This window comes from Streptomyces sp. NPDC059003 (genome assembly GCF_042740445.1).
Taxonomy (GTDB): Bacteria; Actinomycetota; Actinomycetes; order Streptomycetales; family Streptomycetaceae; genus Streptomyces.
The window spans coordinates 1-55,357 of record NZ_JBHYJH010000018.1; the positions used below are offsets into that span (position 1 = coordinate 1).

The 55,357-nt window shown below is 70.6% G+C and carries 53 protein-coding genes and 1 tRNA gene (1 of these 54 cut by a window edge); 22 read left to right on the forward strand and 32 right to left on the reverse strand.

Features of this window, described 5'->3' with window-relative positions:
• Positions 1-73: 73 nt before the first annotated feature.
• A complete protein-coding gene (locus ACFWZ5_RS10195) occupies positions 74-1,498 on the reverse strand; it encodes a hypothetical protein (protein WP_384796130.1) in 1,425 nt (474 codons plus the stop codon).
• Positions 1,499-1,633: 135 nt separating this feature from the next.
• Here ACFWZ5_RS10195 and ACFWZ5_RS10200 point away from each other — a divergent pair, with 135 nt between their 5' ends.
• A complete protein-coding gene (locus tag ACFWZ5_RS10200) occupies positions 1,634-2,161 on the forward strand; it encodes a cupin domain-containing protein (protein ID WP_384796132.1) in 528 nt (175 codons plus the stop codon).
• A gap of 221 nt (positions 2,162-2,382) precedes the next feature.
• Positions 2,383-2,844 carry a hypothetical protein gene (locus ACFWZ5_RS10205; protein WP_384796134.1) on the forward strand — a complete coding sequence of 154 codons (462 nt, stop codon included), beginning with the start codon at positions 2,383-2,385 and terminating at the stop codon, positions 2,842-2,844.
• 43 nt (positions 2,845-2,887) lie between these two features.
• Here ACFWZ5_RS10205 and ACFWZ5_RS10210 read toward each other — a convergent pair whose 3' ends face one another.
• From ACFWZ5_RS10210 to ACFWZ5_RS10240, 7 genes are all read right to left on the reverse strand, one after another.
• Positions 2,888-3,331 carry a hypothetical protein gene (locus ACFWZ5_RS10210; protein ID WP_384796136.1) on the reverse strand — a complete coding sequence of 148 codons (444 nt, stop codon included), beginning with the start codon at positions 3,329-3,331 and terminating at the stop codon, positions 2,888-2,890.
• A gap of 41 nt (positions 3,332-3,372) precedes the next feature.
• A complete protein-coding gene (locus ACFWZ5_RS10215) occupies positions 3,373-3,597 on the reverse strand; it encodes a DUF397 domain-containing protein (RefSeq protein WP_384796138.1) in 225 nt (74 codons plus the stop codon).
• 103 nt (positions 3,598-3,700) lie between these two features.
• A complete protein-coding gene (locus ACFWZ5_RS10220) occupies positions 3,701-4,549 on the reverse strand; it encodes a helix-turn-helix domain-containing protein (protein WP_384796140.1) in 849 nt (282 codons plus the stop codon).
• Positions 4,550-4,576: 27 nt separating this feature from the next.
• Positions 4,577-5,098 carry a DUF6879 family protein gene (locus tag ACFWZ5_RS10225; protein WP_384796142.1) on the reverse strand — a complete coding sequence of 174 codons (522 nt, stop codon included), beginning with the start codon at positions 5,096-5,098 and terminating at the stop codon, positions 4,577-4,579.
• A complete protein-coding gene (locus ACFWZ5_RS10230) occupies positions 5,064-5,312 on the reverse strand; it encodes a hypothetical protein (protein ID WP_384796144.1) in 249 nt (82 codons plus the stop codon). The genes ACFWZ5_RS10225 and ACFWZ5_RS10230 overlap by 35 nt, the downstream gene beginning before the upstream one ends.
• A 43-nt stretch (positions 5,313-5,355) precedes the next feature.
• Positions 5,356-5,544, reverse strand: a complete 189-nt coding sequence (locus tag ACFWZ5_RS10235) for a DUF397 domain-containing protein (protein WP_384796146.1) — start codon at positions 5,542-5,544, stop codon at positions 5,356-5,358.
• Positions 5,541-6,356, reverse strand: coding sequence for a helix-turn-helix domain-containing protein (locus tag ACFWZ5_RS10240; protein ID WP_384796148.1), 816 nt, complete (start codon positions 6,354-6,356; stop codon positions 5,541-5,543). Before ACFWZ5_RS10240 ends, ACFWZ5_RS10235 begins: the two co-directional genes overlap by 4 nt.
• A gap of 125 nt (positions 6,357-6,481) precedes the next feature.
• Between ACFWZ5_RS10240 and ACFWZ5_RS10245 the strand changes: the two genes are divergently transcribed.
• Complete coding sequence (locus tag ACFWZ5_RS10245) at positions 6,482-6,904, forward strand: ATP-binding protein (protein WP_384796150.1); 423 nt, start codon at positions 6,482-6,484, stop codon at positions 6,902-6,904.
• A 296-nt stretch (positions 6,905-7,200) separates the two neighbouring features.
• Positions 7,201-7,926, forward strand: a complete 726-nt coding sequence (locus ACFWZ5_RS10250) for a helix-turn-helix domain-containing protein (protein ID WP_384796152.1) — start codon at positions 7,201-7,203, stop codon at positions 7,924-7,926.
• A gap of 17 nt (positions 7,927-7,943) precedes the next feature.
• On the opposite strand, the gene ACFWZ5_RS10255 is transcribed toward ACFWZ5_RS10250, so the two are convergent.
• On the reverse strand, positions 7,944-9,401 hold the full coding sequence (locus ACFWZ5_RS10255; protein WP_384796154.1) for an FG-GAP and VCBS repeat-containing protein: 1,458 nt from the start codon (positions 9,399-9,401) through the stop codon (positions 7,944-7,946).
• Positions 9,402-9,538: 137 nt separating this feature from the next.
• On the opposite strand from ACFWZ5_RS10255, the gene ACFWZ5_RS10260 reads away from it, so the two are divergent.
• Positions 9,539-9,895 carry a hypothetical protein gene (locus tag ACFWZ5_RS10260; RefSeq protein ID WP_384796156.1) on the forward strand — a complete coding sequence of 119 codons (357 nt, stop codon included), beginning with the start codon at positions 9,539-9,541 and terminating at the stop codon, positions 9,893-9,895.
• 12 nt (positions 9,896-9,907) lie between these two features.
• Here the strand turns inward: ACFWZ5_RS10260 and ACFWZ5_RS10265 are convergent, their stop codons facing one another.
• On the reverse strand, positions 9,908-10,687 hold the full coding sequence (locus ACFWZ5_RS10265) for a helix-turn-helix transcriptional regulator (RefSeq protein WP_384796158.1): 780 nt from the start codon (positions 10,685-10,687) through the stop codon (positions 9,908-9,910).
• Between the two features lie 69 nt (positions 10,688-10,756).
• Here ACFWZ5_RS10265 and ACFWZ5_RS10270 point away from each other — a divergent pair, with 69 nt between their 5' ends.
• Both ACFWZ5_RS10270 and ACFWZ5_RS10275 read left to right on the forward strand, forming a co-directional pair.
• On the forward strand, positions 10,757-11,200 hold the full coding sequence (locus ACFWZ5_RS10270) for a VOC family protein (protein WP_384796159.1): 444 nt from the start codon (positions 10,757-10,759) through the stop codon (positions 11,198-11,200).
• A gap of 104 nt (positions 11,201-11,304) precedes the next feature.
• Entirely contained in the window at positions 11,305-12,453 is a 1,149-nt protein-coding gene (locus tag ACFWZ5_RS10275; protein WP_384796161.1) for an ADP-ribosylglycohydrolase family protein, read from the forward strand.
• Between the two features lie 69 nt (positions 12,454-12,522).
• Here ACFWZ5_RS10275 and ACFWZ5_RS10280 read toward each other — a convergent pair whose 3' ends face one another.
• The 4 genes from ACFWZ5_RS10280 to ACFWZ5_RS10295 all read right to left on the reverse strand — a co-directional run bounded on the left by ACFWZ5_RS10280 (position 12,523) and on the right by ACFWZ5_RS10295 (position 17,054).
• Positions 12,523-13,284 (reverse strand): DJ-1/PfpI family protein, encoded by a 762-nt coding sequence (locus ACFWZ5_RS10280; RefSeq protein WP_384796163.1) that lies wholly within the window; start codon positions 13,282-13,284, stop codon positions 12,523-12,525.
• Entirely contained in the window at positions 13,281-14,285 is a 1,005-nt protein-coding gene (locus ACFWZ5_RS10285) for a GlxA family transcriptional regulator (RefSeq protein ID WP_384796165.1), read from the reverse strand. Before ACFWZ5_RS10285 ends, ACFWZ5_RS10280 begins: the two co-directional genes overlap by 4 nt.
• Positions 14,286-14,455: 170 nt before the next feature.
• Positions 14,456-16,027, reverse strand: a complete 1,572-nt coding sequence (locus ACFWZ5_RS10290; protein WP_384796167.1) for a sodium:solute symporter family protein — start codon at positions 16,025-16,027, stop codon at positions 14,456-14,458.
• A 241-nt stretch (positions 16,028-16,268) separates the two neighbouring features.
• A complete protein-coding gene (locus ACFWZ5_RS10295; RefSeq protein ID WP_384796169.1) occupies positions 16,269-17,054 on the reverse strand; it encodes an SDR family oxidoreductase in 786 nt (261 codons plus the stop codon).
• 74 nt (positions 17,055-17,128) lie between these two features.
• On the opposite strand from ACFWZ5_RS10295, the gene ACFWZ5_RS10300 reads away from it, so the two are divergent.
• Positions 17,129-17,968, forward strand: a complete 840-nt coding sequence (locus tag ACFWZ5_RS10300; protein ID WP_384796171.1) for a hypothetical protein — start codon at positions 17,129-17,131, stop codon at positions 17,966-17,968.
• A 130-nt stretch (positions 17,969-18,098) separates the two neighbouring features.
• Here the strand turns inward: ACFWZ5_RS10300 and ACFWZ5_RS10305 are convergent, their stop codons facing one another.
• From ACFWZ5_RS10305 to ACFWZ5_RS10315, 3 genes are all read right to left on the reverse strand, one after another.
• Complete coding sequence (locus ACFWZ5_RS10305) at positions 18,099-18,308, reverse strand: DUF397 domain-containing protein (RefSeq protein ID WP_384796173.1); 210 nt, start codon at positions 18,306-18,308, stop codon at positions 18,099-18,101.
• Positions 18,309-18,588: 280 nt separating this feature from the next.
• Positions 18,589-19,446: a helix-turn-helix domain-containing protein gene (locus tag ACFWZ5_RS10310; RefSeq protein WP_384796175.1), complete on the reverse strand. Its 858-nt coding sequence runs from the start codon at positions 19,444-19,446 to the stop codon at positions 18,589-18,591.
• 506 nt (positions 19,447-19,952) lie between these two features.
• Positions 19,953-20,726, reverse strand: coding sequence for a GPP34 family phosphoprotein (locus tag ACFWZ5_RS10315; RefSeq protein WP_384796177.1), 774 nt, complete (start codon positions 20,724-20,726; stop codon positions 19,953-19,955).
• Positions 20,727-20,946: 220 nt separating this feature from the next.
• On the opposite strand from ACFWZ5_RS10315, the gene ACFWZ5_RS10320 reads away from it, so the two are divergent.
• Complete coding sequence (locus tag ACFWZ5_RS10320; RefSeq protein ID WP_384796179.1) at positions 20,947-23,667, forward strand: D-alanyl-D-alanine carboxypeptidase; 2,721 nt, start codon at positions 20,947-20,949, stop codon at positions 23,665-23,667.
• An 80-nt stretch (positions 23,668-23,747) separates the two neighbouring features.
• Here the strand turns inward: ACFWZ5_RS10320 and ACFWZ5_RS10325 are convergent, their stop codons facing one another.
• From ACFWZ5_RS10325 to ACFWZ5_RS10335, 3 genes are all read right to left on the reverse strand, one after another.
• Positions 23,748-25,409: a hypothetical protein gene (locus ACFWZ5_RS10325; RefSeq protein ID WP_384796181.1), complete on the reverse strand. Its 1,662-nt coding sequence runs from the start codon at positions 25,407-25,409 to the stop codon at positions 23,748-23,750.
• 365 nt (positions 25,410-25,774) lie between these two features.
• A complete protein-coding gene (locus ACFWZ5_RS10330) occupies positions 25,775-26,653 on the reverse strand; it encodes a MerR family transcriptional regulator (protein ID WP_384796183.1) in 879 nt (292 codons plus the stop codon).
• A gap of 40 nt (positions 26,654-26,693) precedes the next feature.
• Entirely contained in the window at positions 26,694-28,655 is a 1,962-nt protein-coding gene (locus ACFWZ5_RS10335) for a transglycosylase domain-containing protein (protein WP_384796185.1), read from the reverse strand.
• A 141-nt stretch (positions 28,656-28,796) separates the two neighbouring features.
• On the opposite strand from ACFWZ5_RS10335, the gene ACFWZ5_RS10340 reads away from it, so the two are divergent.
• The 5 genes from ACFWZ5_RS10340 to ACFWZ5_RS10360 all read left to right on the forward strand — a co-directional run bounded on the left by ACFWZ5_RS10340 (position 28,797) and on the right by ACFWZ5_RS10360 (position 33,259).
• Positions 28,797-29,504, forward strand: a complete 708-nt coding sequence (locus ACFWZ5_RS10340; protein ID WP_384890607.1) for a GNAT family N-acetyltransferase — start codon at positions 28,797-28,799, stop codon at positions 29,502-29,504.
• Between the two features lie 83 nt (positions 29,505-29,587).
• Positions 29,588-29,935: a GntR family transcriptional regulator gene (locus tag ACFWZ5_RS10345; protein WP_384795118.1), complete on the forward strand. Its 348-nt coding sequence runs from the start codon at positions 29,588-29,590 to the stop codon at positions 29,933-29,935.
• Entirely contained in the window at positions 29,932-30,885 is a 954-nt protein-coding gene (locus ACFWZ5_RS10350) for a DUF1648 domain-containing protein (RefSeq protein WP_384795120.1), read from the forward strand. The genes ACFWZ5_RS10345 and ACFWZ5_RS10350 overlap by 4 nt, the downstream gene beginning before the upstream one ends.
• Before the next feature lie 132 nt (positions 30,886-31,017).
• The gene (locus ACFWZ5_RS10355) at positions 31,018-31,695 is read left to right on the forward strand and encodes a TetR/AcrR family transcriptional regulator (protein WP_384795122.1); all 678 of its coding nucleotides are present in this window, start codon (positions 31,018-31,020) and stop codon (positions 31,693-31,695) included.
• A gap of 82 nt (positions 31,696-31,777) precedes the next feature.
• The gene (locus ACFWZ5_RS10360) at positions 31,778-33,259 is read left to right on the forward strand and encodes an amino acid permease (RefSeq protein ID WP_384795124.1); all 1,482 of its coding nucleotides are present in this window, start codon (positions 31,778-31,780) and stop codon (positions 33,257-33,259) included.
• On the opposite strand, the gene ACFWZ5_RS10365 is transcribed toward ACFWZ5_RS10360, so the two are convergent.
• Together ACFWZ5_RS10365 and ACFWZ5_RS10370 are read right to left on the reverse strand one after the other, a co-directional pair.
• A complete protein-coding gene (locus tag ACFWZ5_RS10365) occupies positions 33,252-33,887 on the reverse strand; it encodes a YceI family protein (protein ID WP_384795126.1) in 636 nt (211 codons plus the stop codon). The two genes, ACFWZ5_RS10360 and ACFWZ5_RS10365, sit on opposite strands and share 8 nt — an antisense overlap.
• Positions 33,884-34,453, reverse strand: a complete 570-nt coding sequence (locus ACFWZ5_RS10370; protein ID WP_384795127.1) for an NADPH-dependent FMN reductase — start codon at positions 34,451-34,453, stop codon at positions 33,884-33,886. The genes ACFWZ5_RS10365 and ACFWZ5_RS10370 overlap by 4 nt, the downstream gene beginning before the upstream one ends.
• 389 nt (positions 34,454-34,842) lie before the next feature.
• Between ACFWZ5_RS10370 and ACFWZ5_RS10375 the strand changes: the two genes are divergently transcribed.
• Positions 34,843-35,928 carry a GNAT family N-acetyltransferase gene (locus ACFWZ5_RS10375; RefSeq protein ID WP_384795129.1) on the forward strand — a complete coding sequence of 362 codons (1,086 nt, stop codon included), beginning with the start codon at positions 34,843-34,845 and terminating at the stop codon, positions 35,926-35,928.
• 76 nt (positions 35,929-36,004) lie between these two features.
• Positions 36,005-37,207, forward strand: a complete 1,203-nt coding sequence (locus ACFWZ5_RS10380) for a DegT/DnrJ/EryC1/StrS family aminotransferase (protein WP_384795131.1) — start codon at positions 36,005-36,007, stop codon at positions 37,205-37,207.
• Between the two features lie 100 nt (positions 37,208-37,307).
• On the opposite strand, the gene ACFWZ5_RS10385 is transcribed toward ACFWZ5_RS10380, so the two are convergent.
• The 4 genes from ACFWZ5_RS10385 to ACFWZ5_RS10400 form a co-directional block, all read right to left on the reverse strand.
• Positions 37,308-37,775 carry a hypothetical protein gene (locus ACFWZ5_RS10385; protein WP_384795133.1) on the reverse strand — a complete coding sequence of 156 codons (468 nt, stop codon included), beginning with the start codon at positions 37,773-37,775 and terminating at the stop codon, positions 37,308-37,310.
• 43 nt (positions 37,776-37,818) lie between these two features.
• Positions 37,819-38,751 (reverse strand): hypothetical protein, encoded by a 933-nt coding sequence (locus ACFWZ5_RS10390; protein WP_384795135.1) that lies wholly within the window; start codon positions 38,749-38,751, stop codon positions 37,819-37,821.
• Between the two features lie 100 nt (positions 38,752-38,851).
• A complete protein-coding gene (locus ACFWZ5_RS10395; protein WP_384795137.1) occupies positions 38,852-39,865 on the reverse strand; it encodes an ArsR/SmtB family transcription factor in 1,014 nt (337 codons plus the stop codon).
• Between the two features lie 235 nt (positions 39,866-40,100).
• The gene (locus tag ACFWZ5_RS10400; RefSeq protein WP_384795139.1) at positions 40,101-40,667 is read right to left on the reverse strand and encodes a Uma2 family endonuclease; all 567 of its coding nucleotides are present in this window, start codon (positions 40,665-40,667) and stop codon (positions 40,101-40,103) included.
• Between the two features lie 476 nt (positions 40,668-41,143).
• On the opposite strand from ACFWZ5_RS10400, the gene ACFWZ5_RS10405 reads away from it, so the two are divergent.
• The 4 genes from ACFWZ5_RS10405 to ACFWZ5_RS10420 all read left to right on the forward strand — a co-directional run bounded on the left by ACFWZ5_RS10405 (position 41,144) and on the right by ACFWZ5_RS10420 (position 45,652).
• Entirely contained in the window at positions 41,144-41,887 is a 744-nt protein-coding gene (locus ACFWZ5_RS10405) for an NUDIX domain-containing protein (RefSeq protein WP_384795141.1), read from the forward strand.
• On the forward strand, positions 41,888-43,051 hold the full coding sequence (locus tag ACFWZ5_RS10410) for a purine phosphorylase (protein ID WP_384795143.1): 1,164 nt from the start codon (positions 41,888-41,890) through the stop codon (positions 43,049-43,051). It begins immediately after the preceding gene.
• Positions 43,048-45,024, forward strand: coding sequence for a hypothetical protein (locus ACFWZ5_RS10415; RefSeq protein WP_384795145.1), 1,977 nt, complete (start codon positions 43,048-43,050; stop codon positions 45,022-45,024). The genes ACFWZ5_RS10410 and ACFWZ5_RS10415 overlap by 4 nt, the downstream gene beginning before the upstream one ends.
• An 88-nt stretch (positions 45,025-45,112) precedes the next feature.
• The gene (locus ACFWZ5_RS10420; protein ID WP_384795146.1) at positions 45,113-45,652 is read left to right on the forward strand and encodes a hypothetical protein; all 540 of its coding nucleotides are present in this window, start codon (positions 45,113-45,115) and stop codon (positions 45,650-45,652) included.
• Between the two features lie 998 nt (positions 45,653-46,650).
• On the opposite strand, the gene ACFWZ5_RS10425 is transcribed toward ACFWZ5_RS10420, so the two are convergent.
• The 4 genes from ACFWZ5_RS10425 to ACFWZ5_RS10440 all read right to left on the reverse strand — a co-directional run bounded on the left by ACFWZ5_RS10425 (position 46,651) and on the right by ACFWZ5_RS10440 (position 51,157).
• Positions 46,651-47,661, reverse strand: a complete 1,011-nt coding sequence (locus tag ACFWZ5_RS10425) for a cytochrome d ubiquinol oxidase subunit II (RefSeq protein ID WP_384795148.1) — start codon at positions 47,659-47,661, stop codon at positions 46,651-46,653.
• Between the two features lie 12 nt (positions 47,662-47,673).
• On the reverse strand, positions 47,674-48,936 hold the full coding sequence (locus ACFWZ5_RS10430) for a cytochrome ubiquinol oxidase subunit I (RefSeq protein ID WP_384795150.1): 1,263 nt from the start codon (positions 48,934-48,936) through the stop codon (positions 47,674-47,676).
• Between the two features lie 457 nt (positions 48,937-49,393).
• Positions 49,394-49,885, reverse strand: coding sequence for a MarR family transcriptional regulator (locus tag ACFWZ5_RS10435; protein WP_384795152.1), 492 nt, complete (start codon positions 49,883-49,885; stop codon positions 49,394-49,396).
• A gap of 819 nt (positions 49,886-50,704) precedes the next feature.
• Positions 50,705-51,157, reverse strand: coding sequence for a MarR family transcriptional regulator (locus tag ACFWZ5_RS10440; protein WP_384795154.1), 453 nt, complete (start codon positions 51,155-51,157; stop codon positions 50,705-50,707).
• Positions 51,158-51,248: 91 nt separating this feature from the next.
• Between ACFWZ5_RS10440 and ACFWZ5_RS10445 the strand changes: the two genes are divergently transcribed.
• Entirely contained in the window at positions 51,249-51,980 is a 732-nt protein-coding gene (locus ACFWZ5_RS10445) for an SgcJ/EcaC family oxidoreductase (RefSeq protein ID WP_384795156.1), read from the forward strand.
• 381 nt (positions 51,981-52,361) lie between these two features.
• Positions 52,362-54,290, forward strand: coding sequence for an ABC1 kinase family protein (locus ACFWZ5_RS10450; protein WP_384795158.1), 1,929 nt, complete (start codon positions 52,362-52,364; stop codon positions 54,288-54,290).
• Between the two features lie 403 nt (positions 54,291-54,693).
• On the opposite strand, the gene ACFWZ5_RS10455 is transcribed toward ACFWZ5_RS10450, so the two are convergent.
• A tRNA-Arg gene (locus tag ACFWZ5_RS10455) sits at positions 54,694-54,769 on the reverse strand.
• Between the two features lie 108 nt (positions 54,770-54,877).
• Positions 54,878-55,357: the 3' portion of an amino acid permease gene (locus ACFWZ5_RS10460; RefSeq protein ID WP_384795160.1), read on the reverse strand. Its footprint extends 1,050 nt past the window's final position; the window shows 480 of its 1,530 coding nt (coding positions 1,051-1,530); the start codon falls outside the window, past its right edge; it ends in the stop codon at positions 54,878-54,880.

The following is a 55,357-nucleotide window of genomic DNA, read 5'->3' on the forward strand; positions in this document are numbered from 1 at the left end:
GCGGGGGTCCAGGGGGCGCAGCCCCCTGGTTCGGGAAGGGGCGGGTCTGGGGCGCACCCGCGAGGGAAAACGCCTAGCGCCCCACGTCCTGCCCGAAGTGCGCATACCCCTCCGGCGCCCCCAGCCCCTTCGGCCCGAAGGAGTCAAGCCCGGCCGTGGTGAGCCCGGAGGCACCGCCCCGGAACACCCAGGCCGCCCCCGAGTTCTCGTACGCGCCGTCCTCCCCGTGCGCAGTGACGGTCAGGTCGGCCTTCTTGTCCCCGTTGAGGTCGGACAGCAGCACCCGGTGCCCGAACCAGTCCTCGGACTCGGACGCACCGGGCACACCGGGCTTGGACTGGTCGAAGGCCTGCGCGCCCGTCCCGCTGAGGCCCCCGCGGGCCCCCTTGAGCAGGACGACGGACCCGGCGTCGGTGACCCGGGAGACCCCGCTGCCGATGTCCTCGCCGGGCACGCCCACGGCGACGTCGGCGTAGCCGTCACCGTTCACGTCACCGGCGCTGATGTCGGACCCGAACCGGTCCCCGGTCTCGCCGACCCCGGGCACACCGGCGGTGTCCTGGGTGATCTTCTTGGTGCGGGTGGCCGCGGGGCCGTTGGCGCTGCCGTAGTCGACGCGGACGGTTCCCTTGTCGGACTCGTTGTCGTCGTTGCTGCTGCCGTTGTCACGGGTGACGAAGTCGCCGTAGCCGTCACCGTCGACGTCGGCGATCGCGCCGCCGAGCGAGGACTTGAGGCTCTTGTCGGTCTTGGTGAGCCCGTCCTTGGTGCCCTTCCAGAAGCGGCTGGCGTACGCCATCTCCTCGAACCCGTGGCTGGTGACGAGGTCGTCGATGCCGTCGCCGTTCAGGTCGCCGGCGATGAGGTCGCCGGGCCCGAAGGTCTTGCCGGTGAGGATGGCCTGCTGGCGGGCGGGCTTGCCCTCCCGGGTGAAGGGACCGTACGCGATGGTCATGCCCGCGTCGTCCTCGTCGTTGTCGGGGTAGTCGCGGGTGGCGAGGTCGCGATGGCCGTCGCCGTTGAAGTCGCCGACGCCGTACCCGGCGAGCTTGAAGGGCAGTTCGGCGGACGCGCCGGTCAGCCCGTCCCGTGACCCCCACAGGACGAGGGGCTTGCTCCCCCAGTTGCCGCTCACGGTGAGATCGGTGAACCCGTCCCCGTCCAGATCCACGGCCGTCGCCGAGGTCCCGAAGGTCCCGTCCTTCTCGATCTCGCCGGGGACGCCCTCCGTGCCCTGGTTGATGATCTTCGGGTGCGCCCGGTCGGGCCCGTTCTTGGAGCCGTACACGACGGCCACGTAACCGGCGTACGTCTTGCCGTCGATGGTGGCGTACGGGGCGGTGATGGCGAGGTCGGCGTACCCGTCGTGGTTGAAGTCGGTGACGGGGGTGCGGGGCGCCTGCGCGGCGGGCGTGGCGGCGGATGCGGTGCCGGTCGCGGCGAGCGCGGTGGCGGTCGCGGTGGCCACGAGCGCGGCGGCTATGGCGGTGCGTCGCACTGAGTCCTCCTCTGGATGGTGGTACTTGGGAGACCCGTGAGGTGGATGAAGGGTTGCACGCGACGAAAATTGACCCACATTTCCAAAGCTGAAGTGACCTGAACAGCAGGTCATTCACGCCATAGAGTTCTGACCATGAACACGGACAACAACGCCACCGCCGCCGCCACCACGACCCCCCTCCAGCCGGTCCTGACCCGCCACGCCGACGCCGAGACCTGCGCCGACCCCAGCAGCGTGATGACCCTCCTCGGCGAGACGGGCACCGCCGGCGGCAACGGCTTCACCAGCTACCGCTCCACCTTCGCCAAGGGCGCGGTCGGCGCGCCCGCCCACTTCCACACCAAGGCGACGGAGCTGTTCTTCGTCATCAGCGGATCGCTCCAGGTCCTGGTGGGCGACGAGATCACCATCCTGAACGCGGGCGACTTCCTGGCGGTCCCGCCGCACACCCCGCACGCCTTCGCGGCGGCCCCCGGCAGCGAGGCGGACGTCCTCTTCGTCTTCACGCCGGGCATGGACCGCTTCGACTACCTGCGCCTGCTCGGCCGCGTCCTGCGCGGTGAGGCCGACCCCAAGGAGATCGCGGAGTCCTCGGAGCGGTTCGACAACCACTACGTGGACAGCGCGGTGTGGCGGGCGGCGCTGGAGGCCGCGAAGTAGTCGGAATTCCACGACAATAGTCCGGAATTAATCAATAACCTCCCCCTTTCGCAACCATGTCCGAACAGTCTGCGCCGTAGTCGGCTTGGCCACATCTGCCCCTGCGCGGCGATCAGTTCCCCCGCATGGTGGAGAGCCTGTGCTGGTCGGCGCCCGGCTAACCCTTGCCCGGCGCCGTCCGGCCGTCCGTTGGCCTGTTCTGCGAGAGAGGAAGTCCGCACATGGCTCCGATCCCCGTCAAGCCCGGCAAGTACAAGATCCACGCGCACATCATCGGCCCGACCAGTCTGCTGACGGCCACCGAGTACGCCGTCAAGCACGGCGCTCCCGTCATCACCGACCGCCTCAACCCGCTCCCGATCGAGCAGGAGTGGATCATCGACCTGCCCGAGGCCGGGCAGGAGCCGGTGCCCGGATCGCCGTACGTGATCCACCTCGCGTACCACCCGGCGGCGGGCCTCGTCGTGCCCGAGGACAAGCTGTACGTCAACAGCGTGCCGCGCGCCGAGTGGGCGAAGTTCACCTTCGAGCGGGTCATCGGCGGCCTCAAGATCCTGTCGGAGAACGGCCTCGCCCTACGCGCTGGCCACCGCGGCGCGCAAATCGTACTCGTCAAGCCCCAGCCCGAGTTCCAGGAGACCTGGACCCTGGAGTACCTGGGCCCGATCCCCACGGAGGAGTAACGCGGGGCGGCACACGGTCAGGGTGGTGGACTCCGGGGACCGGCTACCCGAGCGGGCACGCCAGTCCCGGCAGCGCGCGATTCGGTGAGCAGCAGACCAGGGCCAGCGAGAGGAACGCGGGGCGTTCCAGGTAGAAGCCGTGGGACACGTCGCCGCCCCGGCTGAGCCGCTCGGCGGCGGAGTCCACCAGCGCCGCAATCCGGCTGCCGTCGCGATCCGCCGCGGAGGCGAACCGGGGAGCGTGCGCCACCAGTTGTTCCCCGAGCCAGGCCGCCGCGCCTTGCGGCTCCTGCCACGTCCCCCGGACCATGGCCCCCGGCTTGATCAGCCAGTACGCCGTCTCCAGCGGCGGCAGGTCCACCGCGGGGAACTCCGCCGCCACCGCGCGATGCCGCTGGATCAGCTCAGGCCTGCTGCCGGGTGGGGGCGGGTCCGGGTGCGCGGGCCGTCGCAGCGCCTCGACGTCGAACCGCTGCTTCGGCCCCACCCACAGATACCCGTGATGGTGGCGGACCTGCCGGAAAGCGGTCAGGCGGAAAGCCCGAACCGGGCCGGTTCGATACCGGCCGCGTCCAGTTCGCCGGTGGTGTAGCGCAGCGGTTCCATGTCCGGCCGCTTGCTGTCGCCCACGGCCCACGCGTCCGGCCCGATCTTCGCGAGGGTGAGACAGCCTTCGGTGCAGGGGCCGCCGCACGCCTGCATGAAGGTGGCGCCGGTGATGTCGAGTGCGTAGAGGTCGGTTCCGTTCTGCATGGGGGTGCCTTCCTGTTCGTCCTGCGGCCTTGAGTGGCGCGCTGACGACGCTAGGGAGAGCGGAGGATGCGAGGCCATCTTGTTGCACGTTGTTGCACGCGAATCACCTGAGCGTGTCCATCGCCTTGCCGATCAGGGAGCGGGCGCGCGGGCCGTACATGGCCATCCGGGAGAGCCGCGCGAATGCCCGGAGGTACACCTCGACCTCCGTCGGGGCGGTCACGGTCACCTTCGCGGTCAGCAGCTCGACGTGGACGCGTTCGTCGTCGAACACGGTGAACGTCTCCGGTCCCCACAACACGCGCGGTGCGGCGCGCGGAATGATGCCGAGCGACACGGCCGGGTAGGACATGGCCGTCAGCAGGTACTCCAGTTGGCCCGTCATCACCGAGTCATCGCCCACGCGATGAGTGAGCACGTCTTCCTCAACCAGTATGACTACGCGGTGCAGGCCGTCGCGGATGATCTGTGACCGATCGGTACGGGCGGCAGCCGCCGCGTCGACGTCGTCCGGCAACGAGCGGAAGTCAGCGATCAGCGACAGCAGGGCATGGGCGTAACTCTCCGTCTGGATCAGACCGGGCACCACCCGGGAGCAGTACACCCTGAAGAGCTTCGTCCGTTCATAGAGCGGAAGGTTGGCTGTTTGGAGTCTTCGCAGCCCTGTGCGCTGCATCCGCCGCCACTCGACGTACATGGAGTCGGCCGAGCGGGACGCGGCGATGAGATCCGGTGCTTGCCCCTCGGCTTCACAAGCAGCACACCAGGCCAGAATGTCGGCGTCCGACGGTACGGTCCTTGCTGCCTCGACGCGCGAAGTCTTGGCCTTGTTCCATCCGCATCGATCGGCCAGTTCCTGCATCGTGAGGCCGGCATCGCGGCGCAGATCGCCAAGGCGCGCCGCGATGGCTTCCCGGGCGGCCCGCGCGCTGGAGGACGGAGACGATGACATGGGCTGGCCACTGTGCCAGGGAGACGGTCAGACCTCGTACTCCTCGTGCGGAACACCCCGGGCCCAGGCTTCCTCGAACGATGCCGCGAAGAGCTTCAGCACACGGGGGTCGGAGCTGAACTCGTCCTCCACGAGCGTCCCGTTGCCCGCGAAGTGGTGAATCCTCGCCAGCCGGTCGTCGAACAGCCAGAAGTCGTTGCCGGGAAGCAGAAGGTCCGACGCGCGACGTCGGGACACCCATCGGACGTGCTCACCTGCCGCGAGATTCGCCCGGGTCATGTAGTGCTCCCACCGGATGTACTCCGACGCGGGCTCGCTGATGATCCGAACTCTGCGGATGACCACTCCGCGCCGCACGGCCTCCGTGATCCGCTCGTGGAACGGGCGCCACCACGAGGCCCGGTCGTCCCAGTCGATGCGGTGACCGCGCCGCCACGCCGCGAAGCGCTCGTTGTCGCCGTAGTCGTCCCGCGTCTCCAGGTGGATCGCCGAGCGTTCCGTGGCCTGGATGCACTCAGCGAAGCTCGGCTGCCGAGCGTTCTGCTGCATCGCAGGCCTCCCTGATCCGGGGCACCATGCGGGCTGGGAGACGGATCACCGCCTCCGTGTCCGGAATGGGTCCGGCGTCCAGGCATTCCGTCCTGGTGGGTTCGTCCGCCTTCCACCCCTGGATGACGAGGTCGGCGTTCTTGTCGTCCACCCAGACGGTAGGGCAGTGGTCCTCGTCCGTGTCGGGATCCTTGCCGAAGAGCAGCAGAGCCATGGCTTCCTCTCCCGTGCTGTGGAATTCCGCACTCCCACACGCCTCAGCGTTCCGACGCGAACGTCAGGAACTCGGCCCAGGCCTCGCCTCTGACGGTGAGCCGGGCCGAGTTCCTGGTTTTGGAGTCGCGTACGTGGACGGTGGCGTGCGGGGTGGATATGGCTACCTCGACGCAATCCGGGCCGTCGTTGCCGCTGTAGCTGCTCTTGAACCAGTTCAGCTCGGATGTCATGTCTCTGCTCCCATGACTCTCTCGATGAAGGCCAGCGACTCCCGGGGCGAGAGGGCCTGCGCCCGGATCATGCCATAGCGCATTTCTAGGACTTGGACGTCTCGAGGATCGCTGATCACGCGGTCGTAGAGCTGGGCCTCGACGTGTCCCAGCGTTGTGCCCTCCCGGAGCTTCAGCAGCCGGAACGAGCCCATCATGCCCGCGTGTTCCTCACGATCCATGGGCATGACCTGGATCGAGACATGGCGCAACGTGCCTACGTCCAACAGGTGTTCGAGCTGGTGTCGCAGCACCATTCTGCCCCCGATCGGCCGCCGCAGCGTGGCCTCTTCCTGGACAAAGGTCACCTCTGGTCGTGGTACTCGGTCGAAGACAGCTTTCCGCGCCATGCGCGCGGCAACGAGTCGCTCGACCTCGTCCTCCGCATACGCGGGCCGCCGCATCTCGTACAGCGCCCGTGCGTACTCCGGTGTTTGCAGCAGCCCGTGGATGTGAAGGCTGGCGTAGGCGCCGAGGTCGACCGACTCGTCCTCCAGCTTCTTCAGGTCCCGGACCTTCTTCGGATACCGGGCCTCCTCCACGTCCTTCTTCATCGCGGAGATCTTGCCGCCCGCGCCCAGGACCTCGTCCGCCTTGTCCAGGAAGCTGACCGCCTTGGGGATCCGCCGCCCTCGCTCGACCGAGGACACCATCTCGCCGCCGTACCCGATGGCCGCGCCCAGCTCCGGCTGGGTCAGGCCGGCGGCCTCGCGCCACGCCTTGATCTGGCGGCCCACCGCCTTGAGTGCTGCCGTCGCTTCCTCGTCCTCCATGCCGCCCACCTCCCGCGTACGAGCCGGACAGTCCCGGGCGGTACCCGGACAGTCGCTCTGCGTACCGGCTCACCTGCTGTTCAGGGTAGACAGGAGTGGCCACGCTGAGTGATGTGAATGGTGAAATGACTCAACGGGCCGTGGAAGTACGGCACTTCTCGCTGCTGTTGGCCGCCACGCGCAAGGGTGCGCGGCTGGCGCGGACGCTCACGGAGCGTCAACTCCGGGTCTGGGATCTGGCGTCCGGCGACGCCGAGCAGATCGTCGCCGAACTCGCCGCCAACGCCGTGCTGCACGGCCACGTACCGGGCCGGGACTTCCGCCTGACGCTCCGGCTGGACTCGGCCGACGTGCTCCGCGTCGAGGTGACGGACGCGCGGGGCGACCGGGTCCCGCGTATCGACGACCCGGGGGAGGAGGGGCGGGCGGAGTCGGGCCGGGGGCTCCGGCTCGTGGCGGCGTACGCGGATCGGTGGGGCGTGGACGAGGAGGTGGACGGCTGCAAGACGGTGTGGGCGGAACTGGCACCGGGTCGCGTGGAGTTGTGACCCGGTCGGGCGCGACGCCAAAGAGGAAAGAACCAGGGAAAGGACCTACCCCGCCCCACCAGCCCCGGTGCTCACTCGCACGGGTGAACATCGCCAACTCGGCTGGCGTGTACGGCAGTCGGTGGTGCAGCGTCAGCGACGACAACCGCAGACATGAAACGGCCCTCGCCGGGACTGGCATCCCTGAGCGAGGGCCTGTTCACCGAGGAAGAAGCGAGCTCTTCCTGATGACTGAGCAGCAGCTTAGCGCGCCTGTGCGCGCCCAGTCCGGCCGTTCCGGAGCCGGAGTCCAACACGTGACCGTTCCGATCAGGGAGCGGTTCACCGTGGTCGCACATGATCTCGCCCAGCACCCACATCTGTCAGGCCTTGCTGTCGGCGTGGGCGTCCACATCCAGTCGGTGCCCGACGGCACCCGGGTCGGGATCAAGGACCTTGCCTTACGGCTCAGCGAGGGCGAGATCCGGATCGCCGCCGCCTTGCGGGAGTTGGAGAAGTACGGCTTCCTGCATCGCTTCAAGGAACGGCTGCCGTCGGGGAAGATCGTGACCCGCACGGTCTGGTACAACAAGCCGCGGTCGGTCGCCATCGAGGCTCCAGCTCCAGCTGAGGCGCCCGCCCCGGAGCCCCTGGACCCGCAACCCGCGAGTGACTGCCCGGCGGCGAACGACCTGTTGGCGGGGCTGCGGGCCCACGACCCCCGCCTCCTCCTGACTCCACGGGACGTACACCGCCTGACTCCCGCCGTCTCCACCTGGCTGGAGCGTGGCGTACCCCCGGCCGCCGTACGCCACGCCCTGACGAACGGCCTCCCACCGGACCCGATCCGGCACCCGGCCGCCCTCCTGGCCCACCGCCTCAAGGTGCTCCTGCCACCGCCCTTGCCCACGCCACCGCGGGAGCCCGACCGGCCTCCCCGACCCGACCCGCTCCAGACCTGCGACGGCTGCGACCGGGCCTTCAGAGCGGCGGGGCCCGGCCGGTGCCGGGACTGCCGCGGGCGCGGTGGCGTCGCGGCGTGACCGGGACCCGCCGGGGGCTAGCGGTTGAGCTCCTCGCCCAGGCGCGCGTGGTCCTCCGGGGCGCCGAGGGCCGCCGGGCCGAAGGACGTGATGCCGGACGTCGTCAGGCCGGTTCCCGTGCCCTTGAGGACCCAGGCGGCGCCCGAGTTCTGGTACGTGCCGTCCTCGTCCGGGGCCACGACGGTCAGGTCGGCCTTCTTGTCGCCGTTCAGGTCGGAGAGGAGGGCCGAGGAGCCGAAGCGGTCGTCCTTCTCGGAGGCGCCGGGGACGTCCGCCGTGGTCTGGGTGAAGGCCTGCGCGCCGGTGCCGCTCAGGCCGCCGCGGGCGCCCTTGAGCAGGACGACGCTGCCCGCGTCCTGGACGTTCTTGGTGCCCGCCTTGACGTCCTCGCCGGGGACGCCGACCGCGACGTCCGCGTAGCCGTCGCCGTTGACGTCGCCCGCGCTGAGCGCGTAGCCGAACATGTCACCGCTGTTGTAGTCGTCGCCGACGTAGCCGCCGGACTCGCCGACGCCCGGGACGCCGGGGCTGTCCTGGGTGATCTTGGAGGTGCGGGTGGCCGCGGGGCCGGTCGCGCTGCCGTAGTCCACGCGGACGGTGCCCGCCTCGGAGTCGTTGTCGTCGTTGCTGGTGCCGTTGTCGCGGGTGACGAAGTCGCCGTAGCCGTCGCCGTCCACGTCGGCGACCGTGCCGCCGACGGACGACTTGATGCCCTTGGACTCGTGGCTCAGGCCGTCCTTGGAGCCCTGCCAGAAGCGGCTCCCGTACGCACGGTCCTCGAAGCCGTGGCTGGTCACGAGGTCGTCGATGCCGTCGCCGGTCATGTCCCCGACGATGTAGTCGCCGTTCTCGTGGCCCCCTTGAATGAAGACGGGGTCCTTCTTGGCGGGCTCGCCGGTGCGCGTGAACGGGCCGTAGGAGACGGTCATCCCGCTGTCGCTGTCGTTCTCGATCGGCCCGTACGTCCCGGTCACCAGGTCGAGCTTCCCGTCGCCGTTGAGGTCACCGGCGCCCAGCTTGGAGTACGACGTGGGGAAGGCGGTGACCGTCTCCGTGAGGCCGTCGGCCGAGCCCCACACGACGACGGACGTGTCCGCGTTGGAACCGATCAACAGGTCGAGGTGGCCGTCGCCGTCGAGGTCGCCGACGGTGACCTGCTTGCCGAAGTAGCCCCACTCCTTCACGTCGCCGGGCACGCCCGCCGTCGACCGGTCGATGACGCGCGCGTGCGCACGGTCGGGCCCGTCCTTGGAGCCGGGCACCACGGTGACGTACCCGGCGATCTTCGTGCCGTCCACCGTGGCGCTCGGCGCGCCGAGCACGAGGTCGGCGTACCCGTCCTTGTCGAAGTCGGCGACGGGCGCCTTGGGCGGGATGGGCGCGGCCTTGGGCGCGGCGGACGCGGTGCCGGTGCCGATCGCCAAGGGCGCGGCGAGCGCGGCGGCAGCGGCGGCGGCTATGAGGGAGCGTCGCACTGTTCCTCCTGGGATGCCTGGGATGCATGTGACATGCGTGAGTGACGCAGAGGAGACCGGCGAAAGGCCGCGACGGTTGTGCCCGCCCGCCTCGAAATCGCGGAATACCCCTCCTTTGACCTGCGGTTGAGGCCTGTATGTCCTCAGTACTTGTGATTGGTTACGACCCGTACGCCTTCCCCACCCCCGGCGTCGACGGAGACGCGATCCAGGCGGCTCTCGACAAGGATCTGGCGCGGCTCGCCGAGCTCGGCGTCGAAGCGGCCATGGCGCTGATCGTCGCCGACTCGACGGCCGAGCCCACCCTCGTCGCGTCGCTCACCGAGCGGCCGTGGGACGTGGTGGTCGTCGGCGGCGGCATCCGCAAGACACCGGAGCTGTTCACCCTGTTCGAGCAGACCGTGAACCTCATCCGCCGCCACGCCCCGCAGGCCGCGATCGCCTTCAACACCACCGCGAACGACACGGCAGAGGCGGCACAGCGCTGGCTGTGACCGAAGCGAGCGTCACCCGGCGTCGTGCGGGGTGTGCACCAGGATCGCTCCGCCCCGGGGCTCCGGGGTGAGCAGGAGTGTCACTTCGTACGACGCCAACTCACCGGAATCCCCGGCCAGCTGGACCGTCCGTGACGTGAAGTCGCCGACCGAGCGGCACGTCCACCAGGACTCCAGGGCCGGGGACTCCGCGCTCAGGAGCGCGGTGATCTCGTGGCTGCGGGACGTGGGGGGCTCGCGGTCGGCTCGGGTGCGGAAGTGGCGGTAGAGGTCCGTCGTCAGGGGCTGCCAGTCGGGCAGGACCTGGTGGTGGCGGGGGTCGGTGGTGAGGAGCAGGAGGAGGTTGCGGCGGTCGGGGGGCGTGGCGGCGGGGTCCGGCCAGAGGGTGGCGTACGGCTCGTTCCAGGCGTGGATGTCGAAGGCCCGGTCCAGGAGCACGGCCGGAGTGGGCCAACTGTTCAGCAGGGAGCGGTAGTCCGGCGCCTCCGAGGGGGCGGGGGAGTCCGTGGGCGCGTAGCCCGCGAGGGCCAGGGCGTGGCGGTGCGCCGCGTCGTCCAGGCGCAGGGTGCGCGCCACCGCGTCCAGGACCTGCCGTGACGTGTCCACACGGCCCTGCTCGAGCCACGTGTACCAGGCCACGGACACGCCGGAGAGCGCCGCGACCTCCTCACGGCGCAGGCCCGCCGTGCGCCGCCGGGGCGTCCCCGGCAGCCCCACGTCCGCGGGCGTGACCAGCTCCCGGTGCGCGCGCAGGAAGCCGCCCAGCTCGTGCCGCAGGGCCGGATTCGTCATCCTGTTACCTCCACTCACCCCATGAACGCCTGCCTGGTCGGCCCCCATTCCCGGCGCGAGGCTTGCCGCATGACCGACACCACGGCCACCGAGGCCACCCCCGTCCTGAACCGCCGCGACAACGACTCCTCCCGGCGCACCGAACCCCGCACCTACATCCGCGTCTACACCGGACCCGGCACCCTGGAGGACGTCACCGCCTTCTACGAGCGGCTGCTGGGCACCGAGCGGGACCTGTGGTTCACGTATCCCGAGAAGCAGCTGCGGCTCTCCGCCGTCGGCAGCTTCCTGATCGTCGAGGGGACGGTCGCCGCCCTCGCGCCCTTCCGGACCACGGACGGCACCCTGCTCGTCGATTCCGCCGACACCTACCTGGCCCGCCTGGAGGCGGAGGGCGCCGAGATCGTCTACCCGCTCCAGCGCGTGCCCACCGGCTCCGGCTTCACCGCCCAGCACCCCGACGGCACCCTCATCGAGTACGTCGAACACCGCCCGAGCCCCGACGGCAAGTAGCCAAAGCGCACCTTCCGCGCAAACCACTTGCCCCCTGAACCCACCGTTCCCGTTCGATTACAGTGCTGCGGAGTCGGACGCGGAGACACGGGAAAGGGGGTTCGGTGAGCGCCGCAGCAGCCACCGGCGTGTGGGGCCGCGCCGAGCAGCAGGACTTCCGCAGCCGGGTCCGCGGCACGCTGCTCGGGGCCGCCGTCGGCGACGCCCTCGGTGCGGGTGCCGACGGGCTCGGCCTGGACGAGATCCGGGCGCGGCACGGGGCCGACGGCCTCACCGAACCCGAACCCCGACCCGACACCGGGCCCGGCGGGCACGGCGGGCACGGCAGTCGCGGCACCGTCACCGCCGCGACCCAGCTCACCCTGTTCACCGTCGACGGGCTCATACGGGCCCAGGTGCGCCGCGACACCGGCGCCTGGCACCCGCCCACCGACCTGCACCGCGCCTACCGGCGATGGGCCGCGACCCAGCGCGACTGGGGCCCCGACGAGCGGCGCACGGAGGACGGGTGGCTGGCCCGCGAGGAGTGGCTGTACGCGCGGCGCGCCCCCGCCCGCGCCTGCCTCACCGGGCTCGCCGACGACCGCATGGGCACGCTCGACGTACCGAAGAACCCCGGCGAGCGGGGCCCGGACGCCGCCGCCCGGTCCGCGCCCTTCGGCCTGCTCGTCGGCTGGGAGGCGCAGCTCGTCCTGCAGCTCGCCGTCGAGTGCGCCGTGCAGACGCACGGGCACCCCACCGCGTACCTCGCCGCCGGCGCGCACACCGTCATCGTCCACGGCCTCGCCCGCGGCGAGTCCCTGGACGGGGCGATCCAGCGGACCCTCGCGCTGCTCGCCGCCCGGCCGGGCCACCAGCCGGTCACCGACGGCCTGCGGCACGCGCTCGGCGCCGTCCGGCAGGGCATGCCCACGGCGGCCCGCGTCGAGGAGCTGATCGGCGACGGCGACGCGGCGGGCGTGCTCGCCGCCGCCGTGTACTGCGCCCTCGTCGGCGAGGACATCCGGCACGGGCTCCGGCTCGCCGTCAACCACGGCGGTCCTTCGTCGGCGGCGGGCGCGCTGTGCGGGGCGCTGCTCGGCGCGCTGCACGGGGAGACGGCGCTGCCGCCCGGCTGGCTGACGGAGCTCGAAGGCCGGGCGACCGTCCTCGAACTCGCCGACGACTTCGCCATGGAGATGACCCAGGGGCCCGCCCTGCACAGCCCCGCGGGGGCGTCGCCGGGCTGGCTGGCCCGCTATCCGAGGGCGTAGCCGGACCCCTCCTGCACTTTTTCCTGCACTTTCACCTTTTCCTGCACCGGTTCCTACACCTGCGACTTCTTACACCTGCGACTCTTCGAGGATCTTCAGGGCGCGGGCCTTGAGTTCGGGGCTCGCCTTCTGCGCGTCGCCCGCGTCGAAGGGCGGGCGCGGGTCGTACTCCACCGCGAGCTGGATGGCCCGCGCGGTGTCGTCGTCGGTGAGCCGGGCGGCCAGGTGCAGCGCCATGTCGAGCCCGGCCGACACGCCCGCCGACGTGATGAACTTGCCCGACTCCACGAAGCGTTCGGGCACGTATGTGATGTCGAAGGTCTTCTCCATGTACTCCGCCGACGCCCAGTACGTCGTCGCGCGCCGCCCGTCCAGCAGGCCCGCGGCGGCAAGGACGAGGGAGCCCGTGCAGACGGACGTGGTGAAGCGGGTGCGCCGGTTCGTGTGCCGGATCCAGGCGAGCAGCTTCTTGTTCGCCATCGCGGCGGTGGTGCCGCGGTTGCCCGCGCCCGGTACGAGGAGTACGTCGAGGGGGCCGGTCTCGTCGAGGGCGCGTTCGGCGACGACGGCCACGTCGCCGGTGTCGGTGCGGACGGGGCCGCGCCGCTCGGCGACCATCGTGACGGTCGCGCCGGGCACGCGGGAGAGGACCTCGGCGGGGCCCGTCGGGTCGAGGAGGCTGTAGCCGTCGTACAGGAGGATGCCGATCCGCGGCCCCGCGGCGGGTGCGTCGGCGTGGGCGGACGTCGTGGTCCGCGTGGTGGCGAGGCCCGCGGCGGTGAGTGCGGCGGTGCCGCGCAGGACGGTCCGGCGGGTGGTGGGGTGCGTCATGCCACGGGAGTCTGCTCCGCGTACGGGCGCCGTGGCCGCGGCATGTCCGGCATCCTGCGGATCCTGTCCCCGCTGACCCCATAGTGGTCGAGGAACGCCTGGCGCAGCGTCTGCGCGGAGCCGAAGCCGCAGCGGCGCGCGATCGCCGTGAGCGACAGGTCGCTGGCGCGGACGAGGTGCGCGGCCGCCTCGGTACGGGCCGCGCGGACCGCGCGCGCCGGGGTCGTGCCGAGGTGCGCGGTGAACAGGCGCGTCAGGTGCCGGGTGCTCACGCCCGCGCGGGCGGCGAGCACCGCCGGGGACAGGTCGTCGGCGAGGTGCGCGGCGATGTGCCCGGTGAGGTCGCGGACCAGGCGGTCGCCCGGGGGCGGTGCCGCCAGGTGGACGCTGATCTGGGCCTGGTCGGCGGGGCGTTGGAGGTACGAGACGAGTTCGCGGGCGACCTGCCGGGCGAGGGTCGGGCCGTGGTCGTCCTCGATGAGGGAGAGGGTCAGGTCGAGGGCGCTGGTGACGCCCGCGGAGGTGTAGACGTTGCCGTCGCGGATGTACAGCGGGGCGGTGTCCACGGTGACCGTGGGGTGGCGGGCGGCCAGTTCGTCGCCGTAGCCCCAGTGGGTGGTGGCGCGGCGGTGGTTCAGGAGGCCCGCGGCGGCCAGGACGTACGCGCCGGTGCAGACGGAGGCGACGCGGCGGCTGTGTGCCGCGAGCCGGCGGACCTGGGCGACGAGGTGGGGGTCGTCCGCCGCGTGGTCGTACCCCGTGCCTCCTACGACGATGAGGGTGTCCAGTCTGCCCGTCACCGTCTCCAGGGCTCTGGCCGCGGTCAGGGTGATGCCGGAGGAGCTTCTCGCGGGGGCGCGGCCGAGGGTGGCGAGCTCTATTCCGTACCGGGGGTTGGCGCCGTACCTGTTCGCGATGTCCAGGGCGCCGCTGGGGCAGGCGATGTCGAGGATCTGGGCGTCGTCGTACGCCACGATCAGTACGCGTCTCGCGGTCTGCATGGGGCGATCTCACCATGCGGGTCGGTGGGGGGTTTCCGCCGCTACCGCGGCGGTTTGTTTCCCACCCGCCCGCCCGTTTCTGCCCTCCCAGGGGGTGGGCGCCTCCTGCGGGGGTTGTTCGCCGTCGGCGGGTGCGGGCGGGGAGTCGTCGCCGCGGTAGCGGCGGTACGTTACGGCAGCGGCTTGGGGGACGTCGGTTCTGGTTGCTCTGGGATGGGGAGGGCGGCGGCGGTCGTGTCGTCGGTCGGGGGGTCCGTGTTGATGCGGGCTATGAGGGCGTCCCGTTCTGGGGTGTCCTCCGGTTTCACGTAGCCGATGACCACGTAGAGGATGAGTGAGACGGCCAGAGGGATGGAGACCTGGTACTGGAGCGGGACGCCGCCGTCCACGTTCCAGTTGATGGGGTAGTTGACCAGCCAGAAGGCGAGGAGACCGAGGCCCCAGCTGGTGAGCGCCGCCGTGGGGCCGGAGCGGCGGAAGGTGCGGAGCAGGCCGAGCATCATGGGGATGGCGATGGGGCCCATGAGCCCGGCGACCCACTTGATGACGACGGTGATGATGTCCTTGAAGGTGGGGGAGTTGACCTGCGTGGCCACGGACATGGACAGGGCGAGGAAGACGACGGTGGTGACCCGCGCGGCGACGAGCCCGGAGCGGTCGTTCCAGGCCCGCGCCCGCCGGGAGAGCACCGGCGCCACATCCCGCGTGAACACCGCCGCGATGGCGTTCGCGTCGGACGAGCACATGGCCATCGTGTGGGAGAAGAAGCCGACGATGACCAGTCCCAACAGGCCGTGGGGCAGCAGCTGTTCGGTCATCAGGGCGTAGCTGTCCGACCCGTCGGGCTTCTTCGCGTCGACGAGCAGCGGCGACATCCACATGGGGAAGAACAGGACGAGCGGCCAGACCAGCCACAGCAGGGCCGACAGCTTCGCGGACCGCGTGGCCTCGTGGGCGTTGGCCGTGGCCATGTACCGCTGGGCCTGGTTGAGCATCCCGCCGTTGTACTCGAAGAGCTTGATGAAGAGGAAGGCCAGGAGGAACACCGTGCCGTAGGGGCCGACCAGCGGCTTCGCGTGCCCGTCGAGCTCGGGGCGGTCCCACACGCCGAAGAAGCCGCCGTAGTCCCCGATCTCCACGACCACGGCCACGAACATCGCGACGCCCGCGAGGAGCTGGATGGCGAACTGGCCGAGCTCCGTGAGCGCGTCGGCCCACAGGCCGCCGATCGTGCAGTAGATCGCGGTGATGGCGCCGGTGATGAGGATGCCCTGGTTCAGGGACACACCGGTGAAGACGGAGAGCAGCGTCGCGATGGCCGCCCACTTCGCGCCCACGTCGACGATCTTCAGGAGCATCCCCGACCAGGCGAGCGCCTGCTGGGTGGGCAGGTTGTAGCGGTTCTTCAGGTATTCGAGGGGCGACGCGACGTGGAGCCGTGAGCGCAGCCGGTTGATGCGCGGCGCGAACAGGCGGGCCCCGATGGCGATGCCGAGCGCGATGGGGAAGGACCAGGTGATGAACGACGTGACGCCGTAGGTGTAGGCGATCCCGGCGTAGCCGGTGAACATCACGGCGCTGTACCCGGACATGTGGTGCGAGATGCCGGAGAGCCACCACGGCATCTTGCCGCCCGCCGTGAAGAAGTCGCTGACGTTGTCGACGCGTTTGTGGGACCAGACGCCGATGGCGACCATCACGCCGAAGTAGCCGATGAGCACGGCCCAGTCGAGACCGTTCATATGCCCCTCCAAGGGTCCGCCTTGTGAACTCGGTCAACTCCGCCCGATCGGCAGGCACTTCGCCGTGACGGCGCGGGAACGGCCGTGAAGTGCCCGCTCATCGTCGATTCGGCGGCGCGGCACGGACAACCGCCCGCACAGTCAAGAGGGAGTAAAATCGTTCGAGTTGGCGACCTTGGTTCATGTACGTGACCAGGGGAGGGTTGAAAAAAGAGGGTCCCGCAACCGCGGGACCCCCCGGTCAGCGCATCAGCTCACCCGCGTTCACCAGGAGCGACTGCCCCGTGATCGCCCGCGCCCGGTCCGACGCCAGGAACACGCACGCGTCCGCCACGTCCCCGTCCGTCGCCAGGTCCGGCAGCGCCATCCGGTCGGTGAGCCGCCGCTTCACCTCGACCTCGGGGACGCCTTCGGTGTGCGCGGTGAACTTCACGTACGCCGCCACCGGCGGGCCCCACATCCAGCCGGGCTGCACGGTGTTCACGCGGATCCGGTGCGGCCCGAGCTCGCGCGCCAGCGAGTACATCGCCGACACGAGCGCGCCCTTCGACGCCGCGTACGCCGCCTGTCGCACCTGCGACGGCGCGGCCACCGACGACTGCGTACCGATGAGGACCACCGAGCCGCCGCGCTCGCGCAGCGCGGGCAGACAGGCCCGCGTCATCCGCAGCGAGCCGAGCAGATTCACGTCGAGCACGCCCTGCCAGGTCGCGAAGTCGGCGTCCGCCAGGCCGCCGAAGAGGCTGTCCCACGCGGCGACCTGGACGAGCGCGTCGATCCGCCCGAAGCGCTCGACGGCGAGCGCGGCGAGCGCCGCGCACTGGGTCTCGTCGGTGATGTCCGTCGCCCGGTACGCCACGCGGCCGCCGTCGGGGTCGATCGCGGCGGCGGACTTGGCGAGGTTCTCCTCGGTGCGGGCGCCGAGCACGGCGTGCCCGCCGTCGCGCACGACGGCCGCGGCCACCTCGTGGCCGAGCCCGGCGCCGACCCCGGAGACGATCACGGTCCTTCCCTGGAGCAGCGACATGGGCGCCTCCCGTCTCTGGCCTTCTGTCTGACGGGGCGTCAGAGTATGGGCCCGCGCGGAAGAAGGGGAGAGGCATGGGCGAGGACACCCGCAGTGATGTGTACGGCGAACTTGCCGCCGTCGGCCCGTACCGGGTGCGGCCGGGGCACGCCCTGATCACCATGGTCGAGCCGCACCCGGGCCACGAGTACGCGTACAACCGCTGGTACGAGGACGACCACTACTACGCGGGCGCGATGGCGATGCCCTGGATGTTCGCGGGGCGGCGCTGGGTGGCCACGCGGGAGCTGCAACTCCTGCGCCGCCCCGAGAAGTCCGCGGTCGCCGAGCCCGTCACCGCCGGCTGCTACCTGTCGACGTACTGGATCACCGAGGGCCGCTACGACGACCACATGAAGTGGACCGTCGCCATCAACAAGCGCCTGGGCCGCGACGCCCGCGTCCACCAGGCCCGCACGCACGTCTTCACGGCCTTCCAGGACCACGAGGCGACCGTGTACCGGGACGGCGCCGCCGGGCCGCGCGACGTCCACGCGCTCGACCACCCGTACCAGGGCCTGGTCCTCGAAGTGATCGACACCGACGGGGCGAAGGCGCGGGCCGGGCTCGTCGAGTGGCTGCGCGCCCGGCACCTGCCCCGGGCGCTCACGGGCTCGCCCGCCGCGATGGCCGTCGCCTTCCGGCCGACCCCGCTGCCGGGCGACCGGATGGCGTACGTGCAGCAGGTCGAGGGCGTCGACACGCGCCTGACGCTGCTGTGGTTCCTGGAGTGCGACCCGCGTGCGTGCTGGCAGGAGCACTTCGCCGCGCGCGAGGAGCGGGTGGCCGAATCGGGCCTCGGCCGTCTGGAGCTGGTGGCTCCGTTCATTCCCACGGTGCCGGGTACGGACCGGTACGTGGCCGAGCTCCGCTGAGGTAGGACCGAGCCCCCTCGGCCGGGACGGCGGACCAGTCGAGAGGGCTCATGCGGGTACTGCTATGCGATTGTGACGGCGGTCGGCCCTGCCGTGGCGGCGGGGCGGTCGACCGGGGGACTGGCACGTATCACCGCAGGTCGTGAACCCCTTCGCGGACCTCGGCGACGAACGCGTTCCACGCGTCGGCCGGGAACGCGACGACCGGGCCTTCAGTGACCTTCGAGTCCCGCACCGAAATGGCGTGCAGAAGCGGGGACTTGACCTCGACGCACGCGCCGTTGCCCGTGGAGTAGGACGACTTGGTCCACGTGTGCGAGGCACCTTGCTGGATTGCCATGTTTGCTCCGTTGTGCGCAGTTGGTGAATTGCTGTATCCGCTTGGGGGCGGTTAGTGCCAACGTTCTTGCTGTTGGCGTGAAAGACGCTACTCGCCAACATCGGCGTACGGATGGCTTGTTCACTCAACCGGATGGCATATTCCAGAGGGGTCTTCCGTGCCGACGCGGCAAAGGTGTACTGTGCGGCGCCTTCCCGCGTGCGTGGGCGTTATGCACGCGTATGCGGAGACCTCGCGGGCGCGCCACGCGCACCCCCCGGCGCTCAGCGCACCCCGGCGCTCAGCGCGCGTACTCCTTGGCGATGTCCGCGATCAGCTGACGGGATTGATCCACATTCAGCGCCTGTGCCCGCAAATGCTCGTACATGACGCTGTACTGCTGGACGTCATTCGCCTTTTCCAGATACAGGTCGCTGGTGACGCCCTCGATGTAGACCACGCTGGAATCCGACGCGTCCGGGAACTCCAGAATCGCGTACTGCCCATTCAGGCCGGGATGCGCGCCCATCTCGAAAGGGATCACCTGAACCGTCACGTGCGGAAGCTGTGACTGCTCGACGAGATACTCCAGCTGCTCGCGCATCAGCGCGCGATTGCCGACGACGCGGCGCAGCGCCGACTCGTCGAGCACGGTCCACAGGCGCAGCGGATTCTCCGGCGCGGCGATCCGCTCCTGGCGGCGCATCCGCACCTGCACCCGTTTCTCGATGTCTGTCGGTGTGGTCTCCGGCAGCGCGCCGGTGATCAGCGCCTCCGCGTACGGCCGGGTCTGGAGCAGGCCCGGGACGACCTGCGGGTCGTACACGCGCAGCGACGCGGCGTCGGTCTCCAGGCCGATGTACACGCTGTACGGGATGTCGCCGAAGGAGTGCCACCAGCCCTGCTGGCGGGAGTCCTTGGCCATCTGCATCAGCGAGTCGACGATGCGGTGGTCCTCCACCTCGTACACACCGCACAGGTCGCGCACGTCGCGCTGGCTGATCGAGCGGCGGCCGTTCTCGAGGCGGCTGATCTTCGACTGCGACACAAGCAGCCGCTCCGCCACCTCCTCTGCCGTCATGCCCTTCAGTTCGCGCAGCCGGCGCAGCTCCTGGCCGAGCCTGCGTCGCCTGACAGTGGGGTTGACGTTGGACGCCACGGGACGTGCACCTCCGGCACTATGCCTCAACTTTGCGTGTCTGCTGCCTTGCAGAGTGCCACCAAGGGGCAACTCGCCGCTGGGAAACAGCAGAACAGCGGACGTATGGGGGTGCCGACGCCCGCGGGGCGCCGAGTGCGGTCCTCACCGGCCGTGCCGGATGAGGTGTTCTGCGGCCGCGCGGGGCCGGTGCGCCGGCGGCGTCCGTCGTCGGACGGCCGGTGCGGTGACCCCGCGCGGCCCAGCGGCTCCCGGACCGGGTCTGGGGGACTGCGGAACGGGTGCATCACTCGGTGCGTGTGATGCGGTGCGTGTGATGCGCTGCGCATCAGCCGGTGCGTGCGATGCGGTGTGCGCGGGTTGCAGCGGGCGCTGCGTGTGCTGCGCGTGCAGCGGGTACTTCGCGTGGTGCCTGTGGTGCCTGTGCTGCGCGTACTTCGTGTGCTGAGTGCGCTGCGTGTGCTGGTTGTGCTTCGTGTGCTGGATGTGGTGCCGGTACTGCGGATTTAGTGAGCCACGGCGCGGGCCATGGCTCCCGCACCCCTGCGCGGCTGCATCGGCACCCTGCCGGGTTCCGCTGCCGCCCTCGCCGTGCTGCGCGCGGGCTGTCGCCCGCCGCCCTGTCCCGCTGCCGCGGGGCTGCGGCGCGGCTGCGCCGCCACACCGTTCTGGACGTCCATCACGGCGTGCGCCACGAGGCCGCCCATCGGGTCGTGCCGGATCAGATCCCGCAGCCGGGAACGGGACGATCGTCCCTCGTTGCCCGGATACAGGTGCTTGCCGAGGCCGACCGCGTGGGCCAGCGCGGCGAGCGCCGCGGTCCGCGGGTCCGGCGGTACGCCGGTGCGGATCGCCGAGTCGAGCCGGGACCTGATTTCCCGGCTGATCGCCGTGTCCGTCGCCTGATAGCGAGTCGTCGGCAGCACCCCGCACATCTGGCCCGCCACGGCATGCACCATGCCGCACCGCTCCAGGTGCGAGAGGTAGGTCTGGCGCAGCCCCAGGCGGGGCCCGCCGATCCAGTGGACGGCCCGCACCGGGCTGCCGCGCCTGCGCAGCAGTTCCAGCGCGGAGTCCAGAGTCGGATCTCCGGTCGGCCGTGGCATCACCACGGCGATACGATCCCCGTCAGGGGCTATCCGTCCGGCCAGTGCCAGCTCCACTAGCTGCGCTCCGGCCAGACCCAGGTCGAGCGACTGCGGCTGCGCTGTGGTACCCGTGGCCGGGTCCAAAGCGAGCAGCAGAAGCTCCTCCGGAATTGTTCTGCGGCTCCTGCCCATCCATGCCTCCCCGCGTGGATGAATGACAGGGTGACCCCTCTCACATTGGTCTGTCGAGAGTGCGTGGGCGGTACGTACGGGAACCAGTAGGTATGTCGTTCTCGTCTACCACGGGGGTTAAGCCCTCACACAGGACACTGGTACATGGTTCGGACAGTAGGTCCGAGCGGTGGTTCGGCGTGGCGAGTACGGCTAGTACGGCGAGAACGAGGAGGCATCGGTGGCGGGCGAGTTCCCCGACAGTTCGAAGACGGTTTCTGGCGGGGGCGCCTCGGACGAGGGTGCGGCCGCGGCCGACGCCGGGTCCCGCACGCCGGGAGCGGGAGAGGCGAACGGCGACGCGCGCCTGCGGGCCGCGGTGGCCGCGTGGGTGGCCGGGTCGGACGACGGGGATGCCCCTGCGGGGGGCGAGCGGGAAGGTTCCTCCTCCGGTGCGGGTGGCTCCGCGTCCGGGGACGAGGGCGGGGGTGCGGGCGGTTCCGCGGCGGCTTCGGGTGAGGGCGCCGGTGCGTCCGCGTCTGCGGGCGGTACGGGCGGTGAGTCCGCTGGTGCCGGGGACGACGAGGCTCCGTCGGGGTCCGCGGTCGACATGGCGACGGCGGTGTTCAAGGCCGCGCGTACGGAGACGAAGACCGGGCCGGAGGCCGACGCGGGGGATGAGCCCGGGTCCGGCGCCGGGGCCGACGCCGAGCCGGTGGCGGAGTCCAAGGCTGACGCCCAGCCCGAGCCCGAGCGCGAGGCGGACGCCAAGTCCGGTTCCGGGGCCGGGGCCGAGGGGGACGCCGAGGCCGGGGCCGAGGCGGGCGCCGGGTCGGTGACCGGAGCTGCCTCCCAGGCCGGCGCCGAGCCGGTGGTGGAGTCCAAGTCCGACACCGAGACCCAGGACAAGCCGGTGGCAGCGTCCGAGGCCGAGTCCAAGGCTGACGCCGAGGCCGACTCCAAGGCGGGCGCCGAGCCGGTCGCGGAAGCCGGGCCCGGGGCCGATCCCGAGGCCGAGCCCAAGGCCGCGCCTGCGGCTGACGCCGAGTCCGAGCCCAAGGCGGGTACGGCGACCAAGTCCGAGCCCGGGTCCGAGCCCGGGTCCGAGCCCACGGCTGACGCCAAGTCCGGATCCAAGCCCGCGGCGGCGCCCGCGCCCGAGCCCGCGTCCGATGACAAGCCCGTCGACCCCCGCGTCGACCACGCCACCGCCGTCTTCAGGACCGCCAAGCCCGCGCCCAAGGTCGACCAGGCCACCGCGGTGTTCAAGGCCGTGCAGCCGGACGCGGAGGGCAAGCCCGACAGCGACGGCAAGGGCGACGGCAAGGGCGACGACAAGGCCCCCGTCGACCAGGCCACCGCCGTCTTCAAGGCCCCCCGCCCCGAGCCCGTCGACCAGCCGACCACCATGCTCAAGCTCGGCGAGGACACGCCCGAGCCCAAGCCCAAGCCCGAGTCGGAGTCCGAGCGGACCAGCAAGTTCGTCGCCCTGAAGCCGCTCGACGAGCCCCGGGCGAAGCCCGCGCCCGCGCCCGCGCCCGCGCCGAAGGCGGAGCCGAAGCCCGAGCCGAAGGCGGCCCCCGCCGCCGGTCCTGGGGCCAAGGCCGCCACCCCCGCACAGGCGACCCCGCCGGCGACGCCGGAGCGGACGACCCAGCAGCCCCTCCCGCCCAAGCCCCCGCTCGACCTGCTCGCCGAGCTCACCAACACGCCGCCGCCTCCGGAGACCCCGACGCGCACGATCGTGCGCCGGGTCAAGATCTGGACGCCCCTCGTCATACTGCTCGCAATTGTGTTTGCAGTCGTACAGGCCATCCGCCCGCTCCCGGAGCCGAAGCTGACCCTGACGGCCGACGACACGTTCTCCTTCGGCGGCGGCGAGCCGTCGATTCCCTGGCCCAGCAAGGGCCAGGCGGCGATGGACGTCGACGGCATCGGCACCTTCGGCACGCACGGCGAGCAGAAGCCCGTGCCGATCGCGAGCATTGCCAAGGTGATGACGACGTATCTGATCCTGCGCGATCACCCGATCAAGAAGGGCGGCGACGGCAAGAAGATCACCGTCGACGCCCAGGCGCAGCGGCACTACGAGAAGGGCAAGCCGGAGAACGAGTCCGTGGTCAAGGTGACCAAGGGCCAGAAGATCACCCAGTACGAGGCCCTGCAGGCCGTCATGCTGCCGTCCGCCAACAACGTCGCGCGGATGCTCGCGCGCTGGGACAGCAAGGGTGACGAGGCGAAGTTCGTCGCGAAGATGAACAAGACCGCCAAGGAACTCGGCATGAAGAACACCCACTACACCGACCCGAGCGGCCTCGACAAGACGACGGTGTCGACCGCCGAGGACCTGGTGAAGCTGGGCCGGGTGGCGATGGAGAACCCGACCTTCAAGGAGATCGCCCGCCAGCCCAACTACAAGGACCTCAACGGCGAGACCCAGAAGAACTTCTTCGGGCTCGTCCCGACCGTCGCCATCGGCATCAAGACCGGCACCACCACGGCCGCGGGCGGCAACATCCTCTTCGCCGCGGAGAAGAAGATCGGCGGCAAGACGCAGGTGATCATCGGCGCGGCCCTGGCCCAGTTCGGCACGGACGGCGTCGCCAACATCGACGCGGTCACCAAGGTCACCAAGGACCTGATCGCCGCCGGCCAGGACGCGCTCAAGGCCAGGACCGTGGTGAAGAAGGGCACGGTCGTCGGCGAGGTCGACGACGGCATGGGCGGTACGACGCCGGTCGTCACGACCAAGGACGTCACGGCCGTCGGCTGGTCCGGCCTGACCGCGAAGCTGGAGCTCACCGGCGGCGGCAAGAAGGTCCCGCACTCCGCGAAGGCGGGCACGAAGGTCGGCGTCCTGTCCGTCGGCGACGGCACGAACCGCGCGATCAAGGTGCCGGTGGCCCTGCAGAAGGAGCTCACCGAGCCGGGCTTCGGCGCGAAGCTGACGCGCGTGGGCTGACCCCACGGACAGCGAAAGGGGTGGGGGCGAGCTACCGAGCTCGCCCCCACCCCTTCGTCGTACGCGGCGTACGACGGGAACTACTTCTCGTCCTCCGGCGCACACCGGGGCTGCGGGCCGGACGGACCCGCGTAGTTGGACCCGATCCGCACGTTGCCCGGCTTCGTCACCGTCAGGCGCGTGAAGTCGCCGTCCTTGCGCAGGCAGGCGCCCTCCGCCCAGAGCCACGGCGAGTAGGCGACGCGCACGATGACCGAGCCGGGCTCGGACATGTGGACGGTCATGTTGGCGCCGTCGGCGGTGACCATGGAGCCGGGCTTGTCGACGAGCGGCACCGGGTCCTTGACCCGGTAGATCCGCCAGTAGTCGTCGTGCCAGACCTCCTTGAGGTAGCTGGGCCCGCTGGTCACCAGGTTGTGCTCGCGCTCGGCGGCGCCGTCCGGCACGCTGTCGCCCTTGTAGAGCACGACGAAGCCGACGGCCCACTGGTTCAGCCAGGCGCGGTAGGAGGCGGAGCTGAAGATGCCCTCCTTCACCTCCGACACCGGTCGGCCCTCGTAGAAGAGGCGGCCGCGCTCGACGTCGGCCTGCCGGTTCCAGCCGCGCGCCATGTTGATGTACGGCGACAGGACGGCGGCCTCGCGGTGGTCACGGGCCGGGACGACCTCGACGCGGGTGCGGTCGGCGCCGAGCCGCTTGAGCTCCTTGACGACGCCGTCGGTCTCCACGGCCCAGGTCGGCACCTTCGTGTACGCCACTATGTCGGACGTCGTCTTGATCGACACCCAGATCAGGGAGAGCGCGACGGCGCTGATCAGCAGGGCGCGCCGCCAGATCAGGGCCGGTTTGCCGCCCGGCCTGAGCGGCCGCACGAGGGGGAAGTCCCGGTTCAGGACGGCGGCGAGCAGTATGGCCGGGGCCGCGAGCTCGGCGAGCCGCTCGACGTTCGTGCCGATCGGCGTGGGGATGATCCAGGTGAGCACGACGCCCACCGCGTACACGGCGGAGCCGAGCTTGAGCAGGCGCCAGGCCGGGGGCGCGGCCAGGATGACGACCAGGCAGAGCAGCACCGGCGGGAAGATCCGCACGAACGCCATCGGCTGCTCGCCCTCGAAGGGGAACAGCCAGGTCGTCAGGCCGACGACGACGAACGGCGGCACGATCAGGGCGACCGCCTTGCCCCACTGCCGCGACAGCAGGTAGGCCGCGCCGACCACCACGATGAACAGGCCCGCGACCGGGCTGCCCATGGCCGCGAGCGCCGCGCACGCGACGGCGGCCGCGATCCGGGCCCGGCCCGCCTTGCCGGAGGCGGCGAGGACCGCGCCGACGCCGAAGGCCACGCCCAGCATGAACGTGGCGCGCCCGCACACGACCTGGCACCACAGCGAGAAGCCGACGATGATCGCTGGCCACAGCGGTTTGCGTATGCCGCTGCGCATGATGAGCGCGACGGCCATCCACGTGGACGCGAGGCCCGAGGCGAGCGCCACGGTGCGGACGCCGAAGGCCGCCATCAGGTACGGGGAGATCACGCTGTAGTTGGCGGTGTGCATGCCGCCGTACCAGAAGAGGCCGTACGCCGAGCCCGGGTACCGCTTGGCGAAGCTCGCCCAGGCCTCCTGAGCGGCGAGGTCGCCGCCGCCGGTGGCGAACACCGTCCACCACAGCGCGTACAGCGGGAGCAGGCCCGCCGTGATCAGGAGCGGCATGCGGTGGCGCACGTACCAGGGCTCGCCCATGCCACCGCCCCGGCCGGCGCGGGTCAGTGACAGGGTAGACAGTTCGGCAGAGGCCACGGGCGGCGATCCGTTCGGCTGGCTGGGTCAACTCCTTCGGAGTAGACGCTAACCGCAGCGGATTGGTTGGCAGACAGCGACCCCTTGGCCAGTTGTCGTGCCCTTTCCTCCGTCAGTATGCGGCCGGAGCACGGGACCCGCAGTCCGGCGAGGTCAGGGCAGGTCCGGGCCTGGCGGGCCGCGCCTTTGCCGTTTGCTCCGGCGTATGTGACCTTCGTCTCGCCGGGGTGCGGGGGGCCTCGGAAGCGGCCGTGCGGGCTCCCTTCAGGGGGCGCGGAGGCACTCGTCAGGGGCCGCGCGGGCACCCGTCAGCGCACGGGGAACGCCACGTCGCACACCTCGTCCCCGGGGCCCGATGTGTCCCAGTCCGCGAAGTACACCTCCCGGCTCGGCCCGGCGGGGCTCAGGCCCTCGCGCGTGATCCAGTCCTCCACGGCGTCGAACGCGGCGATGATCTGCGGATAGACCACCTGCGCCTTGACGATGCGGGTGTACGCCATTTTGTACGCGGGCTCGACGCGGGCCGTGAGCCGCCACTGCCGCCCCTCCTTCGCGACCCAGGCGCGGGCCGCGGCGAGGTCGGCGACGGGCACGCACGCCTCGGCGGGGCCGTCGCTGTCCTCGGTGACCTCGGAGTGGTAGATCACGAAGGGCGGTCCCGTGACGCCGCCGCACGCCTCCCGCGCGGCGCGCTCCATCCGGCCGAACGAGGCGCCGATCCACCCGGGCAGGTCGTCGCTGAGCAGCCGCCGCTTCTCGCCGATGACGGCCGTGCCGGGCACGTCGACGGTCCGTATCTCGAATCTGCCCCGCGGCCTCGACGGATTCCCGGAGAGCCGGTCCCGGAGGTAGTCCACCAGGGTGCGCTGGGCGGCGAGCCGCTCCTCGACGCGGGCCCAGTAGCCGTCGAGCGCGCCCGCCGCGTCCGCGCCGTCGAGGCGTACGACGGCCGCGATGTCGGCGAGCGGCATGTCGAGGCGGCGCAGGAGCGCGACCGTGCGGGCCCGCTCGACCTGCTCGGGCCGGTAGTAGCGGTAGCCGGTCGCCCCGTCGACGTGCGCGGGAGGGAGCAGGCCCTGCCGGTCGTAGAGCCGGAGCGCCTTCGCGGAGAGCCGGGTGCGGCGGGCGAAGGCCCCGATGCTCAGCAGCCCGTCCCTGCGCGCGTCCACTCGGTCGATGGGGTCCACGGGATCATCCTCCGTCACCGGAGCCCGTCACCGGGGTCTGTCATCGGGGTCCGTCGCCGGAGGCGGCTGCCGCGGGCCGCTTGACCTTCGATCCGGACCCGGGGGTCAGGTCGACGCCGCGCAGCGCGTCGAGCCAGATGCGTTCGGTGAGGGCGTTGCCGTACCGGGAGCCGTGGCCGCCGACGCCGGAGATCGGCTGGAGCAGCGGGTCGCCCTTGCGCATCCGGAAGAGCGTCACGGCCGTCGACACCTCGGGGGTGTACCCGGCGAACCACGCGGACCTGAAGCGGTCCTGGTCGGTGGTGCGGCCCGCGGCGACGGGCTGCCCGTGCAGGCCGGTCGCCCGGCCGACGCTCGCGGCCGCGGCGCCGCGCAGCACGCCGGAGACCGTGCCCGCGACCCGTGAGTCCAGGGCGCGCCGGGTCCGCTGCGGCTCCAGGCCCGCGACGTCCTCGCCGTCCTTCTGCACCGACGTCACGGAGTACGGGTCGTGCTGGAGGCCGCGCTGCGCGAACGTGCCGTACGCGCTCGCCAGGCGGATGGCGCTGGGCGTGGACGTGCCGAGCGGGAACATGTCGTCGCTGCGGGCCATGCTGGAGCGCAGCATTCCGGTGTGTTCGGCGACCTCCTGGACCCGGTCCCTGCCGAGCTTCTCGCCGAGCTCGGAGTACGTGGCGTTGCCGCCCTCGATGAGCGCCTCGCCGGGCGTCAGGCCGCCCGGGCCCTCGCTCTCGGGGTCCAGGCCGTCCTGGAGGGCGGCGGCGAGCACGAACGGCTTGAACGCCGATCCGGCGGGGACCCCGGACGTGTCGGCGTTGTTGCTGAAGTGCCGGGTCGCGTCCGCCCCGCCGTACAGCGCGAGCACGGCGCCGTCCCGGGTGCGCACGGACGCGGCGCCGACCTGGACGCCCCGGTCCTGCGCCCGGTTCTTCGGGTCGAGGTCGCGGCGGAGCACGCCCTGGACGGACCGGGCGAGCCGGAGCACGCGCTTCCGGTCGAACGTGGTGTGGATCGCGTAGCCGCCGCGGGCGAGGTCCTTGTCGGTGAGGCCGGTCTGCTGCCGGACGTACTTGTTGGCGATGTCGACGAGGTAGCCGGTCTGGCCCTCGTTGCCGCTGAGGCTGGTGGAGCGGGACTCCTTGAGGGGCTCGGGGAAGGTGCGGTGCTTGGCGCGCTCGCTCCTGCTCATCCGGCCGACGGCGACCTGCCGGTCCAGGATCCACGCCCACCGCGCCTTGGCCCGGCGGTGGTTGGCGGCGCTCACCGAAGGGTCGTACTGCTCGGCGCCCTTCAGGAGGGCGGCGAGCAGGGCGCCTTGGCTGGGGTTGAGCTGCCGGGCCGGAATCCCGTAGTACGCGTGCGCGGCGGCCTCGATCCCGTACGCCCCGCGCCCGAACCAGCTGCTGTTCAAGTACCCCTGAAGGATCTCGTCCTTGCTCTTCTGCCGGTCCACCTTCAGGGAGATGACGAACTCCCTGACCTTGCGCGTGTACGTCTGGTCCTGCGACAGGTAGGTGTTCTTCACGTACTGCTGCGTGATGGTGGAGCCGCCCTGCGTCTCCTGGCCGCGGACCATGTTCACGGCGGCGCGCACGAGGCCCTTGGGGGACACCCCGGAGTCGCTGTAGAAGCTGGCGTTCTCCGCGGCGATGACGGCGTCCCGCACCGGCTCCGGCACGTCGTCGAGGTCGACGCTCTGCCGGTTGACCTCGCCGGTGGAGACCATCTGGGTGCCGTCGGACCAGTAGTACACATTGGCCTCCAGGCTCGCGGCCGCGTTCTCGTCGGGGATGTCGACGGAGGCGTACACCCAGGCGAACAGGCCTCCGATCGCGCCGAAGACGAGCCCGAACGCGCTGAGCCACTGCCGCCACGAGGGCAGCCATCGCCGCACCCCGCGCTTTCCGCGCCGCGGATAGTCGACGATCCGCCGGCGTCGGCGGGCCTTGGCGCTCCGCGCCTTGTCCGTCGCGGGCCTGGCGGGCTGTGCGTGTGTCCCCATGTCCTGGGAGAGGCGGGAGGCATCCGGAGGGTTGTCCTCCAACCTGTCAGCTCTTCGTAACAAGCCGCAGGTCAGAGCCGGTTGGGGAGGGTACACCCAAATCCGGTCGACGCTCTGGCCGGATTTCGGCAGGCTCGCGTCATGGATGATCACATGTGGCCTCTGTACGGACTGCGCCTCACGACGCCGCGCCTCGAACTGCGCCTGCCCGACCTCACGGAGCTCGCCGACCTCGCGGGCGTGGCCGCGGACGGCGTGCACGCGGAAGGAACCATGCCGTTCACCGTGCCGTGGTCGGCCGCGCCGCCGGCCGTGCGGGGCCGGGCGACCTTCCAGCACGTCCTCGGCACGGTCGCGAACTGGCGCCGGGACGCCTGGGCGCTGAGCCTCGCCGTGTGGTGCGAGGGGGTGGTCGTGGGGCGCCAGGACATCACCGCGAACGACTTCGCGGTGACCCGCGAGGTGGAGACCGGTTCGTGGCTAGGCCTCGCCCATCACGGCCGCGGCATCGGCACCGAAATGCGGGCGGCGGCACTGCACTTGGCGTTCGCCGGGCTCGGCGCGCGGGGGGCCAGGTCGGCGGCGATGCGCGACAACGCGGGGTCGCTGCGGGTGTCCGAGAAGCTCGGGTACCGCGCGGACGGCGGGGAGACGGTGGCGGTTCGGGGCGAGGCCGTGACGCTGCGGCGGCTGTACCTGGACCGGGCCGCGTGGGAGGCCCACCGGGCCGTTCCGGTGGAGGTGGAGGGGTTGGAGGGGTGCCGGGGGATGTTCGGGGGTGAGGGTTGGATCTTGCCGCAAGATCCAGCCCGTCCGGCGTTTGAGGACAAGGCGCGCAGCGCCGGATAGACGGGGGCCTGGGGGCGGAGCCCCCAGTTTCGGGAAGGGGCGGGGTGGGGAAAGAGCAGAATGGTGCTAGCGTCATTGGCACCATGCTGCTGAGACTGAACACCTCCGACAGCGCGCCCCTGCACGAGCAGGTGGCGGGCGCGATCCGCCGCGCCGTCGCGGAGGGCGAGTGCGCCCCGGGCGACCGGCTCCCGTCGGCCCGCGAGCTGTCCCAGGCGCTCGGCGTCAACGCCAACACCGTCCTGCGCGGCCTCAGAACGCTGCGCGACGAGGGACTCCTGGAGTTCCGCCGCGGCCGCGGCGTGACCGTGGCCCAGGGCGCGCCCGAGCGCTCCGCCCTGGTCGACCGCGTACGCGAACTCGTGGCCGACGCGGCCCGGCTCGGCTACGGCAGGACCGAACTCATCGACCTGATCAAGGAGGTGCCGTGAACGGCGCCGGTACGAGGTGGGGGCCCGCGGGGCCATGGACGGTCACGGCCCTGGGCGGCGCCGGACTGACCCTGCTGCTCGGCCTCCCGCTGGCAGCGAGCGGACGGCTCCCGGACCGCCTCGCCACGCACTGGAGCGGCGGGTCCGGCGCGCCGGACGACTCCATGCCGCTGTGGGCGGCGGCGCTGTTCCCCGCGCTGATCTGGGCGGTGACGATCGTGGGCGTCCTGGTCGCGGGCCACCGGGTGCGGGCGTGGAGCCCGGTCCTTGTGCTGTCCGTCGGGGTCTCCCTGTGCGGCGCGCAGGCGGCCGTCGTCCGGGCCAACCTGGACCGCGCCGACTGGCACGACGCCAGGTTCGCGACGTCCTGGGCGATCGGTGTGATCGTGGCTGCGCTCGCGGCGGCCGCGCTCGGCGTACGACTGGGCGGCCGTGCGGCCGCCGGAGCCCCGGTGCCCGCCGAGACCCCGCGCATGCGGGTCGAGCCCGGTGAGCGCTACGTCTGGCTGTCGCGCACGTCGAACCCCTGGGTGTGGGCGCTCGCGGCCGTCACCGGCGCGGCGGCCGCGATCGCCCTCGTGGTGACGGTGGCCGGGCTCACCGCCCACCCCCTGTGGCCGGTGATCGCCCCGCTCGCCGTCGTCTCGCTGACCGGCTTCGGCTGCGCCTGTGTCCAGGCGACCGTCACCGACAAGGGCCTGGAGGTCTCCTTCGGCCCCCTCGGCTGGCCGGTGCGGCGCTGGGCGCCCGAGGCCATCGAGTCCGCCCACGCGGAGACGCGCACTCCCGCGCAGGTCGGCGGCTGGGGGTACCGTCTGAGCGGCCTCGGCACCACGGTGATGCTGCGCGCGGGGGAGTGCCTGGTCATACGGTCCAAGGGCAGGATGTTCGCCGTGTCCGTGGACGACGCGGAGCGCGGCGCGGCGCTCCTCAACTCCCTCAAGGCCTGACCCGGCTCCCTCAAGGCCCGATCGCGGATCCATCGAGGCCCGGCCGTTGGCGACCTTCGTACTAAACCGTGTAGTGTAGTTTGCGGAGAGTGACCGAAGCGCGGCGGACGACTGGAATCTGGAGGCGCGGCCATGGGCAGGACCGCTGAACCCGCTGACGTGCGGGACGAGTTCGGGATGCCCGTCATCCCCGAGGCCGTGAACGTGTCGCAGCGCAAGCGCGAGACCATCGTCGAGGCCGCCGCCGCCGAGTTCCTGCGCCAGGGGTACGCCGCGGCGTCGGTGGACGCCATCGCCGCGGGCGCCGGGGTCTCCAAGCCGACGATCTACAAGCACTTCGGCAACAAGGAGCGGCTCTTCCTCGCCGTGGTCGGCGGCATCCTGCCGAAGGTCTACGCCGACCTGTGCCCGCACCAGTCCACCATCGCCGACGCCCCCGACCTGCGCGTCGCCCTCATCGAGCTGAGCATGGACTGGGCCCGCATCCTGCTGCGCGACGACATCATGGCGCTGCGCCGCCTGGTGATCGGCGAGGTCGACCGCTTCCCGCAGCTCGGCCGCCTCTGGTACCGCGTCAGTTACGACATGAACAACGGCCCCCTGGTCGAGGCCTTCGCCGAGCTCCACGAGCGCGGCGTGCTCGACGTCCCCGACCCGGTGCTCGCCGTGCAGCAGCTGGTCGCCGTCAGCATCGGCGTGCCGCAGCTGATGAAGACGTTCCAGCCGGACACGGAGTTCCGCGAGGACGACCTCGCGCGGATGATCGCGGGGGGCGTGGACACGTTCCTCGCGCGGTACGCGCGGGCGTAGCCGCCGACCGGTCGGGCCCGGGCAAGCGGAACCCCGCCTATCACGTTGTTCCCGCCCCGGGCGTCGGGTAGAGCTTCGGCCCATGCCGACGACCGCCGACAGCCCGACCTCCGACAGCACGACCGACAGCACGAGCGCCGAGGGCCCGGCCGACAGCTCCTCACCAGGCACGGCGCGCCCGCCCGCCGCGCCCGAGCCCGCCCTGCCCCAGGGCCTCAAGCAGCGCCACCTGGCGATGATCGCCCTCGGCGGCGCCATCGGCGCGGGCCTGTTCGTCGGCTCCGGAGTCGGCATCGCGGCGGCGGGCCCCGCGATCCTGCTCTCGTACACCGCGGCCGGCGCCCTCGTCGTCCTCGTGATGCGGATGCTCGCCGAGATGTCGGCGGCGAACCCCGTGACCGGCTCCTTCGCCGTCCACGCGGCCCGCGCGCTCGGCCCCTGGGCCGGGCTCACCGCGGGCTGGCTCTACTGGTCGCTGCTCGTCATCAGCGTCGCCGCGGAGGCGATCGGCGCGGCCGACATCATGACGGGGTGGGTGCCGGGCGTACCGGGCTGGACCTGGATGACCGTCTTCATGGCGGTCTTCACCGTCAGCAACCTGGGCGCCGTACGGCACTTCGGCGCCGTCGAGTTCTGGTTCGCGGGCCTGAAGGTCACCGCGATCTGCGTGTTCCTGCTCGTGGGCGCGGCGGCGGTGGCGGGCGTGCTGCCGGGCACGAAGTCGCCGGGGGCCGCCCATCTCACGGGCGACGGCGGCTTCATGCCACAGGGCTGGCACGGGGTCGGACTCGGCCTGGTCGCCGCGGTGTTCGCCTACGGCGGTCTGGAGACCGTCACGATCGCGGCGGCCGAGTCGTCGGACCCGGCGCGGGCGGTGGGGCGCGCCGCGCGGACCGTGGTGTGGCGGGTGTGCGTGTTCTACCTCGGCTCGATGGCGGTCATCGTGACGCTGCTGCCCTGGGACAGCCCCGCCGTGCGCGGCGGCCCGTACGCGGGCGCCCTCGACCAGCTCGGCATCCCCGGCGCCGGGCACATCATGAAGGCCGTCGTCCTGATCGCGCTCCTGTCGGCGATGAACGCCAACGTGTACGCGTCGTCGCGGATGCTCTACGCCCTCGTGGGCCGCGGCGACGCGCCCCGCCCCCTGGGCCGCCTCGCCGCGCGCGGCGTCCCGCGCAACGCGGTGCTCGCCTCGTCCGCCTTCGGCTTCGTGGCGGTCGTCCTCGACGTCCTGTGGCCGGACACGGTCTTCCGCCAGCTGCTCAACGCCGTGGGCGCGACCTTCCTCGTCATCTGGTTCCTGGTCGGCCTCTCCCAACTGCGCCTGCGCCGCCGTACGGAGAAGGAGGCGCCCGAACGCCTGGTGATCCGGATGTGGCTCTTCCCCCATCTGACCCGCCTCGCCCTGTGCGTCATCGCCGCGGTCCTCGCCCTGATGGTGTGGGACGAGGGCTCGCGGACGCAGGTGTTGTGCACAGGGGTGTGGACAGCGTTCCTGGTGGGGTGCGCGGGGGTGCGGCGGCTGCGCGCGGGCACGGCCGGGGCCGGGGCCGGAATCAGCTGAGCCCGGCCGCCGGGTCGTACGGGACGAGCACCACGTCGAGCTGGATGCCGACGCGGTCCCCGACGCCCGGGATGGTGAGGCCGGGCAGGAGCAGCGGCCGGATGCCGTACTCGCCGAGGGACAGCTGGCCGCGCGCGCCGAACGCGGCGTGCCGGGCGCCGGGCCTGACGTCCGGGGCGCCTCCCCGCCACTCCACGTCGAGGACGAGCGGCCGCGTCACGCCGTGCAGCGCGAGCTCGCCGATGAGCTCGCCGATGCCCCTGCCGGTGCGCACGAGCCGCTTGGACGTGAAGGTCATGTACGGGTGGGCGGCGACGTCGAGATAGTCCGCGGACCGCAGGTGCCGGTCCCGCGCCGCAACCCCCGTGGACACGCTGCCGAGTTCGACGCGCACGTCGATGTGGGGCCGCTCGATGCCCTCCTTGAACCCGACGGTGCCGCGGACGCGGTCGAAGCGCCCGCGCACCCGTCCGGCGCCGCGGTTCAGGCCGCGGAAGTGGACGCCGGTGTGCAGGGGGTCGACGTGCCAGACGCCTCGGTGGGAGAGGACCTGGACGTCGACCGGCGCCGCGTCCGCGGTTGCCTCCGCGCCCGCCTCCGTCGGAGCCGCTTGCGCGGCTGGGGTCACCGCGTGCTCCGCGCCTTGGCCGCGAGCCCGTCGAGCAGCTCCTTCAGGAGGCCGATGGTGAACTCGTCCGTGAGGTTCCCGGCCTCGTCGAACCGCTCGTGCGAGCGGAACACCGTGACCTCGGGCGTGAGGACGAGGTCGGAGTGCACCCCGTACAGCACCTGACGCAGCGCCAACTGGCCGCGTGCGGAGCCGAACTGGCTCGGCGAGGCCCCGACGACGGCGACGGGCTTGTACTCGAGCGGCTTGCCCGCCTTGCCCGACCAGTTGGTGCTCGCCCAGTCGAGGGCGTTCTTCAGGACGCCGGGGAAGGAGTGGTTGAACTCGGGCGTGGCGATGAGCAGTCCGTCGGCCTCCGTGATCCGCCGCCGCAGCTCCGCGACGGGCGTGGGCCAGCTGTCCTCGGAGTCCTGGTCGAGGTCGTACGGCGGTATCTCGCGGAGCCCGTCGTAGATCTCGACCTCGACCCCGCTCGGCGCGAACTTCTGCGCGGCGCGGAGCAGCTGGGTGTTGTGCGAGGAGCCGCGGAGGCTGCCGGAGATGCCGAGGAACGTGAGGTCACGCATGGGGTCCTCCAGAGGGAGTGGACGTGCGAGTGCGCCGCTGTCGATGATGAAACTAAACGGTGCAGTTTCCAGAAGTCAACTACACCGTTTCGTTCAGCTTGTGAGAGCGGGGCTGGCCTGGGGTGCGAGATGTCTGAATGTCGCTCGACTCGCCCTCGTACTTGGCTGTTTGCTGAACGCGCCCGTCCGTTACGGGCAGACACCCTTGACAGGCTGCGTACTGTTTCGCGACGTTTGAGCCTCGCCGAGGCAACGGCGGGAAGCGGACAGCGTGTCGGGGGCATTTGGGGGGCGATCACCCGTGCGTTCCATGAGCGATCCCATGAGAACAGCCGCAAGAACACCGGCTCGACAACCGATGAAGCCCGCGGAAGGGCGGTTGATCTGAGGTGGAGGTCTCAATCCACAGACCCGGGGAGCTGGGCGAGCAGCTCCGCCGGGCCTGGCACCGGGCCATGGACGAGTCGCCCGACTTCGCCAACCCCTTCCTGGCACCGGAGTTCGCGGCCGGGATCGGCAGGTACCGGGACGGGGCGCGGGTCGCGGTCCTGCGCGAGGGGGGCGAGGCCGTCGGCTTCTTCCCGTACGAGCGCGGCGCGTTCGGCGTCGGCCGCGCGATCGGCCTCGGCCTCTCCGACTGCCAGGCCCTGGTGCACCGGCCCGGCGTCACCTGGAACGCCAGGGAACTGCTGCGGGCCTGCGCCCTGTCCACGTTCGAGTTCGACCATCTCGTCGAGGAGCAGAAACCCTTCGGCAGATACGTCACGGGGACCTTCGCGTCCCCGGTGATCGACGTGAAGGTCGGCGACGGCAGTTACGCGGAGTGGCTGCGCGGCGCGTACCCGGGCCTCGCCAAGACGACGCTCAAGAAGGAGCGCCGCCTGAGCCGCGACCTGGGCGAGATGCGGTTCGTCTTCGACGAGCGCGACCCCGGCGCGCTGCGCACGCTCATGCGGTGGAAGTCGGCCCAGTACCGCAGGACGGGCCGCATGGACCGGTTCTCGCGCCCGTGGATCGTGGACCTGGTGGAGCATCTGTCCCAGCTCCGCGGCGCGCACTTCACCGGTGTCCTCTCCGTGGTGTACGCGGGTGACCGCCCCGTCGCCGCGCACTTCGGGCCGCGGTCGCGCACCGTCTTCGCCGCGTGGTTCACCGCGTACGACCCGGATCTGCGCTACTACTCGCCCGGCCTGATCATGCACCTGCGCATGACCGAGGCCGCGGGCCGCGAGGGCGTGCGCCTCATCGACATGGGGCGCGGCGACAAGGAGTACAAGGACTGGCTCAAGACCCGCGAACTGCGCGTGGGCGAGGGCTTCGCCACCCGCCCCCACCCGGTGGCGGCGGCCCACCGGCTCTGGCGCAGACCGGTGCGGGGCCTGCGCAACACGGTCCTGGCCCACCCGGGCCTGCGGGAGCCGGCCGACCGGCTCCTGAAGACGGTGGGCTCGCTGCGCACGGGCCGCACCCGCTGACTCTCCAGCACACCAGCACACCAGCACACCAGCACACCAGCTCTCTGGCTCTCCGGCTCTCTGGAACGAGGTGTCCATGCCGTACGGATCGCGGCTCGCCGCGACGATGACGCGGCGACTGGGGCGCGCATGCGTCTACACGCCCTCGGCCCGCCTTGCCCTGTACCTGGCGCTGCGGCGCTGGTGCAGGCCGGGCGCGCGGGTGCTGATGTCGCCGGTGAACGACGACGTGATCCTCTTCGTGGTCCTCGCGGCAGGACTGCGCCCGGTGCAGGCCCCCGTGTCGGTCTGGGACGGCAACATCGACCCGGACGCCGTACCGGAATCGACCTGGCGCACCGTGGACGCGGTCCTGACCACCAACCTGTACGGGATCCCGGACCGCGTCGTCGAACTGCGCGCCCGCTGCGAGCAGTTGGGCATCCCGCTCATCGAGGACGCGGCGCACGCCATCGGCACGCACGTGGCCGGGCAGCCGGTCGGCACGTTCGGGAAGGCGGCGGCCTTCAGCCTGTCCAAGCACGTGGCGGGCATGGCGGGCGGCTTCCTCGCCGTCGAGGACGCGCGCACGCGCCGCGAGCTCGAACTGCTCCGCGACGACCTGCTGCGCCCCGCCCGCCTCCGCGACGACCTCGCCACGACGCTGCGCCCGCTGGCCCGCTCCGCCGTGCGCGGCCTCAACCTGGTGCGCCCCGTCTGGCGGACGATGCAGCGCCTCGGCCTCCTCGAACGCGACGAGATCCGCATGCCGCTGCGCGCCCCGCAGCTCGCCGCGTCCGCGCGGGAGGCGCCGAGCCTGCCCGCGTACGACCCGTGGGTCCGCGTCGACCTGCACGGCTACCGGGACCGCCACGGGCCCTTGGTACGAGGCCAGTTGGGCGTCCGCATGGCCCTCCTGGACGAGGACCTGACCCGCCGCAGGGCGGGCGTCTCCCTCCTCGCGCGCACGCCCTGGGCCTCCCCGGCCGTCCGCGACCGCACCGCCCATGACGGCCCCGTCGCCCTCTTCCGCGTCCCGCTCCTGGTCCACGACCGCGACGCCCTCGTGGACCGCCTCGTGAGCCACGGCGTGGTCGCCGGCTACCTCTACGACCCGCCGCTCGACGACTACGCGGGCGCCGAGTTCGTCGAGCCGTCGCCCGACCCGACGGCGGCCCGCTGGTTCGCCCGCCACACCCTCCCGGCGGACCCCTTGGCGGCCCGCCGCATCGCCACCGCGCTGACGAAGGAGGGCGTCAAACCCGCCCGCCCCGCCATCGCGACGCCGAACCCGTCGTGACGTCGTAGCAGCATGACGGCGACGTACAGACGTACAGACGTACAGGGGGGAGGCGCCCCGAGAAACGCCTCCCCCCGTGCATCCCCCTCGGAGATGGTCCTCAGGTCCAGGGATTGACACACCCGGACGACCAGCGGTGCGCGCTGATGGTGTCGTTCGCGCCCACGCCGTTGTTGAACACGTTGTCCGTCAGGTTGTCGACGTAGAGCTCACCCCGGGACACGCAGCCCGTGCCGCCCGCGGGGCCCGCGTGCTCGTAGAACTGGACGCTGCTGACGCCGGCCTGGCCGGTGTTCAGAAGCGAGGTGGCCGCGTCGTTGTCCGAGCCGGTCAACGCCCCCGATCCGTCGGCCCAGTTGAAGTCGTTGCCCGGGGTGTGGCCGAGCTCGACGTGACAGTCCAGGTCGCGGTACGCCCAGACGTTCCCGTCGTTCTGGTGCGCGCGCCACAGGGCGTCGCAGTTGGGTCCCCGGACGTCGTCCGGGGCGGCCTGGGCCGGGCCGGTGAGCAGGGTGCCCGCTGTCAAGGTCATGGCCGCCGCCACCAGGGCGACGCGGATCCTGTGCATGGTGTTCCCCCTTCGTTCTTCGTTTCGTTCTTCGTTGAACTGACTAGGTGCGGTGGTCGATCTGGTCCGCTCTGCGCAGGGCCGCCCGCTTCATCCGGTTGCTCGTGGCGATCTCCTCGGCGTACCGGTCGCGCACCGGGTCGCCGTACCTGCGATCCAGGCGGCGCAGTGTGGCGCGGAGCGAGGTCCTGCGGGCGCAGGTGGCCTCCGCGACCGCGAGCTTCACTTCGAGTGCGTGCGCCTGGGCCGGGCCGAGGTGTTCGCTCCGCCGCCGGAGGTCGGCGCGGACGGCCTCCGGGTCGGCGTAGCCGTGGCCGGTCGCGGTGCGCATGCAGGTGGACCACGCCTTCAGGGCGGTGGTGAAGAGCGGGTCGCGGATGAGCTTCGGCGTGTACACCGGGGTGAGATTCGTGGCGACCTTGTCGGCACGGAAGAACGCCTTCGCGTCGCCGTACAGCTCCTGGCGTGCGGAGCGCTCGCAGCCGCCGTCCATGCTGCGCACGGACGCGCCGGTCGGCAGGCGCACGGAGTACACCGGAGTGTCGGGGCCGCCGCCCAGCGCGGTCACGTACCGCTCGCGTGCGGCGGGCGTCAGGGCCTTGCGATAGGCGAGGTTGGGGTCGCGCTTCTTCGCGGCGAGGAACGCGCGCTGGAGCCGTTCGCCGTACCCGTGCGCGCGGGCCCAGGCGACGTCGTCCTGGACGAAGCGGTGGGTGAAGGCGCGTGCCGTGTCGGGGCTCAGGGTGGGGGCGACCCAGTAGCGGAAGCCCTTGTCCTTCATGCACCGCTGGATCAGGCGCTGTTCGGCCCGGTCGACGCGGTTCTGCTCGGTCCGGGTGAGCTCGCGGGCCGGACCGGTGGGCCCGGTGCCCGCGGCCGGCTGTGACGCCTCCGTCGCGCAGGACGTCAGCGCGGCGAGGGCCGCGGTGACGGTGGCGACGGCAGTGGCAGTGACGGCGGTCCTGAGTCGTGGCACGGCCGTTCCCCCTCCTGCCCCTCTGCCTGCTCCTGGTCACCGTTCGTGGCCCCAGCGTTCCGCAGGCCGCCGCGCCACCACCACACATGAAAATCCTGGTTTAAACGTCGGGTGGCGGGTGCTCCGGACCGTCCAGGAGGGCGAGTCCTTCAGGGGTGATGGTGTGCAGCACGTGCTTGCTGCGGCGCATGCTCAGGAGCAGTCCCGCGCGGCGCAGCACGGCGGTGTGATAGCTCGCGGCAGGACCGGAGATGAGGAACCGCTGGGCGAGTTCGCCGGTCGTACGGCCGGTCACGACGTCCTGGAGGATGGCGGCCCGGGTACGGCCGATGAGGGCGCTCAGCTCCGTCAGCTCCGTGTCGCGCTGCGCGGGGCCGCGCTGCCGGTCCCAGCCGAGGGTGTGCTGGATCGGATACACCAGGACCGGCGTGAGCTCGGGGGAGGCCAGCGTGACGGGGCGGCGGTCGCAGAAGAAGGACGGTTGCAGGAGCAGCCCCCGGCCGCCGAGCCGCAGCCCGCGGTCGACCGGGTAGTCGGTCTCCAGGACGGGCGGCTGCCAGCGCAGTACGGGGCGGAAGCTGGCGAGGAGCCCGTCGGCGCCGCCCGCGAGCACCGCCCGGGTGCGCACGGCGCGGTCCGCGTCCACCTGCGCCCGGATGTGCGCCCAGTACGGGGCGAGCGCGTGCCGGTGGTAGGCGTGCAGGGCGGCGCTCAGCCGGCGCAGCGCCACGGGGTCGCCCTCGGCCAGGGCGCGGATCTCGTCGGGCAGCGGCTGCGCCCTGCCGCGGGATCCCGCGAGCCTCGTCAGGTCGCTGTGCAGGGCGGACCGGGGCGTGCTGAGCACGGTGTCGACGGCGCTCTCCAGGTCGAGGCGGCCGCCCAGGTCGGGGGTGAGGAAGTCCGGCGAGTAGCCGCGCGGCGGAAGCAGCGCCGCGAGCAGCCCGCTGACCACGGGCAGCCGCGCCCGCACGAGGCGCCGCCACTCGCCGAACACCAAAGGGTTCGCGCGCGTGATCAGGATCTGGAAGCTGTTGGTGATCTCCCACAGAGGATCGGGCGCCGCCGCGACGCGTAAGCGCGCGATGTCCTCGGTGGTGAAGTAGATCCGCAACATGGGATCTCCGATGGTGGCCGGCCGACAGGAAACCCACGCGGGCACCACCGCCCCTGCACAGGCGGCACCCACCCGTGCAAGGTTTCTCCCCACCGCCCGCACGCGGAAGGGCCCGCGACCAACGGGCCGCGGGCCCTGGCCCGAGCACATCCCGTACAGACACGGTCTCGGGCCGTCCGCTCCCGCATCGCTCCCGCATCGCTCCCGCGCTGCCGGTTGCTGAGCAGTGCGTACGTCAGATCCGGCCGAGGTCGATCTCCACCGGGAAGGGGGCCGCCGCCTTGAGGACGCCGGTGAACACTTCTCCGTCCCGGTAGGTCTTCGTCGCGGGGTCGAGAAGGTAGGTGTACACGAGAGGAACGCCTGTCGCGGCCTGCTCGATCCGCCAGTAGAAGCCGATGCCCGCCTTGGCGTACTGGTCGACCTTCACGATCCGGTCGGTGGTCTCCGAGCCTGGCGACACCACCTCTGCGACCAGCAGCACGTGCTCAGGGCGAGTGGGGGTGAGGTCGATGGTGTCTGCGCGGTACACGACGACATCCGGGCGGCGATTGGTGAGTGGGACGTCCTGAAGCCGGACGTCGAAGTCCGTGTCGGCGTTCCAATCCGATCCTGGGGCGGCATCCAAGGCATTCGCCAGAATCCGGGCCAGCCGGTTGTGGCGCTTGGACGCATGGGGACTCACGACGACCATCCCGTCCACGATCTCGACACCGGCGCACTGTTCCTCGGACCAGGACTCGTACTCTTCCGCCGTGATCTGCTCATGCATCCACGCCGGGGCCATCATCTCGGCCGTCATGAAGCACCTCCCGGACACTGCGCCGCGCGCCCGATCCCGCTGGATTCAGCGTACTGTCTGCCGTCCGTGCGCCACTCGCGGAACCCCGGGGCGCAGGACGCACCGAACGCCGAAACGCGGTCGGATCCGACGGTCCTGGCATGAACGGATCAGGCTGACTGGAGTACTGGGCTGAGATCCGTCGGCTGCATCGGGCCTCGGCGAAACCTTCGGGACACCGCCAGGAGACCCCCGCGCTGCCGTGATGGCGGCGGGGAGCCACTCTTACGGCGTCGCCGAGGTGCCTGGGGCGTCCGATGCCGCGCACCCACGACTGGCGAACTGGCCTGTCGTGCGATCCCCGGCTCCGCACTCCACTGCAACTGGGTGGAGAGGACGACTGGTCGAGCGCTCGGAGCGCCTCCGCCATACAGCGCCAGTGGTCTCCGTACCTCCCTTCTTGTCATAGTGACAGGAATCGAAGTAGCTTAAGCAGTATGCAAGTTGACGCGTGGTCACCCACGCCCGTACTGCTGACGGTCGATCTCGTGATCCTGACGCTGCGTGAGGGGCAGCTGTGTGTTCTGCTCGTTGAGCGGGGTGAAGATCCATTTCAGGGCATGCTGGCTCTGCCTGGCGGATTCCTCAGTCACGCTGGTGAGGAGATCCTGGACGCCGCTCACCGTGAGTTGAGTGAGGAGACCGCTCTGGTTGCCGGGTCCGTGCATCTTGAGCAGTTGGCCATCTACGGAGACGCAGGCCGTGATCCACGGGGGCGAGTCGTTTCCGTGGCCCACTTGGCGATCGCACCGGGACTCCCCGAACCGGTCGCGGGAACGGATGCCGCGGATGCTGCGTGGGTTCCCGCGGAAGCCGTCCTGTCCGGAGAGGTGGAACTGGCCTTCGACCACCGCCAGATCGTGACAGACGGAGTCGAACGCGCGCGTACCAAGCTCGAATTCACGGCGCTGGCCACGGCATTCTGCGGAGAACTCTTCACCATAGCCGAGTTGCAGCAGGTGTACGAGGCGGTGTGGGGTGCCGAAATCGACACTCGTAATTTCTACCGGAAAGTCCAGGCCGTAAAGGGATTCATCATGCCGGCCGGCTCGGGACGCAGGGCCACGGCGGGACGGCCCGCGCGGCTGTACCGAGCCGGGCCGAAGACAGTGTTGTTCCCACCGCTGATCCGACCTGCGCCGTCCGGGACAGAGGCGGAAACGAGAGGGGAAGGGGAATAGATGTCGAACGACCTGGTGGTGATTCTCACCGCCCTCAATCTCGAGTACGAGGTCGTGCGCCGGAAACTGGCCGGTCCACAGGTGCACCGTCATGAGCGTGGGACGCGGTTCGAGGTGGGAACCGTGCAGGGCACTTCATGTCGTGTCGCGCTCGGTCTGACGAACAAGGGGAATCATTCTGCCGCGGTGATCGCTGAGCGCGCGATTCAGGAGTTCTCGCCGGTGGCCGTGTTGTTCGTGGGCGTCGCCGGTGCCCTGTGGGACACCGCCAGGCTGGGCGACGTGGTGATGGCGACACACGTGTACGCCTACCACGGCGGGACCAGCGAGGACGACGGACTCAAGGCGCGCCCCCGGGTGTGGGAGACGGCGCACGGCATCAGCCAACTCGCCTCGCATCTGGCTCGCGTGAACGACTGGGCCGACGACACGCCCGGTCATGGGCGCACGCCGCAGGTGCACTTCGGCGCGATCGCCGCCGGCGAGGTCGTACAGAACTCGACGATCTCGGCCGAGGCGCGGTGGATCCGGCAGCACTACAACGACGCGCTCGCGATCGAGATGGAGGCCGCCGGTGTGGCGCAGGCCGGGCATCTCAACGGGGCGCCGGTGGCCATCATCCGGGGAATCAGCGACCGAGCAGACGGTACGAAGGCCGGCGCGAAGGACCGTATCCGGCAGCCACGGGCCGCGGCGAACGCGGCGGCATTCGCCACGCGGCTCGCCGTGGAACTGGTGGGAGAACAGGAGCAGATCGCAATGTCCGAGGCAGACCGGGCCCCTACGGCAGACAGATCCGAAGAGCACGTCAGCAACACCGCACACAACAGCACCGTTGGCATCATGGCCGGCGCAGTCAAGGAGAGCAGCGTCTACTTGAACGCGCACCCGAAGGTGACCGGTCCGGCGGACCTGGTGGCAGAACTGGACGTTTTCCGTGAGCACGTGAAACGTCATCACATCGAGGGCGCCCTCGACGACGACACCTATCGTGAGGCACTGGCCGAGCTGGGTTTCGCCCGCCGAGCGGCCAGGGAGAACGCTCCCGATTCATCCAAGAGGGCGACCATGGCACTCAAGAGGTTACGGGGCCTCATCGCGGAGTTACCCGAGTTGGTGGCCATGCTGGCACCCCTGGTTGTTGCGGCGGGTGACCTGTCATGAACGACGGCAGCAGGGTCACGCACAATTCCGCGTACGACTCCACCGTCGGCATCCAGGCCGAGACCGTACACAACTCCACCGTCAACGTCGTCCATCCGGATGCGTCGCCTCAGGAAAAGTACAGGGTCGGTGTGCGATTCCTGGAGGAAGGCGTCCCCAGCCGGGCTCGCGACCTGATCAGTGACGCGATCGCCCACGGGCACGACAACGCGGAGGTCCGTTTCCACTGGGTGCTCGCCATGCTCAGTGCACGCGCCTATCACGACCTCAGCACCGAGGAACTCCAGCGGCTGCACCATGCCTCCGGGCTCATGGGGACCTACGCCGAGGGAGAGTGGAAAGCCGCTCTGCGCGTCGCTTTCGAACTGCTGGCGATGCTCGGCACCGCGGACGGTGAAACAGGACGCGCACTGGAGCGTCTGCTGGCTCTGTCGCCTCCCCGGCGTGACGCGCTCCTCCGCCACCTCGACCTCGTACTCACCGGAGGGCTGAAGGACAGCCTGTGGGCCGAGCACGGCGAGCGGGCCGAGGCAGATCGCTTCGCCAATGACCGGGTCCAACGGGTCTGGGCCTATTTCGAACCCGACCCGATCGGGGCACGGGCCCTGCCGCCCCGTCCGAGCACCGCTGCTGCCGCCCGGGCAGCTCTCCCGCTCCGAGCTGGCCTGTTCGTCGCCATCACCGCATTCCTCTGGGTCTTGGCGTTGAACGCGGATCCGGCCGCGGCAGTCATCGAGCTGGTGGTGGCGCTCGGTGCGGGCCTGACCGCTGCTCACTTCGGCAGCCGATGGTGGTACCAGGAACATCAACTGAAGGCCAAGAACGTTCAGCCCCAGATCCCGCACACGCGTGATCCCGCCTCTTCTGGGGACGGGTTCACCAACCGCGTCCGTCATTCGTTCGACCACTACTTCAGTGTCCGCGTGCCCCACGGATTCGCCCCGCAGGAATGGCTTGGCCATACCGTCCACATCCGTAACAGCCTCGTCGCCGAGATCGCGCTTCTCTACCGCGAGAGCCGAATCAGCGTGGACCGGGTCAACTGGCTGATCCGCTATCTCGCTGAGGATGCCCGAGACCGCCACAACAGAGGCACTCTGGTCGACCACCGCCACCAGAACCAGACGGTGGCGAAGGCACTGTGCGTGGTCGCCCTCATCGCTCTCGGCATTTCGGCTCTGGCCCTGCTCGGAACAGTGGCCTCGGATGCCGACGGGTCGCGGTTGATGCTGGCCATCTCGGCCATGGTCGGCGCGATCCTGTGCGGCCGCGCGGCCGCGTTTTTGTGGCTGGAGGCCCGAGGTGAAGAGCGGCGAATGGCCGAGGAAACCCGGGAATATCAAGAGCGGCTGGCCGCGCGGCAAGTCGCGCACCGGAACTGGAAGTCGTTCCTGGACAGTACGCGACCCAGTGAGCTGGAAATGGAGACCTGGCTCACCTGCGACAAAACGCTCTTCGTCGACGAAGCGCTCCGCCACTACCAGCTCACCTGGCGCGACCTGATCACCCACACCATCCTGTTGACGCCGGCACGCCCCTACAGGCGAGGGCGGGTGAGGGGCGGTCCTTGGCGGTACTCGCGCTACAGCTTCCGCCTTTTCCTGGTCACACAGGATGGCGTTCGTGAAATCAGCACGGAATTCGATTTCACCGACGTGAAACGTGAGATCGAGCAGCGAAGCAACTACCGGTTCGACGCGCTGTCCTCCGTACAGGTCACGGAACGTGCCGATGTCGGCTACGACCTCGAACTCGTCCTCACCAATGGGCCGGCCAGGAACATTCGGGTCAAAGACGCCGACACCCATCAACTGGCGCCGGACGAAAACGCCCAGGAAATCGCCGAAATCAACCTCACTTCGGCTGGCTTCATCCACACCTTCCGCCTCTTGGAAGGAATCGCGGCGGATGGAAAGGGTTGGATCGAACGAAACAACCCCAACAACCTGCCGCCCATTCGTGCTGCCGACTGAGTCTTCCTGGCCCTCGGGGCGGGCAGGGGCCGAAGCGCCGGAGCCCTGCCCGCCCACTCATCAGCCCAGCCCGGACCCGAGCTTAGGAATGGCCGTGGCCGCCCCAGAAGACGTTACCGAGAGCAGACTGTTGCTGGCCGAGTACGACCGCATCAAGGAGGAGCAGAAAACCCGGATAGGATTCCGTGACAACCTGCTCTACTTCACGCTCGCCGCGTCCACCGCGGTCCTGGCGATCACCGTTCAGAGCAGGCAGGCTCAACTGCTGCTTGTCATCCCTGCGATCTGCCTGGTCCTGGGCTGGACCTACCTGGTCAACGACGAGAAGATCTCCGCGGTCGGCCGCTACATCCGCGACCAGCTGGGACCACGCCTTGCCGAGCTCAGCGGCGCTCACGGCGCAGTGTTCGGCTGGGAGATCTACCACCGCGAGGATGCGAGCCGCACCACGCGCAAGCGGCTGCAGACCGCTGTGGATCTGTTCACGTACTTGGCCTTGCCGATGATCTGCGTGACTGCATTCTGGTGCTCTCCCGCCGTCCGGCTCCTCCTCGTCATCGTCTCCCTCGCACAGGCGCTTGCCTTGGCCGTACTGGGTTGGCAGTTCCTTCGCTGCGCGGAGCGGTAGCGCCTCTCTGCGGTCCCGCTTCAACACGATCTGCTGGTCGGGGCCGGCGAGCAGCGCGATCTCGGCCCAGCAGCACTTCCCGACTGCAGTCGGCTCGACGCCGTACCGGTCTGCGACAAGGGTGACGAGAAACAGACCTCGGCCGCTCCCGCTGTACCGATCCGGGAGACCCCGGCTCGCGCCGCGAGGCCTCGCCTCCGAGAGCATCGTTTCCGAAGCGGAGCCCGAGCCTGCCGGGGCGGAGGACCCCGACACGGAATTCGTGCCGATCAGAACCCCTCCCTGAGGGAGAAACCCCAGGTCAGAGTGGTAACGCATGGTGCCCCCGGCAGGATTCGAACCTGCGACACCCGCTTGAGGAGTGGGATCGAATCCTTGCCGGGAGGTGCTCGACGCTGCTACGCGATGCTGTATCCCCTGGTCGGCAGCGTGCAACCGTGTAGTTGATCCGTTGCATGACGCTTCCTGCCGGACAGTCCGCTCACGCATCGCGCACGCACGAAGATCGCATCCCTCAGGTCAGTGCCTCGATACGTGGGCGGGTCGGCCCACCCGAGCGGTGATTGTGTGGTCTCGCGGTACCAGGGCCGAACGCTTAACAGCTGACGAGCACGTATGAGACCGGAACCGAGACCAGAACCGAGGCTTTCCGCATGGTTCGGGACTCGCCAGGCTGTCGGAACAGCGGTCTTCCGCATCTTCTGCACCAGCTGGCGGGACACGATCCCGCGGCATCGCCTGCGAGCTGGGCCTGGCCCGCAACACCGTCCGACGCCTCACCGACGCCGGCACCCCGGACGAGCTTCTGGTCGGCCAGTGGACCGGCCGTAGCAGTGTCCTCGACCCCCACAAGCCCTTCGTGCACCAGCGATGGAACGAGGGCTGCACGAACGCCGCCCGACTCTTCGCCGAGCTCCGCGCATGCGGTCGCAGCCGCCCTCTGTCCGGGACTGAGCCGAGGACGGCTCAAGACCGCCACGAGACCGCCTGGGTGGCGGTCAGAAATACACAGGAGACCGCTTGTCCGCCCGGGTGCGGAACGCCCACCACTGCATGGCCTGGAAGGCGAGCACCACCGGCAGCACCAGCAGCACCAGGGGGCCGACCAGGCTCAGGGTATCGGGATGGGCGGCAGCCTCGGCGAGCGAGAGGTCCTCTCCCGAGTAGGTGCTCACCACCGTCTGCGGAAAGCGGGCGACGCCGATCGCCACCACGGGAAGGCACACGGCGAGCCCGCTGAACAGCAGCGGGAAGCCCGCGCCGCGGGACGCGGCCTGCCGTGATGCCATCAGCGCGGCGGCCATCGCGGCCACGGCGACCAGCACGGCGGGGAGCGCGTTCGGCGCTCCGTCCCGGGTCCTGGCGTCGAAGACGGCGGCGACGAACGTGAGCAGCCCGAGGCCCGCCGCCGCGATGCCAAGGCGTGAGGTCAGCGCCGAGGCCCGTTCGGCAACCGGACCCGTCGTCCGCCGCGCCAGGAACACGGCACCGTGGAGTGCCAGGACCGCGACGGCGGTCAGCGCGGACGCCACCGGTACGGGGCGCAGCAGCAGGTCGAGTGAGGGGCTCAGGTGTCCGCCCTTGACGGGGAGCGCGCCGAGCACCGCGCCGCCCAGGGCACCCCACATGAGGGCCAGCGTCACACAGGCGGCCCGGACGAGGATGTCCCAGCGCCGTCGCCAGCCGGGGGACGGCACGCGGCGGCGGAACTGAATCGCGGCGTGCCGCAGCAGCAGCGCGGCGACGGCCACGACGATCAGGGGGGCCATGCCGCTCACGACGGTGGACTCCAGGCCGGGGAATCCGCCGAGTGTGACGCCGGCCGCAGCCACCAGCCAGACCTCGTTGCCGAGGAAGAACGGCCCGGTGGCCGCGTCGACCGTGTGGCGGTCCGCGTCGTCGCGGGCGATGAGGCGGCCCACCATTCCGGTGCCGATGATGATGCCGTCGAGTACGAGATAGCCCGTCAGCAGCAGTGCCAGCAGGGCATACCAGATGTTGTCCCACACGGTGTGCGCCTTTCAGTAGGTCAACTGGGGTGCGTCTGCGGCCTTTTCGCCCGGCCCATGAGCCGCCCCGAGCTGCGCCCCGTCCGGTCCCTGCCGGGCGAAGCGGATCAGTAGGGCCCAGTCGACGAGCGTGAGGGCCACGACGAGTACGCCGAAGACAAGGAGTGAGGCGAGCGCGCCGCCGGTGGTGAGTCCGGGGGTGATCGCGTCCTCGGTCTTGAGTACTCCGTAGACGGCCCAGGGCTGGCGTCCGGCCTCGCGGAAGATCCATCCGGCGGTGCTGGCGATGTACGGCAGGACCACCGCGGCGCTGAGCAGCCACAGCAGGATGCGGCGGCGGATCAGGTTCCGTTTGATCAGGAACAGCACGGCGACGAGCGTGACGACCAGCATCAGGCCCCAGCTGGTGATCATGAAACTCTCCGCGGTCCTGACGTAGTCGGGGCCGTAGTAGTTGTCGGGCCCGAACTTCTCGGTGAACTCCTTGGCCTGGGCCTCCGCGTCCTTGTTCCCTGGACCGAATTTGGTCGGGGTCTGGGCGCCCACCACCTCGAACAGGCTCGTTCCCATGACTCCCGTGACCATGGCCATCACCGCGGCGACGGGGAGGGACAGCTTCATCGACGACCAGAAGAACTCCGTGTGTGCGGTGCGCCGCCGCAGGTGCCAGGCGCTGACCGCGACGATGAAGAAGGCGCCGGTGGTCAGCGCGCCCGTCAGGATGTGCCACATCGCGGTGCTCGCGTTGGAGTTCTGGAAGAGGGCGGCGGCATCGACAGGGACCATGTCGCCGTCGCTCGTCCGCGTGCCCGCCGGGTTCTGGAGGAACCCGTTGGCGGCCATGACGAAGAAGACCGAGGCGTACGCGGAGAGAGCCACCAGCCAGATCAGTACGGTGTGGGCGGTGCGGCCCAGTCGGTCCCAGCCGAAGATCCACAGGCCGAGGAGCGTGGACTCGGCGACGAAGGCCACGAGGGTCTCCACCACGAGGGGCGCGCCGAAGACGCTGCCCGCGGCATGGGTGAGTCCGCTCCAGTTCAGCCCGAACTGGAACTCCATCACGATGCCGGTGCCGATTCCAAGCGCGTAGTTGATCAGATAGAGCTGACCCCAGAACCTGGTCTGCGCGCGGTGCTTCTCTTTGCCGGTGATCGCCCAGCGCGTCTGCATGACGACGAGGAAGGTGACCAGACCGAGGGTGAGCGCGACGAACAGGTAGTGCGCTATGGCGGTGAGGGCGAACTGAAGCCGTGCGAGGGCGAGCACGTTGTCCACGAGGGTGTCTCCTTGTACCGGCTGAAAGTCTGGGGCCCGTGCAGTGGCCGTGTGGTGGAGCCCGGGCGCCGCCACGGGCGCCCGGGCTCCCGCGTCCCATCAGAGCTCTCCGTACTCGGCCTCGGCAGCCTCCGGCCCACGCCTGCCGGGATCCAGCAGGCATTCCGCCCCCTCAGCCGCATCGCGGCGGGGACGGTCGTCAGGCGGACGTGACAGCGTCGACGAACACGACAGCGGCCGTCCCGGAGCCGAACTGCCGCAGCGCGCGGTCGCTGTTGCGCATGAAGGTCCCAAAAACCGCGACCAAAAAATGGCACCGGCGGCGATGACGACCCCGCCGGTGTACACCAGCCCTTCGCGGATGGCGGCGCCGTGCTCGTTCGCACGGCCCCGCTCCTCCTCGATCGCACCGGGCGCGGCCCCTGTACCAGGCGGGGACCGGGCCGGCGGCGGGCCGCTACCTGGCCTGAAGCCGCTGGGTCTCGGTGTGGAAGATCTCGTTGCCCCGTTCGGTGATCTCCAGGAGCAGCTCCAGCTGCTCCTCGGTGAGTCCGATCAGGAGCTCGCGGACCGCCGCTCGGTAGTCGGTGAAGAGGCTGTCGACCCGTGTGGCGAAGGACTCGGGCACGGCTTCGACGATGACGCGCCTGCGGTCCACCGGGTCGGGCCTGCGCCGGACGAAGCCTGCCTTCTGGAGCCGGTCGATCACCGTGGTGATCGCGCCGCCACGGGTGAGGCCCACCAGTTCGGCAAGGCGTCCCGGGGTCGTGGGCCCTTCCAGGTCCAGCAGGCTCAGACAGTTGAAGTCGGTGGCGTTGAGTCCGACGGACTGGGCCACCGCCGACTGGAAGAGGACGGTCCGTGCAGCCTGAACCCGCAGCGCCATGGCCAGTGCTATCAGTGTGGACTCCGAGCCTTCCACGCTGTCCGCCGCGCTGTGAGGACGCACCTTGGGGTTGCACCTTCTCTCTGACGACCGGGGCCTGCAGCGTACTGCCCCACCTTGGCCGCCATCGTCCCGCCTCCCTCAGGCAACCCGCCGCGCCCTGCCGACGCGCGTCCTGACGGCCTTGGCGCCCACTGTCCCGTGGAACTGGACGGAGGTGGCGCCAGGAGTGAAGAGCGCCCTGTAACCCTCGCCGTCGGCCGTCCGCGTGGTCCCAGCGATCGTTGAGCCCGTGCATCAGAGTGCGGACATCGAGTTCTGCCGGATTGATCGTGCTGGCGTACATGACAGCCCCCCCTTCGCGCACATTCTCTCTATCTTCGCGCTTCTCTAATTTAGAGAGATCTTTCTCGCCCCGTCAAACCGCAACGGAAAGCACCCCGGCGGGCCGCCTCGGCGGGTCCACCGGGGTGCGGTCACCCGTGCGAGCTTCGCCCGCTGCCAGGCCACCTTGACGTCCATGTCCGGGCGCCGTGCGTCACCGCACGTCCCGGCGGCGGCCGCCAGGCGGAGGCGGCCTGGTCGTGAGCGCGGAGGACGACGAGCGGGCGGTACGGAAGGACGCGGGCATTCGGGGGTCGGGCCGACCTCGCCGATCGGGGTGAGGGCGCATCGAAGGTGGTCGACCCGGGTGCGGCCGAAGCGCCTCCCCGTCCAACCTGTGCGCCGAAACCAGATGGCCAGGGCCCGACACCCGCTCGGTTCGAAGAACCGCCACCAGGCGCTCCGGTACGACATCGGCAAGACAGCGAAGCGGCTCGCGTCGATCAAAGGACGATCCCGGCCCGGAGGTAAAGGCACAAGCCCAGCCGCAGCCGCACCTTACTGATCACGCAACTGCTCGGCGGCTTCCTGGTACGCCTCGGCGGCACGGGCGAAGTAGTCGAAGAGGGTGTCGAGCTGCTCCGGTGTGTAGCTGCCGAGGATCTGGCCGATCTTCTGGCGGGCGGGGGCCATGGCGCGGTCGAGTTCCGCGGGTTCGCCGACCGGCTCGACGGTCACCTTGCGCCGGTCGGCGGGGTCGGGCATGCGGCGTACGTAGCCCGCCTGCTCCAGGCGGTCGATCAGGCGGGTGGTCGGCCCGGTCGTCAGGCCGGTGCGCGAGGCGAGTTCGCCCTGGGTCATCGCGCCCGCCAGATGAAGGATGTTCAGCGCGTACAGATCGGTGGCGCCGAGCTTGCAGGCGTGGGCGCTCGCATGGCTGTGCAGCAGCACCGCGCTGAGGTACTGGCGGTAGATCTCGCCCGCATCGGGGCGCATCGACGGCGTTGACAAGGGTTCCTCCGCTCCCTAATGTCTGCGCCAAGGAAGAGAAATCTTCAACGCAGTAACTTCTTTCGTGAAGTTATCACGGGAGGGTACGCCCATGAACGCCACCAGTGCTCCGCATCCGGAGCAGGCCGAGTCTATTGAGCGCCCCGCGGAGGCCGAGGAGGACGAGCAGGCCGAGCCCGCCACCGTTCCGGCCGCCAAACGCCGCCGTCGCCGACGCCTCAAGATCGTGCTGGGGGGCACCGCGCTGACGCTGGCCGCCGCCGCGGGCGTCGGATATCTGTGGCTCAACGCCATCTCCGACGCCAAGAACCTCGGCAAGAGCGACTGCAACGCGGTCACCCCCACCGTCACCGCCACCCCGGCCGGCGCCCCGTCCGCCGACGACCGGCGGGCGGTCTGCCGCACCCTGCGCTCAATGACCCAGGCGTGGGCCCGGCACGACGCCATCGCGTACGGCGACCACTTCACCCAAGACGCCACCTACATCAGCTACATAGGCACCGTCTACCAGGGCCGCCGCGACATCGCCGAAGGCCACCGCGCTCTGTTCGACGGGTTCCTCAAGGGCACCAAACTCGCCGACTCCTGGCTCAGCGTCCGCTTCTACGGTCCCGACACCGCCGTGGCCACCAGCCGCGGCGACACCTACAAGGGCGGGGAACCGAAGGCGGCCGACCTGTCCAAGGCCCAGACCTACACACTCGTCCGGCAGGGCGAGGGCACGTGGCGCATCGCCGCCTTCCAGAACACCAAGCGCCAGCGCGTCATGGAACGCATCTCATTCCTGATCTCCCCCGACACCAAGCCCGAGGCCGAGAAGTGAGCCCCCGCGACTACAGGGGTCACGAGACGCCCCCGGCGCCGCGGTGCCGGGCGCCTTCACGACAGTCCCGCTCCCTCGGACGCCGGCGATGATGCACGGGAACTGCGAAGCGCTGGTCACCCTCGCCCATCTGTTCCTGTCCCGGGCCGAAACCGGTGACAGCCTGCTGGGCCTGTGCCCGGGCATGCCAGCCACAGAATCCCGGCCGCACGCTCCCGGCGACGTACCCGCCGGCATGGTGCAGGCCCCGGAGCGCGTCGTGCGAGCAGCCCTCACCGCCCTGCAGCGACGCACGCACCTGCGAGGTCAGCGGCGGCGCCGCATGACGCACATGCGGGGCCCCTGTGTAAGAAACTCGAGGAAGATCAAGGAACTTGCGCTATGTGGATCATCGCTGTGCTCGCCGGGACGTTCGCCGTCGTTCTTCTCCCCTCCTTCCTCGGACGCCGTCTCCTGGGAATCGACGCTGGACCGCTTCGGGTCGCGGTGGCAGGGATCGTCGGGATCTCCATCTCGGGACGGCTGTTCGGGCCACGGTTGCGGGACTCGGACCATCAGCAGGTCATGCTGTCGCTGATGATCGGGGTAGCGCTGCTGACGGCCATGGTCACGCTCGTCTTGTTGCGGGAGCTTCTGCCCGTGGGAAGCGGGCCGTTGGACCTGGTCCGCGAGATCAGGGGGCGGATCGCGCGGGGGCGCCGCTATGCGCACATCGCCCGGATCGCCGGGCGGCACGGGCTGGGGCCGTACCTCCGGGGGCGCAGGGCCGTCGAGAGCGAAGGGGCGCCCCATCAGTTGCAGGCGCAGGAGTTGCGGCAGGCGCTGCAGGCCGGCGGGGTCACCTTCGTGAAGCTCGGCCAGCTGATCTCGACCCGGCGGGATCTGCTGCCGGAGCCCTATCTGGAGGAACTGAGCCGACTGCAGGACCAGGTCTCGCCCGCCCCCTGGCCGGAGGTCGAGGAGACGCTGATCGCCGGCCTCGGGGCGCATCCGAGGGATGTCTTCGCGGAGTTCGACCGGCAGCCGCTCGCCGCGGCCTCCATCGCGCAGGTGCACACCGCCGTTCTCCACGACGGAACCCGGGTCGTCGTCAAGGTGCAGCGGCCCGGGATCGAGGAGCTCGTCAAGCGCGATCTGGACATCGTGAACAGGCTGGCGGTCACGCTGCAGGGCCGTACAAGCTGGGGCCGGAGCCTGGGCCTGACCGATCTGGCCCGGGGATTCGCGGCCGCGCTGAACGAAGAGCTCGACTTCCGTATCGAGGCGCGGAACATGACAGCCGTACGGATGGCGGCCGAGGCCCGCGGCGACCGGAGCGTCACCGTGCCGCGGGTGCATGAACAGCTGAGCACCGCGCGGGTCCTTGTGATGAGCCGCATCGACGGCCTGCCCCTGGGCCAGGCGGCACCCGCCACCGCGGAGCTCGGGGAAAAGCTGGCCCGGACGCTGCTCACGGCGCTGCTCAACCAGATCATGCAGGACGGAGTGTTCCACGCCGATCCCCACCCCGGGAACATCCTGCTGCTGCCCGACGGCACGCCCGCGCTGCTCGACTTCGGTTCGGTGGGCCGGATCGACGCGGGGCTGCGAGCCTCCATGGCCGCGCTCTTCCTGGCCGTCGACCGGGGGGACGCCACCGCGCTGTGCGATGCGCTGCTCGAGGTGACCAACCGGCCGGAGCAGGTGGACGAGCAGCGACTGCGGCGGGCACTGGGCCACTTCAGCGCCCGCTATCTCGTCCACGGGGGTACCAAGGACACGGCGATGTTCACGGAACTGTTCCGGCTGATGAGGGACTTCAGGCTGGCGGTGCCGCCGGAGATCGCAGCCGTGTTCCGGGCGCTGGCCACGATGGAGGGCACCTTGACCCAGCTGTCGGACGGCTTCGACATCGTGACGGCGTCCCGTGCGTACGCCACGACGCAGTTCGCCCGGCAGCTGAGCCCCGGGACGGCGGGCGAGACGGCGCGCGACGAGCTGATGTCGCTTCTGCCGGTGCTGCGTCGGCTGCCCCGGCGCCTGGACCGCATCAGCGGGTCGCTGGAGGAAGGCCGCCTCGGGGTGAACGTCCGGCTGCTCGCCGACCCGCGGGACCGGCGCGTGATCGGCGAGCTGCTCAGCCGGGTGCTGCTGGCGTTCCTCGCGGTCTTCTTCGGCATCGCCGGGGTGATGCTGCTCCTCGGCTCGAAGGGCGGGCCCGCGGTCACCACCGGTCTCGGGCTGTACGCCCTGATCGGCTACCACCTTCTCCTGCTCTCCGGGGCCCTGGTGCTGCGTACGGTCTACACGCTGGCCCGGCCGCTGGGCTGAGCAGCCATCTGCACTTCCCGCGTGACGCCGTGTGGCTGCCTCGTGCCGACGACGAGCGGGTATCTCACCGAAGCAGGCTCGGCCCCATCGGCCTCATCCGCTGCCTCTACGGCCCCGACACCCACGAAGAGCACACCGGCCCCGTAGGCACGACGCCGGAGCCCGCCGTTCATGGACGCCCTCGCCCAGACCCTCACCCGGCTTGCCCGGAATCAACTACAAGAGGCTGCCAGGAATTTCGAACGCGCCATCCACCCCCGCACGGCCGACACCTACACGAGCCTGCCGAGAAACTTCGGAGATCAACTCGCCGTCCGCTCACGCAAACGGCCCCGGACGAGGAGTCCGGGGCCGATCAGAACCCCTCCCTGAGGGAGAAACCCCAGGTCAGAGCGGTAACGCATGGTGCCCCCGGCAGGATTCGAACCTGCGACACCCGCTTTAGGAGAGCGGTGCTCTATCCCCTGAGCTACGAAGGCGAGGTGAGGACCTCGGGAGATCCGCTGACTAGCGTAGCGGATAAGCGCTCGGGGCTGGCAGGGTTCCTGTCTTTGCAGGTCAGTGGGGGTACGGGGGTGGGGTGGGGGTTAGTGCGTCGCGCGCTGGGGGGTGGGGAGCTCGGGGAGGGGGGCGTTCCTCGGGTGGGCCGGGTTGAGGAACCACTTGCGGGCCGACAGGAGCCACCACGTGCCGGAGAAGGCGAGGACGACGCCGACGGCTATGGGGGCGTAGTTGAAGGTCTTGGTGGTGATGGGGGAGGACTGGGGGAGCATGAACAGGACGGTGATGACCGTCACCCAGGCCACGGCGATGACGCCGACCGGCTTGGACCAGGGGCCCAGGTGCCAGGGGCCGTGCTGGAAGGCGTCGCCCTGGCGCAGGCGCAGGAAGGTGGGCACCACGTAGGCGATGTACAGGCCGATCGTGGCGATGGAGGTCACGGCCGCGTACGCGGTGGTGTTCCAGAGGTAGGGCAGGCCGAGGAGGAAGGCGCCCGCGGCGGCCAGCCAGACGGCGTTGGTGGGGGTGCGGGTGCCGGGGTGGAGCTTGTGCCACACCCGGGAGAA

What these genes read in the sequence shown, in the direction of transcription:
- ACFWZ5_RS10385 (WP_384795133.1), bottom strand. Translation starts at nt 37,775, where the DNA reads ATGCACAGGATCCGCGTCGCCCTGGTGGCGGCGGCCATGACCTTGACA.
- ACFWZ5_RS10280 (WP_384796163.1), bottom strand. Translation starts at nt 13,284, where the DNA reads ATGACGCACCCCACCACCCGCCGGACCGTCCTGCGCGGCACCGCCGCA.
- ACFWZ5_RS10405 (WP_384795141.1), top strand. Translation starts at nt 41,144, where the DNA reads ATGCAAGTTGACGCGTGGTCACCCACGCCCGTACTGCTGACGGTCGAT.
- ACFWZ5_RS10230 (WP_384796144.1), bottom strand. Translation starts at nt 5,312, where the DNA reads ATGGCTCTGCTGCTCTTCGGCAAGGATCCCGACACGGACGAGGACCAC.
- ACFWZ5_RS10245 (WP_384796150.1), top strand. Translation starts at nt 6,482, where the DNA reads ATGACTCAACGGGCCGTGGAAGTACGGCACTTCTCGCTGCTGTTGGCC.
- ACFWZ5_RS10450 (WP_384795158.1), top strand. Translation starts at nt 52,362, where the DNA reads ATGTGGATCATCGCTGTGCTCGCCGGGACGTTCGCCGTCGTTCTTCTC.
- ACFWZ5_RS10315 (WP_384796177.1), bottom strand. Translation starts at nt 20,726, where the DNA reads ATGGGCAGGAGCCGCAGAACAATTCCGGAGGAGCTTCTGCTGCTCGCT.
- ACFWZ5_RS10335 (WP_384796185.1), bottom strand. Translation starts at nt 28,655, where the DNA reads ATGGGGACACACGCACAGCCCGCCAGGCCCGCGACGGACAAGGCGCGG.
- ACFWZ5_RS10420 (WP_384795146.1), top strand. Translation starts at nt 45,113, where the DNA reads ATGGCCGTGGCCGCCCCAGAAGACGTTACCGAGAGCAGACTGTTGCTG.
- ACFWZ5_RS10340 (WP_384890607.1), top strand. Translation starts at nt 28,797, where the DNA reads ATGGATGATCACATGTGGCCTCTGTACGGACTGCGCCTCACGACGCCG.
- ACFWZ5_RS10415 (WP_384795145.1), top strand. Translation starts at nt 43,048, where the DNA reads ATGAACGACGGCAGCAGGGTCACGCACAATTCCGCGTACGACTCCACC.
- ACFWZ5_RS10395 (WP_384795137.1), bottom strand. Translation starts at nt 39,865, where the DNA reads ATGTTGCGGATCTACTTCACCACCGAGGACATCGCGCGCTTACGCGTC.
- ACFWZ5_RS10400 (WP_384795139.1), bottom strand. Translation starts at nt 40,667, where the DNA reads ATGACGGCCGAGATGATGGCCCCGGCGTGGATGCATGAGCAGATCACG.
- ACFWZ5_RS10290 (WP_384796167.1), bottom strand. Translation starts at nt 16,027, where the DNA reads ATGAACGGTCTCGACTGGGCCGTGCTCATCGGCTACTTCGGCGTGATG.
- ACFWZ5_RS10370 (WP_384795127.1), bottom strand. Translation starts at nt 34,453, where the DNA reads ATGCGTGACCTCACGTTCCTCGGCATCTCCGGCAGCCTCCGCGGCTCC.
- ACFWZ5_RS10240 (WP_384796148.1), bottom strand. Translation starts at nt 6,356, where the DNA reads ATGGAGGACGAGGAAGCGACGGCAGCACTCAAGGCGGTGGGCCGCCAG.
- ACFWZ5_RS10355 (WP_384795122.1), top strand. Translation starts at nt 31,018, where the DNA reads ATGGGCAGGACCGCTGAACCCGCTGACGTGCGGGACGAGTTCGGGATG.
- ACFWZ5_RS10270 (WP_384796159.1), top strand. Translation starts at nt 10,757, where the DNA reads ATGACCGACACCACGGCCACCGAGGCCACCCCCGTCCTGAACCGCCGC.
- ACFWZ5_RS10205 (WP_384796134.1), top strand. Translation starts at nt 2,383, where the DNA reads ATGGCTCCGATCCCCGTCAAGCCCGGCAAGTACAAGATCCACGCGCAC.
- ACFWZ5_RS10360 (WP_384795124.1), top strand. Translation starts at nt 31,778, where the DNA reads ATGCCGACGACCGCCGACAGCCCGACCTCCGACAGCACGACCGACAGC.
- ACFWZ5_RS10300 (WP_384796171.1), top strand. Translation starts at nt 17,129, where the DNA reads ATGGGCGAGGACACCCGCAGTGATGTGTACGGCGAACTTGCCGCCGTC.
- ACFWZ5_RS10235 (WP_384796146.1), bottom strand. Translation starts at nt 5,544, where the DNA reads ATGACATCCGAGCTGAACTGGTTCAAGAGCAGCTACAGCGGCAACGAC.
- ACFWZ5_RS10445 (WP_384795156.1), top strand. Translation starts at nt 51,249, where the DNA reads ATGAACGCCACCAGTGCTCCGCATCCGGAGCAGGCCGAGTCTATTGAG.
- ACFWZ5_RS10200 (WP_384796132.1), top strand. Translation starts at nt 1,634, where the DNA reads ATGAACACGGACAACAACGCCACCGCCGCCGCCACCACGACCCCCCTC.
- ACFWZ5_RS10325 (WP_384796181.1), bottom strand. Translation starts at nt 25,409, where the DNA reads ATGGGCGAGCCCTGGTACGTGCGCCACCGCATGCCGCTCCTGATCACG.
- ACFWZ5_RS10345 (WP_384795118.1), top strand. Translation starts at nt 29,588, where the DNA reads ATGCTGCTGAGACTGAACACCTCCGACAGCGCGCCCCTGCACGAGCAG.
- ACFWZ5_RS10410 (WP_384795143.1), top strand. Translation starts at nt 41,888, where the DNA reads ATGTCGAACGACCTGGTGGTGATTCTCACCGCCCTCAATCTCGAGTAC.
- ACFWZ5_RS10305 (WP_384796173.1), bottom strand. Translation starts at nt 18,308, where the DNA reads ATGGCAATCCAGCAAGGTGCCTCGCACACGTGGACCAAGTCGTCCTAC.
- ACFWZ5_RS10265 (WP_384796158.1), bottom strand. Translation starts at nt 10,687, where the DNA reads ATGACGAATCCGGCCCTGCGGCACGAGCTGGGCGGCTTCCTGCGCGCG.
- ACFWZ5_RS10285 (WP_384796165.1), bottom strand. Translation starts at nt 14,285, where the DNA reads ATGCAGACCGCGAGACGCGTACTGATCGTGGCGTACGACGACGCCCAG.
- ACFWZ5_RS10215 (WP_384796138.1), bottom strand. Translation starts at nt 3,597, where the DNA reads ATGCAGAACGGAACCGACCTCTACGCACTCGACATCACCGGCGCCACC.
- ACFWZ5_RS10220 (WP_384796140.1), bottom strand. Translation starts at nt 4,549, where the DNA reads ATGTCATCGTCTCCGTCCTCCAGCGCGCGGGCCGCCCGGGAAGCCATC.
- ACFWZ5_RS10260 (WP_384796156.1), top strand. Translation starts at nt 9,539, where the DNA reads ATGTCCTCAGTACTTGTGATTGGTTACGACCCGTACGCCTTCCCCACC.
- ACFWZ5_RS10295 (WP_384796169.1), bottom strand. Translation starts at nt 17,054, where the DNA reads ATGTCGCTGCTCCAGGGAAGGACCGTGATCGTCTCCGGGGTCGGCGCC.
- ACFWZ5_RS10380 (WP_384795131.1), top strand. Translation starts at nt 36,005, where the DNA reads ATGCCGTACGGATCGCGGCTCGCCGCGACGATGACGCGGCGACTGGGG.
- ACFWZ5_RS10225 (WP_384796142.1), bottom strand. Translation starts at nt 5,098, where the DNA reads ATGCAGCAGAACGCTCGGCAGCCGAGCTTCGCTGAGTGCATCCAGGCC.